This is a genomic window from Pseudoalteromonas sp. SR41-1 (genome assembly GCF_014164015.1).
GTDB lineage: Bacteria > Pseudomonadota > Gammaproteobacteria > Enterobacterales > Alteromonadaceae > Pseudoalteromonas > Pseudoalteromonas distincta.
Window position 1 is genome coordinate 115,343 of the sequence record NZ_JACJEK010000001.1, and the last position, 57,671, is coordinate 173,013.

Annotated in this window: 50 protein-coding genes (2 of these 50 running past the window's edge); 27 read left to right on the forward strand and 23 right to left on the reverse strand. The window is 38.0% G+C overall.

What is annotated here, in order from left to right:
• A protein-coding gene (locus tag H5118_RS00490) for a sulfotransferase (RefSeq protein WP_182747332.1) crosses the window boundary here: on the forward strand, positions 1–520 show its 3' end. Its footprint begins 914 nt before the window's first position; the window shows 520 of its 1,434 coding nt (coding positions 915–1,434); its start codon lies off the left edge, out of view; its stop codon occupies positions 518–520.
• Positions 521–835: 315 nt separating this feature from the next.
• Here H5118_RS00490 and H5118_RS00495 read toward each other — a convergent pair whose 3' ends face one another.
• Positions 836–1,738, reverse strand: coding sequence for an alpha/beta fold hydrolase (locus H5118_RS00495; RefSeq protein WP_182712354.1), 903 nt, complete (start codon positions 1,736–1,738; stop codon positions 836–838).
• 128 nt (positions 1,739–1,866) lie between these two features.
• Here H5118_RS00495 and rlmF point away from each other — a divergent pair, with 128 nt between their 5' ends.
• Together rlmF and ltaE are read left to right on the forward strand one after the other, a co-directional pair.
• Positions 1,867–2,799: a 23S rRNA (adenine(1618)-N(6))-methyltransferase RlmF gene (gene rlmF / locus H5118_RS00500; protein WP_182747334.1), complete on the forward strand. Its 933-nt coding sequence runs from the start codon at positions 1,867–1,869 to the stop codon at positions 2,797–2,799.
• A gap of 40 nt (positions 2,800–2,839) precedes the next feature.
• Positions 2,840–3,844 carry a low-specificity L-threonine aldolase gene (gene ltaE / locus H5118_RS00505; RefSeq protein WP_182747336.1) on the forward strand — a complete coding sequence of 335 codons (1,005 nt, stop codon included), beginning with the start codon at positions 2,840–2,842 and terminating at the stop codon, positions 3,842–3,844.
• Here ltaE and H5118_RS00510 read toward each other — a convergent pair.
• The 8 genes from H5118_RS00510 to H5118_RS00545 all read right to left on the reverse strand — a co-directional run bounded on the left by H5118_RS00510 (position 3,818) and on the right by H5118_RS00545 (position 13,746).
• Positions 3,818–4,411 carry a thymidine kinase gene (locus tag H5118_RS00510; RefSeq protein ID WP_007582344.1) on the reverse strand — a complete coding sequence of 198 codons (594 nt, stop codon included), beginning with the start codon at positions 4,409–4,411 and terminating at the stop codon, positions 3,818–3,820. The genes ltaE and H5118_RS00510 overlap by 27 nt on opposite strands.
• A gap of 92 nt (positions 4,412–4,503) precedes the next feature.
• The gene (locus tag H5118_RS00515; protein WP_182747338.1) at positions 4,504–5,298 is read right to left on the reverse strand and encodes an amino acid ABC transporter substrate-binding protein; all 795 of its coding nucleotides are present in this window, start codon (positions 5,296–5,298) and stop codon (positions 4,504–4,506) included.
• 72 nt (positions 5,299–5,370) lie between these two features.
• On the reverse strand, positions 5,371–5,841 hold the full coding sequence (locus H5118_RS00520) for a methylated-DNA--[protein]-cysteine S-methyltransferase (protein ID WP_182747340.1): 471 nt from the start codon (positions 5,839–5,841) through the stop codon (positions 5,371–5,373).
• Positions 5,841–7,193: a DNA-3-methyladenine glycosylase 2 family protein gene (locus tag H5118_RS00525; protein WP_182747342.1), complete on the reverse strand. Its 1,353-nt coding sequence runs from the start codon at positions 7,191–7,193 to the stop codon at positions 5,841–5,843. The genes H5118_RS00520 and H5118_RS00525 overlap by 1 nt, the downstream gene beginning before the upstream one ends.
• Before the next feature lie 74 nt (positions 7,194–7,267).
• The gene (locus tag H5118_RS00530) at positions 7,268–7,879 is read right to left on the reverse strand and encodes a superoxide dismutase (protein WP_182747344.1); all 612 of its coding nucleotides are present in this window, start codon (positions 7,877–7,879) and stop codon (positions 7,268–7,270) included.
• 22 nt (positions 7,880–7,901) lie between these two features.
• Positions 7,902–8,408, reverse strand: a complete 507-nt coding sequence (locus tag H5118_RS00535) for a hypothetical protein (RefSeq protein WP_024597096.1) — start codon at positions 8,406–8,408, stop codon at positions 7,902–7,904.
• A 79-nt stretch (positions 8,409–8,487) separates the two neighbouring features.
• Positions 8,488–8,970 (reverse strand): GNAT family N-acetyltransferase, encoded by a 483-nt coding sequence (locus tag H5118_RS00540; RefSeq protein WP_002958990.1) that lies wholly within the window; start codon positions 8,968–8,970, stop codon positions 8,488–8,490.
• A 12-nt stretch (positions 8,971–8,982) separates the two neighbouring features.
• The gene (locus H5118_RS00545; RefSeq protein WP_182747346.1) at positions 8,983–13,746 is read right to left on the reverse strand and encodes a PAS domain-containing protein; all 4,764 of its coding nucleotides are present in this window, start codon (positions 13,744–13,746) and stop codon (positions 8,983–8,985) included.
• A gap of 251 nt (positions 13,747–13,997) precedes the next feature.
• Between H5118_RS00545 and H5118_RS00550 the strand changes: the two genes are divergently transcribed.
• The 5 genes from H5118_RS00550 to bfr (H5118_RS00570) all read left to right on the forward strand — a co-directional run bounded on the left by H5118_RS00550 (position 13,998) and on the right by bfr (H5118_RS00570) (position 19,477).
• On the forward strand, positions 13,998–14,864 hold the full coding sequence (locus tag H5118_RS00550; RefSeq protein WP_182747348.1) for a cation diffusion facilitator family transporter: 867 nt from the start codon (positions 13,998–14,000) through the stop codon (positions 14,862–14,864).
• Between the two features lie 114 nt (positions 14,865–14,978).
• Positions 14,979–16,049, forward strand: a complete 1,071-nt coding sequence (locus H5118_RS00555) for a PepSY domain-containing protein (RefSeq protein WP_182747350.1) — start codon at positions 14,979–14,981, stop codon at positions 16,047–16,049.
• 72 nt (positions 16,050–16,121) lie between these two features.
• Positions 16,122–18,257: a TonB-dependent receptor gene (locus tag H5118_RS00560; RefSeq protein WP_182712362.1), complete on the forward strand. Its 2,136-nt coding sequence runs from the start codon at positions 16,122–16,124 to the stop codon at positions 18,255–18,257.
• 272 nt (positions 18,258–18,529) lie between these two features.
• Complete coding sequence (gene bfr, locus H5118_RS00565; protein WP_002958985.1) at positions 18,530–19,000, forward strand: bacterioferritin; 471 nt, start codon at positions 18,530–18,532, stop codon at positions 18,998–19,000.
• A gap of 12 nt (positions 19,001–19,012) precedes the next feature.
• Positions 19,013–19,477, forward strand: coding sequence for a bacterioferritin (gene bfr / locus H5118_RS00570; RefSeq protein ID WP_002958984.1), 465 nt, complete (start codon positions 19,013–19,015; stop codon positions 19,475–19,477).
• A 65-nt stretch (positions 19,478–19,542) separates the two neighbouring features.
• Here the strand turns inward: bfr (H5118_RS00570) and H5118_RS00575 are convergent, their stop codons facing one another.
• Positions 19,543–19,737: a (2Fe-2S)-binding protein gene (locus tag H5118_RS00575; RefSeq protein ID WP_002960627.1), complete on the reverse strand. Its 195-nt coding sequence runs from the start codon at positions 19,735–19,737 to the stop codon at positions 19,543–19,545.
• Positions 19,738–20,079: 342 nt separating this feature from the next.
• Between H5118_RS00575 and H5118_RS00580 the strand changes: the two genes are divergently transcribed.
• Positions 20,080–20,637 carry a TMEM165/GDT1 family protein gene (locus H5118_RS00580; protein ID WP_182716306.1) on the forward strand — a complete coding sequence of 186 codons (558 nt, stop codon included), beginning with the start codon at positions 20,080–20,082 and terminating at the stop codon, positions 20,635–20,637.
• Between the two features lie 72 nt (positions 20,638–20,709).
• Here the strand turns inward: H5118_RS00580 and H5118_RS00585 are convergent, their stop codons facing one another.
• The 3 genes from H5118_RS00585 to H5118_RS00595 form a co-directional block, all read right to left on the reverse strand.
• Positions 20,710–21,234, reverse strand: a complete 525-nt coding sequence (locus H5118_RS00585) for a DUF6436 domain-containing protein (protein WP_182716305.1) — start codon at positions 21,232–21,234, stop codon at positions 20,710–20,712.
• Positions 21,218–22,684 (reverse strand): methyl-accepting chemotaxis protein, encoded by a 1,467-nt coding sequence (locus H5118_RS00590; RefSeq protein ID WP_165723367.1) that lies wholly within the window; start codon positions 22,682–22,684, stop codon positions 21,218–21,220. The genes H5118_RS00585 and H5118_RS00590 overlap by 17 nt, the downstream gene beginning before the upstream one ends.
• A gap of 146 nt (positions 22,685–22,830) precedes the next feature.
• Positions 22,831–23,382, reverse strand: coding sequence for an isochorismatase family protein (locus tag H5118_RS00595; RefSeq protein ID WP_182695210.1), 552 nt, complete (start codon positions 23,380–23,382; stop codon positions 22,831–22,833).
• 166 nt (positions 23,383–23,548) lie between these two features.
• Between H5118_RS00595 and H5118_RS00600 the strand changes: the two genes are divergently transcribed.
• Positions 23,549–28,048, forward strand: a complete 4,500-nt coding sequence (locus tag H5118_RS00600; protein WP_182747352.1) for an EAL domain-containing protein — start codon at positions 23,549–23,551, stop codon at positions 28,046–28,048.
• A 69-nt stretch (positions 28,049–28,117) separates the two neighbouring features.
• On the opposite strand, the gene H5118_RS00605 is transcribed toward H5118_RS00600, so the two are convergent.
• Entirely contained in the window at positions 28,118–29,011 is an 894-nt protein-coding gene (locus H5118_RS00605) for a cation diffusion facilitator family transporter (protein WP_182747353.1), read from the reverse strand.
• A 197-nt stretch (positions 29,012–29,208) separates the two neighbouring features.
• Here H5118_RS00605 and H5118_RS00610 point away from each other — a divergent pair, with 197 nt between their 5' ends.
• Entirely contained in the window at positions 29,209–30,648 is a 1,440-nt protein-coding gene (locus H5118_RS00610) for a diguanylate cyclase domain-containing protein (RefSeq protein WP_182747355.1), read from the forward strand.
• A gap of 239 nt (positions 30,649–30,887) precedes the next feature.
• Here the strand turns inward: H5118_RS00610 and H5118_RS00615 are convergent, their stop codons facing one another.
• On the reverse strand, positions 30,888–31,760 hold the full coding sequence (locus H5118_RS00615) for an SMP-30/gluconolactonase/LRE family protein (RefSeq protein WP_182724047.1): 873 nt from the start codon (positions 31,758–31,760) through the stop codon (positions 30,888–30,890).
• A 167-nt stretch (positions 31,761–31,927) separates the two neighbouring features.
• Between H5118_RS00615 and H5118_RS00620 the strand changes: the two genes are divergently transcribed.
• The gene (locus H5118_RS00620; protein ID WP_165723372.1) at positions 31,928–32,764 is read left to right on the forward strand and encodes a patatin family protein; all 837 of its coding nucleotides are present in this window, start codon (positions 31,928–31,930) and stop codon (positions 32,762–32,764) included.
• A 9-nt stretch (positions 32,765–32,773) separates the two neighbouring features.
• Here H5118_RS00620 and H5118_RS00625 read toward each other — a convergent pair whose 3' ends face one another.
• The 3 genes from H5118_RS00625 to H5118_RS00635 are packed head-to-tail and all read right to left on the reverse strand — an operon-like array spanning position 32,774 to position 34,895.
• On the reverse strand, positions 32,774–33,019 hold the full coding sequence (locus tag H5118_RS00625; protein ID WP_165723373.1) for a hypothetical protein: 246 nt from the start codon (positions 33,017–33,019) through the stop codon (positions 32,774–32,776).
• The gene (locus H5118_RS00630; RefSeq protein WP_182747357.1) at positions 33,016–34,611 is read right to left on the reverse strand and encodes a PepSY domain-containing protein; all 1,596 of its coding nucleotides are present in this window, start codon (positions 34,609–34,611) and stop codon (positions 33,016–33,018) included. The genes H5118_RS00625 and H5118_RS00630 overlap by 4 nt, the downstream gene beginning before the upstream one ends.
• Positions 34,608–34,895, reverse strand: coding sequence for a hypothetical protein (locus tag H5118_RS00635; RefSeq protein ID WP_182747359.1), 288 nt, complete (start codon positions 34,893–34,895; stop codon positions 34,608–34,610). Before H5118_RS00635 ends, H5118_RS00630 begins: the two co-directional genes overlap by 4 nt.
• A gap of 236 nt (positions 34,896–35,131) precedes the next feature.
• Between H5118_RS00635 and H5118_RS00640 the strand changes: the two genes are divergently transcribed.
• From H5118_RS00640 to H5118_RS00655, 4 genes are all read left to right on the forward strand, one after another.
• Complete coding sequence (locus H5118_RS00640) at positions 35,132–35,905, forward strand: undecaprenyl-diphosphate phosphatase (RefSeq protein WP_182747361.1); 774 nt, start codon at positions 35,132–35,134, stop codon at positions 35,903–35,905.
• Between the two features lie 205 nt (positions 35,906–36,110).
• Positions 36,111–36,332, forward strand: a complete 222-nt coding sequence (locus H5118_RS00645) for a hypothetical protein (protein ID WP_002960604.1) — start codon at positions 36,111–36,113, stop codon at positions 36,330–36,332.
• Between the two features lie 172 nt (positions 36,333–36,504).
• The gene (locus H5118_RS00650; protein ID WP_182747363.1) at positions 36,505–38,523 is read left to right on the forward strand and encodes an ATP-binding protein; all 2,019 of its coding nucleotides are present in this window, start codon (positions 36,505–36,507) and stop codon (positions 38,521–38,523) included.
• A gap of 58 nt (positions 38,524–38,581) precedes the next feature.
• On the forward strand, positions 38,582–38,839 hold the full coding sequence (locus tag H5118_RS00655) for a hypothetical protein (RefSeq protein WP_182692531.1): 258 nt from the start codon (positions 38,582–38,584) through the stop codon (positions 38,837–38,839).
• A gap of 117 nt (positions 38,840–38,956) precedes the next feature.
• Here H5118_RS00655 and ahpF read toward each other — a convergent pair whose 3' ends face one another.
• The gene (gene ahpF / locus H5118_RS00660; protein ID WP_182692532.1) at positions 38,957–40,531 is read right to left on the reverse strand and encodes an alkyl hydroperoxide reductase subunit F; all 1,575 of its coding nucleotides are present in this window, start codon (positions 40,529–40,531) and stop codon (positions 38,957–38,959) included.
• A 155-nt stretch (positions 40,532–40,686) separates the two neighbouring features.
• Complete coding sequence (gene ahpC / locus H5118_RS00665) at positions 40,687–41,256, reverse strand: alkyl hydroperoxide reductase subunit C (RefSeq protein ID WP_002960601.1); 570 nt, start codon at positions 41,254–41,256, stop codon at positions 40,687–40,689.
• A gap of 282 nt (positions 41,257–41,538) precedes the next feature.
• Here ahpC and H5118_RS00670 point away from each other — a divergent pair, with 282 nt between their 5' ends.
• From H5118_RS00670 to H5118_RS00680, 3 genes are all read left to right on the forward strand, one after another.
• On the forward strand, positions 41,539–41,958 hold the full coding sequence (locus H5118_RS00670) for a DUF3429 domain-containing protein (protein WP_182747365.1): 420 nt from the start codon (positions 41,539–41,541) through the stop codon (positions 41,956–41,958).
• Positions 41,959–42,025: 67 nt separating this feature from the next.
• Positions 42,026–42,424, forward strand: coding sequence for a hypothetical protein (locus H5118_RS00675; RefSeq protein WP_024600580.1), 399 nt, complete (start codon positions 42,026–42,028; stop codon positions 42,422–42,424).
• A 3-nt stretch (positions 42,425–42,427) separates the two neighbouring features.
• Complete coding sequence (locus tag H5118_RS00680; RefSeq protein ID WP_182711689.1) at positions 42,428–43,243, forward strand: class I SAM-dependent methyltransferase; 816 nt, start codon at positions 42,428–42,430, stop codon at positions 43,241–43,243.
• 27 nt (positions 43,244–43,270) lie between these two features.
• Here the strand turns inward: H5118_RS00680 and H5118_RS00685 are convergent, their stop codons facing one another.
• Positions 43,271–44,875 (reverse strand): GMC family oxidoreductase, encoded by a 1,605-nt coding sequence (locus H5118_RS00685; RefSeq protein ID WP_182747367.1) that lies wholly within the window; start codon positions 44,873–44,875, stop codon positions 43,271–43,273.
• 102 nt (positions 44,876–44,977) lie between these two features.
• On the opposite strand from H5118_RS00685, the gene H5118_RS00690 reads away from it, so the two are divergent.
• The 4 genes from H5118_RS00690 to H5118_RS00705 all read left to right on the forward strand — a co-directional run bounded on the left by H5118_RS00690 (position 44,978) and on the right by H5118_RS00705 (position 49,279).
• Complete coding sequence (locus tag H5118_RS00690) at positions 44,978–45,988, forward strand: AraC family transcriptional regulator (protein WP_138490339.1); 1,011 nt, start codon at positions 44,978–44,980, stop codon at positions 45,986–45,988.
• Between the two features lie 37 nt (positions 45,989–46,025).
• Positions 46,026–47,012, forward strand: coding sequence for a Gfo/Idh/MocA family protein (locus tag H5118_RS00695; protein ID WP_182747368.1), 987 nt, complete (start codon positions 46,026–46,028; stop codon positions 47,010–47,012).
• 427 nt (positions 47,013–47,439) lie between these two features.
• Positions 47,440–48,183: a FadR/GntR family transcriptional regulator gene (locus H5118_RS00700; RefSeq protein ID WP_002960591.1), complete on the forward strand. Its 744-nt coding sequence runs from the start codon at positions 47,440–47,442 to the stop codon at positions 48,181–48,183.
• Positions 48,184–48,415: 232 nt separating this feature from the next.
• On the forward strand, positions 48,416–49,279 hold the full coding sequence (locus H5118_RS00705; protein WP_002960588.1) for a DMT family transporter: 864 nt from the start codon (positions 48,416–48,418) through the stop codon (positions 49,277–49,279).
• Positions 49,280–49,351: 72 nt separating this feature from the next.
• Here H5118_RS00705 and H5118_RS00710 read toward each other — a convergent pair whose 3' ends face one another.
• Positions 49,352–50,548: an MFS transporter gene (locus tag H5118_RS00710; protein ID WP_182747370.1), complete on the reverse strand. Its 1,197-nt coding sequence runs from the start codon at positions 50,546–50,548 to the stop codon at positions 49,352–49,354.
• 75 nt (positions 50,549–50,623) lie between these two features.
• On the reverse strand, positions 50,624–51,718 hold the full coding sequence (locus tag H5118_RS00715; protein WP_182747372.1) for an NADH:flavin oxidoreductase/NADH oxidase: 1,095 nt from the start codon (positions 51,716–51,718) through the stop codon (positions 50,624–50,626).
• Between the two features lie 478 nt (positions 51,719–52,196).
• Between H5118_RS00715 and H5118_RS00720 the strand changes: the two genes are divergently transcribed.
• From H5118_RS00720 to H5118_RS00735, 4 genes are all read left to right on the forward strand, one after another.
• Entirely contained in the window at positions 52,197–54,614 is a 2,418-nt protein-coding gene (locus tag H5118_RS00720; RefSeq protein ID WP_182747374.1) for a TonB-dependent receptor, read from the forward strand.
• 85 nt (positions 54,615–54,699) lie between these two features.
• Positions 54,700–56,283 carry a tetratricopeptide repeat-containing sulfotransferase family protein gene (locus tag H5118_RS00725; RefSeq protein ID WP_182747375.1) on the forward strand — a complete coding sequence of 528 codons (1,584 nt, stop codon included), beginning with the start codon at positions 54,700–54,702 and terminating at the stop codon, positions 56,281–56,283.
• A 325-nt stretch (positions 56,284–56,608) separates the two neighbouring features.
• Positions 56,609–57,316, forward strand: a complete 708-nt coding sequence (locus H5118_RS00730) for an AraC family transcriptional regulator (RefSeq protein WP_182747499.1) — start codon at positions 56,609–56,611, stop codon at positions 57,314–57,316.
• Positions 57,317–57,417: 101 nt separating this feature from the next.
• Positions 57,418–57,671 carry the start of a DMT family transporter gene (locus H5118_RS00735; protein ID WP_182724055.1) on the forward strand. The gene runs 673 nt beyond the window's last position, so only the first 254 of its 927 coding nucleotides appear in the window; it begins with the start codon at positions 57,418–57,420; its stop codon lies beyond the right edge, outside the window.

The window sequence follows — 57,671 nt, forward strand, 5'->3', positions numbered from 1 at the left end:
AAAAGCCCGCGAGCTGTATATCACAACATTAAAAACAGCATCGCCCATCAGACCTTTTATAATAAATAAACTGCCGAGTAATTATCAGTCGCTCGGACTTATATATATTCTATTTCCAAATGCTAAATTTATAAATTTAAGTCGTGATTTTAATGCCACCGCATTTTCTATCTTCACTAATTACTTTGCTGAAAACGAGCCTTACTTTTGCTCACTACCTGAGTTTAAGCTTTATCATAAGTTGTATAAAAAACTGATGAGTCATTGGCACTCTTTTAAAGAGATGCCAATTTATGATGTCAGTTACGAAGATTTAGTGAGTAACCCAAAAGAGCAGCTAACGCAGTTACTTGGTTTTTTAAACTGTAGTTTTGAAGAGCGCTGCTTAGCGTTTTATAAACAAAAAACACCGGTAACGACCTTGAGTAAACATGCTATTCGCCAACCTATTAATAATGCCGCAATCGCTAAGTGGGAGCGTTACAAAACACCTCTTCTAAAGTTACTTGATGAGAATTAATTAGGGCCTGTTTATCTTTCGAGGTTAAATTTTCAGTAGGCTGTTTGGTATTTAGGCAAGGCAGAGCCTATGTAGTGTGGTTGTTCCCCATAAATAGGCGATAACGCAGCATAAAGACCAAACATCCACTGCCCTTTGGGTTCTCTCTAGGGACGATTAACTCTTTGTTGCTCGGTTTTTACTTATTCTTACATGGATGTAAGCCAGTAGGGTAACGCAGGAGCAGTTACCGAGCCCACTAGGTTACAAACTTCGCGCCGTGATTAAATCTTCCTTGGATTGAACAAATTTTAATCCTGAAAGGTCAACAGGCCCTTACGGATGTGCTTTAAACCAATTAAGTAAATCTTTAAATTGATCATCACGCGCACTTGGGTGGGTAAGCATATTAATATGATCGTAATCAAAATTATGCCCGTGTTTACGACCGTAAATTTGCATTTGTTGAATGCCTAGCCCCGATTCGTCCATAAATTTTTGAATATCGATTGGTTGCGCTAATGCTTTATCTTTTACCGCAGCAATATGAAGCGTTGGCGGTAAATGCAGGTTGTTTAGCGCTTTTGCATAATCAAAATTATCATCAGAATCTATCCATGGCTTCTTTTTAGCCCATTGCATACTTTGATAATGCGACTTTTGAGTTTCGTTATCGCTGCCCCACTTATAACCTTTAGCATTTAAATAGCCATGTTTTTTAGCAAGTAAAGGCGCCATAAAATACCAAATTAAATTGGCTTGTAATAATTTTTGAGGATGATTATTAAATAAAGAACGCTTAGAGCCAAAATACACACATGCTTTAACGTCGTTAATATATTCTGGAAAACGTGCAAACGCGCTGTTCATCAATACCCCGCCCCAAGAGTGAGCAACCCAGTAGTCTGGCTTTTTGCCTTCAATCAACTCTATTTGCTTAATAAAGGCAGGGATGTCTTCTAGGATAGACTCAGTTTGTCCATATTCGGACTCGCTCGAAATGATTGGCTTGCTATCACCTCGGCCACGTAAATCAGCCACATAACATCTATACCCATGCTCAGCTAAAAAAGGGGCAAGTCCTTTATTAGAGTGCGTGTAAAAAATCTTACCGTTTTCTATTGCTCCATGCATAAAAAATACGATAGGCCCTTGCTGATCTTCATCGCTAATACGGCGTAAATGAAGTGTTTGCTGATCAGCTACATTAATAATTATTGATTGCTGAGAAATTGCCACAGTTATTCCTTTTTATTATTTTCAACTCATCCTACCAGTAATATTAAATATACCAAAGGAAATGTGTGCACTTTACTCATCAGCATTTGTTACAATCACCACATCATATCTGTTGTTAAAATGAAGCCATGAAAGAAAATAAAGCACGTTCAAAATTACACCCTCGTAACCTACATAAAAATGGGTACAACTTCGATTTATTAACAACAGAGCATCCTGCTCTACTGCCCTTTGTTATAACCACACCTGCAGGGACTAAAAGCATTGATTTTAGTGACAACAAGGCTGTTAAAACACTTAATCAAGCTCTTTTAAAAGCACATTATAATATTGATTTTTGGGATATTCCCGAGCACAACTTATGCCCACCTATACCTGGGCGTGTTGACTACATTCACTACTTGGCCGACCTATTAAGTGATGATAACCAACAACAAATACCTTTAGGTAAGCAAATTAAAGTGCTTGATATTGGCACTGGCGCTAACTTAGTTTATCCGCTTACTGGTACAAGTGAATATAAATGGCATTTTACTGGGACTGATATTGATACAGCCTCGGTGAAAATAGCAAAGCAAATAGCCCAGTTTAATGGTTTAAAAATAACCCTAAAACAACAGAAAAACGCATCACATATTTTTGAAGGCGTTATAAATCAAAAAGATCTATACCATTTAACGCTCTGTAACCCTCCGTTTCATGCAAGTGAAGAAGAGGCAAGTAAAGGCAGTGAACGTAAATGGAAAAACTTAGGAAAAACACCCAGTAGCACGCTTAATTTTGGTGGTCATAATAATGAATTGTGGTGCGAAGGCGGTGAAGTACAGTTTATCTCTAATATGATTAAAGAAAGCGAAGACTTTGCAGAGCAAGTACTGTGGTTTACGTCGTTAGTCTCTAAAAAAGATAATATTGCAGCCCTTGAAGAAGTATTAAAAGCTCACCCAATAGCACAGTATAAAATTGTTGATATGGCACAAGGTCAAAAAATTAGCCGCTTTATTGCATGGACCTACTTTGATAAAGACACTCGTGAGCAAATTTGTAGCGAGCTTGATTAATACCAATTTTATTAAAAATAATAAAAAGGATAAGGCAATCATGATAGATTTTCGCTCTGATACAGTTACAAAACCAACAAAAGAAATGCGCGATATTATGTACAACGCACCGGTTGGTGACGATGTATATGGTGATGATGAAAGCGTTAACCAACTAGAAGCCTATGCGTGTAAGCGTTTTAATTTTGAAGCCGCACTTTATTGTAGCTCAGGCACACAAGCCAACTTACTTGCGTTAATGGCGCACTGTGAGCGAGGTGACGAATACATTTGTGGCCAAAATGCTCACAATTATAAGTTTGAAGGTGGTGGCGCAGCTGTTTTAGGGTCTGTGCAACCACAGCCTATTGAAAACGATGCTGATGGCAGTATACCTTTTAGTAAAATAGCGACGGCTATAAAACCAGACGATTGCCATTTTGCAAAAACGCGATTGCTCAGCTTAGAAAATACCATTGGCGGAAAAGTACTCCCGCTTGAGTACTTAGCCCAAGCACGTGACTTTGTTAATACGCATAGTTTAGCGCTGCACTTAGACGGCGCACGTGCTTTTAATGCCGCTGTTGAGCTAAAAGTTGATATCACTGAAATTACAAAGCACTTTGACTCAGTTTCTATTTGTTTATCTAAAGGTTTAGGTGCGCCCGTAGGCTCTTTATTATTAGGCTCACCAGCACTTATTAATAAAGCAAGACGATGGAGAAAAGTACTTGGTGGTGGTATGCGCCAAGCCGGAATGCTTGCAGCCGCTGGACAATTTGCACTTGAGCACAATGTAGAGCGCTTAAAAGGCGATCATGAAAATGCACGTTATTTGGCTCAACAATTAAGTGAAATCAGTGGCTTTACTGTCGATATGACTAACACCACTAATATGGTTTACGCAACATACAGTAGCAGTATAAATATTGAAGATATTGCTGAAGCGCTTAAACAACAAGGCATATTATTTAGCCCAAGCAAGCAGCTTAGGCTAGTTACGCATTTAGATATAACCCGCGAAGATATTGATACATTTTTAAATGCTTTGTCGGCCCATATTTAACGCGGCTTTATAATGTTTGCGGCATACCGAAACATATCGGTCATTGCCGCCAATTTCTACTTGGTTACCATCGGCTATTGCTTCGCCATTTTCATCGGTACGCAGTACATGGTTTGCTTTACGTCCACAGTGGCAAACAGTTTTAAGCTCAACTAACTTATCAGCCCACGCAAGCAAGTATTGCGACCCTATAAATAGCTCGCCTCTAAAGTCGTTACGCAGGCCATAACACAATACCGGTATACCGAGTTCATCAACCACATCTGTTAATTGCATTACTTGTTCTTTTGATAAAAATTGGCACTCGTCAACTAACACACAATGGCGCTTTTTATCATTATTGAGTGATTGAATAAGATCAAAAACATCTTTACTAGCATCAAATACATGCGCATCAGCTTGCAAACCAATACGAGACGATACTTTACCCACGCCTTGTCTATCATCAATGGCAGCAGTTAGGATCACAGGTTCCATGCCACGTTCTTTATAATTAAATGCAGATTGTAATAACGTGGTTGATTTACCTGCATTCATTGCAGAGTAGTAAAAGTATAATTGAGCCATTGCGGTGCCATTTTATAAAAAGTGCGCTTATGCTACCTTAATATTAAATTAATACCAATTTACAAACGCGAATTTTATTTTGTCGGGCCTGTTTATTTGAATGTTTGTAAGTATTTAATATACACAGGTGCACTTTCAAATTTTGATAACCACTGCCACATTTGCAAGCTTAGAGCATTATTTTCTTCATAGAATTTTTTTGAAAATACAAGGTAACCATGGCTGGTTTCGTAAGGGGGATAAATAGGTTTAACATTATTACCCTCATACGGATAACTCGACACTTTTAAGCCGTCTACTTGGCATAGATCAACGCTCGCCTGCACTACCCCCTTATCTAGCAACTCAAAAGCTTTGCTTTTAGAAAACGTATTATGAATAAAAAATGGTTCTTCTTTTAACGCGCTATTTAGCCCATAACCATTAGGAATAGCTATCGTAAATGCTTTATTTTGAAATACTTCACGAGTCTCCCATTCCTTATGAAATTTATAGCGCCCTATAAGGCAGCTGCCAAATTCACTTACTGCGTAGTTATCTTGTAACTTACCTTGCTCATCAACAGGGTAAACAGCAACGTTTTCTCGCCCTTTGCGGTAACTTGCAATAACAGCATTAACCCGATTAAATTCTAAATCGTTTAAGCATCTACGCCATGGCTTTCTAACAAATGATATTGCTACATTGGGCAATGCTAAATCAAGTTGTTGAAGTATTTCGATTGATGCACCAGGTTTATCTGTTGGTATATTTTGGCCATCACCTAAAAACATAGGAGCTATATTTTTGTCTTCGTAACAAAACACGAGACTTTGCGGCTTGCTAAACACAGTAGCGGTAAACATTAAACTGGCAATAAAAAAGTAAACTAAGCTATTAATACGCATAATAATTTTTATTAGTTGATTATTTAAATTATAGGTTTAGTTAAGCAGACTGGCTATATTTTATCAATTAATTTACATTAATCCTTCGTGTTTCAGCAACCACAGTTTCCTTTCAAGCCCACCAGAATAGCCCGTTAACTTTGCATTTGCGCCAATAATGCGGTGGCACGGTACAATAATACTAATCGGATTTTTACTATTAGCAGCGCCTACTGCCCTCACTGCTTTTGGGTTATTGAGTTGGTTAGCAATATAGCCGTATGTTTGCGATTGTCCAAAAGGCACCGTTAATAGTGCTTGCCATACACTTTGCTGAAATACTGTACCGGTTGTATCAAGTGGTACATCAAACATAGTGCGTTTTTTTGCAAAGTACTCATTTAACTGCGCAGCGCAAATAAGCACCGCCTTGTTAGTAACTTGCTCAAATGGCGTATAAGAGTATTCAACTGGTGGATAAAAACCAACGTAACTCACACCTTTATCAGTCGCTTGAATAATTATGTCGTCTATAGGGCTCGAAATTGATGTTTGAATGATCATTATAATTGCTGCCAAAGTTGAAACGTTAAGTAAGAGCGAAAAGGAGCGCAGTTAGCAGGCTCAAAAGGGTTTGCCGCCGCTTGAGCTTTTTTAACACCTAAGTCGCCATCAAGTAATATATCGGGTTGGCTTTGTCCTCGCAGCTTTGCATAATTTACTGTCCAAGGACCAATTCCCTTTAAACTAAGCCATTCGTCTAAATCGTCACTTTCAGGATTTAGTGCACAAAACTGGGCTAAGTTGTGTAGCGCATTTTTGCGTGCTTGTGGCATTTTAAAAAATGCAAAATCACTATTAGCAACAATTTTAGCCGTAGGAAAATAAACGGCATCGCCCTCTTTTTCGCCTAATTCATCAACTAACTTTGTTACTAAATTATGCGCCGCAGTAACACTCACTTGTTGTCCGAGTACCGCTCTTATACCGGCTTCAAAACTTGACCAAATCCCTGGAAGTCTGAGCCCTTCACACACTGTAAACGCATTGTTTATATTGGCGCTTAAATGCGTTTCAATTAAATTAATATCGGCATCTAAATCAAGCACACGGCGTATATTATTTATAACAGTTTGTAAGTACGCCGTATTGTCTATATTGATAGATACACTAAAGTGGTTTTTACTCGCTATAAATTCAACGGTAAAGCTTCCTTTATATTTCTCACTTGCAAAAGTACGCCCGTAGCTCGTTTGCGTTATCCACTCCATTGGTTTTATCAAGCGCCTTTGTAAAAAGCCCTGCAAAGCAGGCCAATTATAAGGCGGCCTAAATGGCAGGGTTAAAATGAGTGTTGACGTTGGCTTTTTATCGCCACTGCGCAGCTTCGAGGGAGCTATATTTAACTGCTGTAAAAATGCATCATTAAAGCGCCTAATGCTTTTAAAGCCTGCGGAAAACGCTATTTCGGTAAGGGGTAAATGTGTTTCTTGAATCAGCTTTTTAGCAAAGTGGCATTGGTTAAATAATCGATATTGCGTAATCGACACGCCAAAATACTGCTTAAACAACTGCCTTAAATAACGACTACTTACGCCTAAACGAGCTGCTAATTTTTCGCAGTCGTGCTCGTCATTTTGATCTATTAACTGTTTTGCTCTAAGTGCCGTCGTTTTTGTACCCTGCCATGCTGCGCTGCCTGGGGCACTATCGGGCCTGCAACGAATACAGGGCCTAAAACCATCTTGCGCCGCGTTATGGGCAAACTGATAATAAGCAACGTTTTTTTCGTGAGCCGTTGGTGCAGGGCAAATTGGTCTGCAATAAATACCGGTACTTTTTACCGCTACGTAAAAAAGCCCGTCAAAACGAGGATCGCGACTCTGACGTGCTTTTTGCCAATGTGAAGTGTACATAAACGGCTCTATAAATTAATCTAATAGAGCCTAGCTTATAGAAAATAAACTGTATTACTAGCCATATTCGGCACTCAACTTATTGCGGCTAGGTAGCGTTTTTCAACTTCAGTCCAATTAATTACATTATAAAAAGCAGCAATATAGTCAGGACGCTTATTTTGATACTTCAAATAGTAGGCTTGCTCCCATACATCAAGTCCCAAAATAGGGGTATTTCCCTGCATTAAAGGGCAATCTTGATTAGCACTATTTTCTACAATCAACTTTTTATCTGGGGTCACACATAGCCACGCCCAACCACTGCCAAATTGACTAATTGCAGCAGCAGTAAATTGATCTTTAAACTTATCAAAACTGCCAAACTGTTCATTTATTGCCTGAGCTACACTACCTTCAGGTTCCCCTCCTCCTTCTGGGCTCATTACTTGCCAAAATAAGCTGTGATTAAAATGCCCTCCTACATGCTCTTGTACTGCTTTTTGTAAATTACTAGGCAGGCTGTTTATTCCCTTAAGTAATTTTTCAGCATTTGCGGTTGCATAAACAGTATCTGCTAAAGCAGCATTGGCTTTATTGATATACGTTTGATGATGCAATGTGTGGTGAATATGCATTGTTTTACCATCAATATGAGGCTCAAGCGCATCGTACTCATAGTTAAGTGCAGGCAAAGTAAAAGCCATAAATACTCCTTTTTCTTTTAAATTAGTGCAGTTGATTGTTTGTAGTGCTCTCTGAGCATAAGCAAAAATTCACTTGCTCTATTAGCTCAGGTAAAAAATGATAGCGTCTTGCAAATGATACAAGTTCAGAGGACGTTTTAGTGTAATGATGCTTACTCACTTTTTGTATATCGTAATGAGTATGCTTAATTAGCGAACAGAGTGTTAAGTGTACTTCGCATAGCCATTTGCATGCATTTTCAGGCTGTTGCATAGCTATATAGGTATCAGCTAAATTATGCGACGCAACAACAAGTGCGGGTATGCAATGCTCAATAGCATGGATGACATTGTTATTAATCTGAGCATATAAAAACTGCTGAAGAAGATGATCTGCAAGTGTTTTAGCTAATAAGTATTTATCGCGGGCTTCGAGAAGTGCACCTTGTTCAAATGCATAATTACCTTGCATTATATTCGACTGCCAAGGGCTTAATGCTTGATCAAGACAAAGTAAATCTGAGTGGGATTGTTTTTGGTTTGAGATCATATAATCATCTGCACGTTTATTTATGGGCGTGTAGTTAACTTACACACCCACAAACCTAAATGCAAATGATTTTCATTAACTATTTAGCAAAGTCTAGTAATTCCTGCCCTGTTAAGCGATATATAATCCATTCGTTTTGAGGCTTTGCACCAATGCTATTGTAAAAATCGATAGCGGGTTTATTCCAATCAAGCACTACCCATTCAAAACGACCACAGTCATTACTAATCGCCTTATTAGCTAAGTGCTTCATAATGGCTTTACCTGCACCATTGCCACGGCTATCTGGGCTTACGTATAAATCTTCAAGGTATAGGCCATTTTTACCTAACCATGTAGAGTAATTATAAAAATAGACCGCAAAACCAATTGGCTCATCACCTTCTAAACAAATTATGCTGTGCGCAGTAGCACCGTCGCTAAACAGCGTATCTAAAATAGCCTGTTCGTCTGTTTTAACTGCATCCGGTTCTTTTTCATATATGGCAAGTTCGGTAATAAAGTGCAAAATTGTTTTCGCATCACTTGGTTTTGCATCACGTATTATAACGGGTTGGCTCATTGTATTTTTACCTTAAATATACTGCTCTAATTTATCTTTTAAAATATCTAATTGAATCGGTTTGCTCAAGTAGTCATCCATTCCAGCGGTTATACAACGCTCTTTATCAGAGTCCATTGCGTTAGCCGTAATAGCAATGATCCTAATGTTTTTGTGTTGTATACCCGCCATACCTTTACGGATAGCTGCAGTTGTAGCAAAGCCATCCATAACAGGCATCTGGCAATCCATAAGAACGAGCTTAAAGAAACCAGAATCGTGAGACTCTAATATATCTATCGCTAATTGACCATTTTCGGCAATTGTAACGTCACAATTAAGCTTTTTGAGCATTAATGTAGCCACTTGTCGATTAATTGGATTATCTTCTACAAGTAATATTTGGGTAGGTTCCTGTACCTTTTCTTTTTTAAGAGAGGAAATATAGCCTGAAGTAACAAGTGGGAGCGCCTCGCCTGCAGCATTACTCGTTATAACCGACAGTGCAGAAATTAAATCGGCAGTGGTTACAGGTTTGGGGAAATATGCCTGAAAGCCTGCATTAGAATAGCGCTGCGCACCTTCCATACCAGCAATACTGGTCATCATTACAAGTGGCATTGATTTATAATGTTCATGTGCTTTTAGTGCTTTACACAGCTCTATACCATCCATTCCTGGCATTTGCATATCAAGCACTGCAATGTCATACATGCAATTGTTACTTTTATACTGCTGCGCGCACATATCAAGAGCTTCGCGTGCGTCACATGCAAGCGCAACCTTAGCTCCCCAGTGCTCAAGCTGCTGTGAAATTACAATTCGATTTGTCTCGTTATCATCAACAACCAAAACGGTTAGCTCTTCCATATTAATATTAGGAATATAACGTTCTTTTTGATCTCCCGGAGTCAGCATTATAGTGGCAGTAAAAGTACTCCCTTTACCGGCTTCGCTAGTGAGAGAGATAGCCCCCCCCATTAGTTCACAAAGCTGCTTACAAATAGCCAGCCCTAAGCCACTGCCTCCATATTCACGCGTTGTTGATGCATCGACTTGAGAGAAAGGGGTAAATAATTGCTCTTGTTTTTCTAAACTTATTCCTATACCTGAGTCCTTTATACTTACAACAAACTCTAAACCTTGAGCTACTTTATTAATTTTCGCGCTTACAACAACCTCGCCTTGACTCGTAAACTTAACGGCGTTGCTCAATAAATTAGTAATAACTTGGCGAATGCGCCCTGGATCGCCGCATAACTGCGAAGGCTCTAGCGCTACCAGATCCAAAATAATTTCAATACCTTTGTCTTGAGCTGTAAATGCTTGTGCGGCAGCAACTTCACCAATTAAATCACGTCCATTAAAGTTAATTTCTTCAAGCTCGATTTTACCTGCTTCAGCTTTAGAGAAATCTAAAATATCATTAATTACACCCAATAAAGAATGTGCACTTTTTTTGGCTATATCTACTTTTGTTTCTATTGGTTTAGATAGCGACTCTAATTGAACAAGCTCTAGCATACCGAGTACGCCATTCATCGGCGTTCTAATTTCATGGCTCATGGTTGCTAAAAATTGGCTCTTAGCAATGGCTGCATCTTCAGCTTTCACGAGTGCTACTTTTAGCTCCTCACTAATTACTTTTCGTTTTTGAGAAACTAAAGTGCTTCCCACTAAAGTAGCTAATGAGCGAAGATACGTTTCTTCACTTTGCGTCCAGTTGTGATGCTCGCCTACTGTTTCAGCGCACAAAATACCTAAATTACCATCGCCTGTTGCAATTACAGCATCAAGCATCGATTTAATATTTAATGGTGTTACATATGCTTCAATAAAATCAACAGTTGCTGAGTGAGTATAAACATCATCAATAGCCACTAAATTATGTTTATAAATAGCATTAAAATAAGCTGGGTAGTCTTTAGCAGTTAAAATAGCGTCGGTATCTACAAACCCTTGACCATTTATATATAAGCAATGACACGTCATCACATCTCGTTTTTCGTTAAAGATCCATATCGAAGCTCGTGTAACATTTAGCACTTCACACATAGATTTAACGGCTAGCTTTTTAACCTGTTCTACATCACTATTTTGCACCTCAGGTGCGACTGTAAGCGCGGCTAAATTTTTGTTATAACGATTTGCTTTTTCGCTCTCAAGTTCAAGTCGTTTATGTGCATCAATACTTTGAAATGAACCAAACACACGTACACATTTACCGTCTTTAAGCTCAGCTTGGCCCATCGATTTAACCCAACGCTCTTGCCCAGAATAGGTCAAAATAATAAGCTCTACACTCCAGCTTTCACCTAAAGTCACTGCGCACTCAAATAAGGTACTTATAGTATCTCGGTGTATGCCTGGTTTATAAAAGTTAATAGCGGTATCTATACTCGGTTCAAAGTCCTCTGGTACTTCGTGAATAACTTTAACTTCATCAGACCAATAAAGTGTATGCGCATCTAAGTCCATCTCCCATGCGCCAATCTGCCCTTGCTTACTCATTGATTCAAGTAGGCTTTGCTGACGATTTATTTTTAACTGTGTATTGTAACGCTCTGTAATATCAAAAATAAATCCATCTAAATACAATATGCTGCCATCATCTGCGTAAATGGCTTGGCCTTTTTCATTTACCCAATGTAAGGAGCCATCGCGGGCTGTAATCCTATACTCAACAGACCATGACTGCTTAGCGCTAACACAACATAGAATTTCATCTTTTATTTTTTTAGAATCGTCTTCGCATATCAAATCAAAAAAGCTGGGGGGTTCATCATGTATCAACTCATCAGGTGAATAACCTGTTATTCCACTCGCTTGCTCGCTCATATAAAGCATGCTTAATTTATTATCAAACTTACATCGATAAATAATGCCAGGGATATTTGATACCAAAGATGCAAACCTATCGCGGCTTCCTTGTAGCTCAAGCTCTGTAGATTTTCGTTCTGATATATCTAAATGCGTACCTATCATACGTTTTGGAGAGCCATCGGTATTCCACTCAACTACTTTTGCAGTATCGAGTACCCAAATCCAATGTCCATTTTTATGCTTCATGCGGGCTTCACTAACAAAATAGTCAGTCTCACCGGCAAAGTGCTCTTGAAGTTTTTTATTTGATATCACTAAGTCGTCTGGGTGAGCATATGTATACCAAGTATCTATAGTACAAGGCTCAATCTCACTGAGTTTGTAACCTATTATCTCGGCCCAGCGGTTATTAAACGTCACTTTATTCGTATCAATATACCAATCCCAAATACCCACGGCTGTTGAGTCTATCACTAACTGTAACTGTGTTTTGTGTTGCTCAAGCTCTAGCTCTTGTACTTTCAGGGCTGTAATGTCATTACGAATAGCAATATAGTTTTGCGGTTTTCCATTTTCATCTAAAAATGGTGCAATCGTCGTATCTACCCAATATATGCCACCATGCTTAGCTTTATTGCATATTTGCCCGTTCCATATATCACCACGTTTAAGCGTTTTATACATATTTTTAAAAAATGCTTTTTCGTGTTTTCCTGAATTTAAAAGGCGATGGTTTTGACCTATTAATTCGTGTTCATCGTAGCCACTAATCTCACAAAATTTCTTATTTACAAAAGTGATGGTGCCATGCAAATCAGTTACAGCAACAATAGCGTGTTCATCTAATGCACTTTTTTGCTCGGCTAATTGTTTTAATGCAATTTGAAGTGCAGAGCGTTGCTTTTGTAATATACTGTGTTGCTCTTCTTTTACGGCTACTAAATTACGTAAACCCAATGAAAGCTGGTTAAACTCAATACTGTCGTTTATTACAGGGACTTTTACCTTATCTCCTTTTGTAATACTTTCAACAATTTTAGCTAAGTTAATTAAAGGTCTAGAAAGTCGACGCCCAAACCACCACGATGACGTTAATATAAGGAGCAATGCCCCCGCATTTGTTAATAAAGCAAGCTGTTTATAAAAATTAGCACCTTGTAGTGCAACTTCTTTTGGTTTTGTTACAAGTAATTGCCATCCAGATTCATTTAAAAACTCTAGAGAATCAATATACCCGTATAAAGTCTCTTCATTTTTATTACTGTAAGAAAAAACACGTTGCGTTGGGGAGCCGTTTTGAGAGAAAAATAGTGGTTGAGAATCTTCTGAATTATTATTTTTTTGAATTTTATTATTATGCATAACATAAAATGTTATGTCTTTATTTGCAGCGTGTATTTTACTTAGATTATTTAATAAGCCGTTTAAATTTATATCTGCGAGCAATATGGCTTGTAGCTTATTTTCGGTATTTACTAACGGTAAGCCAATAATATGATACTCACGCCCTGAGACTGTCATTGACTGAAATTGGATTTTACCTGTATTTTTAATACCAGAGAGTATGTTATTAAAACGTTGATCTTTAATAATATTAAAAAAGGGTGATGAAGGTAGTGATTTAACGAGGTTTACATCAATAAGTTCTACATTATTAACAAAGTCGTACTGCTCAACAAATTGCGCTATTAATTGTTGTTTTTTAGTCGGGCTAATATCAAACTGCGCCCTAAGCAAATATAGATCCTTAACATGCTCTGCAAACCAAATATCAGCAAATTGCTTACCTATATTATTAAGCTCGTTTAGTTCAGCGTCTGCATTTTGCTTAAGCGTGCTATTTACATGTCCAAGGCTAAACCAAGTAAGTATACATAGTGGCCCTAAGGCTATAATTATAAAGGTTATAATTAACTTACTTCGAACAGACTGTCCTTTACCTGTTAATTCATCAAAGTTTAAACCTTTGTGCATGCTTAATATCCAGCAACTTATAATCATTTAATATTACTTACATTAATGCACTAAATATATAAAGACGCAAGTTTTGAGCGGTAAACTCCTTAAAAAATGGGTGTTTAGCGTTACAATATTAAATTCACACTTTTTAAAATATACGCCTTTATTACTAACTTATAATTAGATTTATTGACGCTACCACATCTGTAGCGGTTTTAAACCAGCCATGATATAAGCAATATTCAATTAATACATTTGAGGTCATTATGGCGCACGATCACTCACATAGTCATGTAGACGAAAACCAGAGCGATAAACAGCTAACCGTCGCTGTGGTTATTAATGTATTGCTAACCGTAGCCCAAGTTATTGGCGGGGTATTTTCGGGCAGTTTGTCACTTATAGCCGATGCACTTCATAATTTAAGTGATGCTGCCGCTATATTTATCGCGCTCGTTGCACGTAAAATTGGTAATAAACCTGCTGACACCACTCATCATTTTGGCTATAAACGCGCTGAAATACTTGCCACACTTTTTAATAGCAGTACATTGATATTAATTGGTGTGTATTTAATTTTTGAAGCCATTTCGAGCTATTTAAACCCTCAACCAATTAATGGTTGGATGGTTGTGTGGGTGGCAGCAATAGCATTGATTATTGATTTAGCAACCGCATATTTAACCTACCGAGCTGGCGCAAATCACAGTATAAATATAAAAGCGGCCTTTATTCATAACGTATCGGATGCAATGGCATCTATTGTTGTTATTATTGCGGGCACCTTAATTATTTTATACCAGTGGTATATCGTTGACTTAATTGCCACTGTGCTTATTTCTCTTTATGTAATTTATCATGGCATTTTACTATTAAAGCAAAGCTGCAAAATTTTAATGCAAGCAGCGCCTAGCAATATTGATATACACGCAATATCACATGCTATTAGTAATGAATTTAATATCGAATCGGTAGTTAGCATTAAGCTTTGGCAACTAGATGATAAAGAAAATTATTGTGAGCTTATTATTGGCACTCAGCACTTAATTAATTTGCCAGCAGTAAAAAGCTTTTTACACGACAATTTTAATATTGAAAATTGCATAATAGAAATCCGACCAATCGCAAATTAAAGCCCAATTTAATGCTCTTAATAACAAGCTAAACCAAATACATAACTATTTAATTGAAAACAGCTCGTATTATCATTTACAATATTGTCATTAACTCATAATGAGATACCGTTTTTGAAACTTTGGTTACGTAGAATTCATTTAGGCCTTGCCCTAATTAGCGGACTATTTTTATTAATAGTGAGCCTAACCGGTGCTGTTATGATTTATGCAAAAGACATACAGCACCTAATAGAGCCTGAGAAATGGCAAGTAACACCCCAAAAAAACTTAATGCATTACGATGAACTTATACAAAATGTACAAGCTCAAACTAAGCAAAAAATCACCTTTTTTATGCCCGAACAAGCGCCAAACGCAGCATGGCAATTTCGGTTAGCCAATAAACACTACGCCAGTGTTAACCCCTACTCAGGGAGTGTACTAAACATCTATGAATCAACCGATACGATTTATGGGTTTGCTATGGGATTACATCGTTGGCTGTTGTTTGAAAACAGTAAAGGTGAAAAAACCTTTCGAAATTGGATGTCGGTGTGTGCATTGCTACTTTTAATAAATGTATTACTGGGCTTTTATTTATGGGTAAAGCCCAAAAACAGAGTTAAACGTTTAGCTATAAAACCAAAAGCCAAATTTAGAATGCTCATGTATCAATTACATACAGTGCTTGGTGTTTACTTTTTTATACCGCTTATGCTGATTGCCTTTACTGGTATGGCATTTAACTGGAAAACACAAACTCAATCGGTATTAGAATTTGTGACCTTAAACAAGGTAGAACAAAGACCTAAAGCACCAAAAGTAATAACCCCTTCTCAAGCTACTTTAAACTACAATGAAGCAATTAAAAATGCAGAGAACGTATTTCCAGACGGTAAATTATATAGAATTTACTTACCTAAAAAGGATGACGAAGCAATTGCACTGAGAATGCAAAACCCTGGCGAAAGTCACGCTTACAGCTGGGTTTGGACTAACCCATTTACGGGTAAAGTATTAAACTCATTTGACGCCAGTAAAACAAACTTCACAACACAAGCATGGAACTTCAAATATAAGTTTCACATTGGTGATTTTGCAGGTCCTATCGTGCAGTTTTTATGGTTATTAATAGCCCTTTCACTCGCATTTTTTATTGTAAGCGGTGTGTATTTCTGGTTAAAACGCCATAAATGGAAATAAATCTCATTAACACTTGTGCCATTAGTTGATAATGATTACCATTACGCAAATTGTTATCAACTAAGACACCCCATGTTAAAAACTTCGCTTTGCCTTATCGCTGTTGCAATAAGTACTAACACGTTAGCAAATGAAAATAATAAAAATGAATACAATTCAGATCAATTTGAGCATGTCATTGTTTCAGGCAGCCGTATATCAGAAAGCATTGACGAAGTACCAGCCTCGATCACCGTTATTAATCAGCAACAAATACAACAGCATTTAAAAGTAAGCTCAGAATTGGGAAGTTTACTCGCGCAAATGGTTCCTGGCCTTGCCCCAGATACTGGTAGTTCAAGTAATTCAGGACAAACACTACGCGGCCGTGCGCCATTAATAATGATTGATGGCGTACCGCAATCAACCCCTCTTCGTAATGGTTCTTTAGGCGTAAAGACGTTAGACGCCAGCGCAATAGCGCGCATTGAAGTCATAAAAGGCGCAACGTCTATTTATGGTAATGGTGCCTCAGGTGGCATTATTAACTACATAACAAAACAAGCGCGTAGTGATGGTAAACCGGAAGGCGAAATAAGTATTTCAAGCCGCTTTAGCGCTGTTAAATTAGCAGAAAGTGGTGGCGGTAGAGTATCAGCCGCAGTAAACGGTAAGCTCGACCAACTAAGCTACCTGTTAACGGCAAGCTATGAAGAAAACGGCGTACAACGCGATGCACAGGGCGATATTTTAGGCTTGCAATATGGTTTATCAGACTCTGAAACTCAAAACTATTTTACCAAACTAACTTATGATTTTGACGACGAAAAGCAACTGCAGTTCAGCTATAACTTTTACAGCTCACAGCAAAAAACTGATTTAGGCGATGTTACTGGCGATGGCAATATAGGGGAAAAAACATACGCTATACACGTCCCATTAGCGCTTCAAAAACAAGGTAAACCGCAAGGCCCAGAAGGCAACGAAAATATAACCCTAAAATATGTTGATTACGCGTTGTTTGAAAACACACAAATGACCCTCGATCTGTATAAACAAAATATAGAAAACGTATTCTTTTTCTCAACCGCTTTAGCCAATCTTGATGAAGGTTATAGCGGTGGTCAATCGGTTATTAAATCAGACAAGCAAGGTGCAAGAGCTACATTTAATAGCCAGTTTGATTTTGAAAACCTAACAGCCACTCTAATCTACGGTATTGATGCCTTAAATGATAAAACATCGCAACCTTTAGTAGATGGCCGTGTGTGGGTGCCAGAAATGGACATGAAAAGTGTGGCTGGCTTTTTACAAACCAAATGGGTAATAAACGACGATATTATTGTAAAAGCGGGTGTAAGAAACGAAAGCATTGATTTGAGTGTAAGTGACTACCAAACGCTAAAACTTTGCAAAACCGTATCTCAATGTTCAGTACCATTAAATGTGCGTGGTGATACCATAAACTATGACGCTACAACGTATAATGCAGGCATAAAATACAATTTAACAGATGCATTCAGCCCATTTTTTAGTTATTCACAGGGCTCTGATATTTCTGATATTGGTCGCCTACTTCGCGCTGCAACTGTTGACGATATTGCACTTGTTCAAACACAAGCCTCAATAATCGACAATTACGAAATTGGTTTTACCTCACAGTTTGAAAACGTACGTTTTGAATTTGCTCTTTACAGAAGTACCTCAGAGCTTGGTACAAGTAATGAGTATAATGAAGTAACGGGTGTTTACGAACCCGTACGTGCACCACAAGAAATATGGGGTTACGAAGGGTTAGTTAATTATACTATTAACCAAGACCTTAAATTAAGCGCCACATACAGTTACGTAGAAGGTAAAAACACCGAAGCTGATGACTACCTAGGCGCAAGCCAAATTAGCCCACCCAAAGCAACGGCGAATGTAACGTGGCAAACAAATGACGAGCTATCGCTTGCAATGAGCTTTTTATATGTAGGCGACAGAAAGCGCTTTGATAAAAATGCACAGGGCCAATACTCTGGCGATCAGGGCCCTGTTAGTAGCTACAACACATTCAACTTAAGTGGCCAATACAATGTTAACGCCAGGTGGAGTGGGTATTTTGGAATAGAAAACCTATTTAATAGCGATTACTACCCTGCCCGCGCACAGGCTTACACCTACGGTGGATATAACATTAAAGGATTAGGCACAACCGCAACGCTGGGTGCTAAATACCAGTTTTAATTAGTGATAGACTCAATAAATAGGCATCAGCATGCCTATTTATTTAAAAAGATAATATGAAAAGCAGTATCTCTACTTATTGTTTATAAATACCTCTAGTAATCATTCTCAGATACTAATACAAATAAAAAACTGTCCATAAACCAAGCAGTAACGCAAACTTAAATAAGAATCAAAACCAATAGTAACGCAATGATTTTTATAGAGAAAACTTGCAATATAGGCTATATGTACTACACTGCATACAATTGAAATAGTTGAGGCGATTTATCATGAAAGGTAATCAAAAAGTAATCGATGCGTTTAATACATTGTTAGCAAACGAATTAGCAGCAATCGATCAGTATTTTATACACTCGCGCATGTATGACGACTGGGGTTTAAACAAACTATACGAGCGCCTTAACCACGAAATGGAAGAAGAAAAAGATCACGCAGACTGGCTTATCAAGCGCATCTTGTTTTTAGAAGGTGTACCAAATATGACTAAGCGCCGTGATTTACTTATCGGTAACGATGTAAAAAGCATGATGCAAAACGATTTAACACTAGAGCTTGAAGTAGTTGCGTGTGTTAAAGACGTAATCGCAATATGTGAAGAACAACAAGATTATCAATCTCGTAGCATTTTAGAAAAGCTGTTATTTGATACCGAAGAAGATCATGTTTACTGGTTAGAGCAACAACTTGGTCTAATTGATAAAATTGGTTCTGAAAATTATCATCAAGCACAAATGGCTTAGTAGGAGCATATTATGAAAGGCGATAAAGACGTTATTGCAGCGCTTAATAAAGTGCTCGCTAATGAGCTTGTTGGTATTAACCAATACTTTTTACATGCACGTATGTTTAAAGATTTTGGCTTTACACAGCTTGATAAAGCAGACTACAAAGTATCAATTCAAAAAATGAAAAACGCTGATCGTTTAATTGAACGTATTTTGTTTTTAGAAGGCTTACCAAATCTTCAAGACCTAGGCCGATTACGTATTGGTGAAAACAGCGAAGAAATGATTGCTGCTAACATGAGTTTTGAACTCGATACTATTGACGAGTTACGAAGCGCCGTTAAACTGGCTGAAAGTAAAAAAGATTACATTACCCGTGAAGCCCTTGATCACATTTTAAATGAACAAGAAGAGCAAATTGATTGGTTAGAAACCCAACAATTACTTATTAAAAATACGGGTATCAAAAACTACTTACAGTCTCAACTGTAAATAGTAACAAGCATAAAAAAAGCAGCTAAAAAGCTGCTTTTTTTATATCTAAATTTTATATGTAATTAAGCAACTTGATCCGTTACATCCGCAATTTGAATAAGTCTGCGATTAAGGATCTTTTTAGTACAACCACAACACTTACCGCATTGGCTGCCTACTTTAAGCTCTTTGGTTAATTCACGCATGGTCGTTGCACCATCGTCAATTGTTTGCTCAATTTTTTTATCAGTCACACCGTGACAAAGACAAATATACATCAATACAAACCGTGTTAATTACATTCAATAGGTGCATACTAATCTAAACGACAATTGTTATCAATAGCTTCCTCACTAATAAATATAAATTATTTATTAGAATATGGTATTTGTTCTCTTAACTATATTTACCTAAAAGTAAAGTTATGGAATAATGGCCGCCTCTTAGGGGAGTAGCCCGCTCAGTAATGAGTAAACTTATCAACATAATTGCACCTCAAGTGCATGGTAAGTTTGTAATGTTGTAGCAAGCGTTATCGGCGAGACCTAGGTAGACACTATCCTCATGGCGGGAGATAGTTGTTTGCCTTGGTTTAGTATTCCCGCCTGTAAGAATCAATAATGGAAGTTTTTTTAACCTCAACCGTCACCGTCACACTTGCCGAAATTGGCGATAAAACGCAGCTTTTATCGCTCCTGTTAGCTGCCCGTTTTCGTAATAAAAGCGCACTTATTCTTGGTATTTTAGCCGCAACTTTACTCAATCATGGCCTATCAGCGTGGTTTGGGCAGTGGTTAAGTAATAGTTTTTCTTCTGAATATTTACCTTGGCTTGTAAACATCAGCTTTATTATTGTTGGCCTTTGGCTATTAGTTCCAGATAAAGACGAAGATGTAAGTAATAAATACGATAGCTACGGGGCTTTTTTAGTCGCTTTTGTATTATTTTTTATTGCAGAAATTGGTGATAAAACACAAATAGCGACAGTGTTGCTAGGCGCACAATATCAGTCTGTGTTTTGGGTAACGGTAGGAACCACGTTAGGTATGCTAATTGCTAACGTGCCTGTTATATATGCAGGTAATGCATTACTAAAAAGAATATCTCTAAATACCGTACGCGCGATTGCTGCTTGTGTGTTTGTGTTATTAGGTATTTATGGGTTAGTGACAATTTAATCAATATTAAAGCTCGTAACTGTTGATTTAAGTGCGAGCTTTAGTTTTTTCTGCACATTATTTACGCATTATTTACGCATTATTTACACAATAACACCCCTTGGTTTGCGTAATTAAAAGGTTTGAGTTAAAGCCTGCAGCTAAATTAGTGACCGCAGTTTCAACAAAGCCACTTCCCTGGGCACACGCTAACCCTTCAGAGAGAGGACCGGCATAAACAAACTCACCGTTTTTATTAATAATAACGGCGGCAGGCGTTGCCGGAATAACGTGTTTAAGCTTTGGTGTTAATTCAACTTGTACAACCTTCATAGCTTTATTGGCAGCAAAAGAGCTTAACGATGAAATATGCGACTTAGCTTGTATGGTGCACCCGCAATTTTTTTCAGTTATAAGCACTAACGACGCTTCATTAGTGTCAACCCAGTCCAATTGCTTTTTAAAGTTATTAAACCAGTGCTTTTGCAATAAAACTTTTGAGCTATCAAACGGCTTAAGTTGCTCTAACTGAAAATAAACTAACCCTGCAACAACACAAACAAGCCATATAGCTATAAGCGAAAATACAAAAGAGTTAGATTTATTTAAACTTGGCAATGCTTTGCTCTAATACATCAATACTTACATCGATTAACTGCACCTTAGCGGTTAACTGCTGCACTATTTGCGTATCTTGGTACTGATTTTGGCGCATAGTATCAGTACTGCTTGCTATTAACTCGGTATTACCTGCCTGCTCCGCTACCACTTGTGCAACTGAGTCAGAGCTTGAAGATACTGCGGCTATTTGCTCGCTCATTGCTGAAATATTTTCTTTCATTGCAGCACTAATACTTGTTAAATCAACTACAAAACTCACACACTGACTCATTGATTGCGTTGACGTTTTACTATTATTAACAAGATCTTTTAATGTAAGACTAATTTTATCTGTTGTTGCTTTACTGTGGTTGGCCAAAGATCTTACCTCATCAGCAACAACAGCAAAACCTCGACCGTGTTCGCCTGCGCGGGCAGCTTCAATAGCGGCATTTAAAGCAAGTAGGTTTGTTTGCTCAGCAATGCCTGATATTTCATTAAGAAGCCCTGAAATAACATCGCCCGCTGCCACTAAGTGGTTTATTTTTTCTTCGGTATGGTTAAGCAGTGTTAACAACTCTCTACTTTTAGCGTCTGTTTGAAGCACTTCTTTTAATGCATCACCTGCAGATTGTGTAATATGGTCAACTTGGCGCTTAAGCACCTCACTTTCTTCTTCTACAAGTTTAAAGCCATTGGCAACTTGAGCGCCGGAATTAGCAATATCATCGGTTTGTTGTGTGCGTTGAACCGCACCACTCGCTAACTGATCGTGTACATCAATAAGCTCTTGTGAGTTTTTTTGCAATGATTCTGATTGTGTTTGTACCTGTTTAATAACATCAGATAAGTAATCTAGTAATGTGTTAAATCCTGCTACAGCTTCGCTTTTAGTGTCATCCGCGCGAAGAGAGAGTTTAATGTTTTCAGGATCTTTCATTATTTGTTCTGTCGCATAACTTAAAGATAAGCCCGCACGACGTTCCCGTTGCAGCGTTTTTGCAATATAGCCTGCAACTAATACTTCAACTATTGCGTATCCAGCATGAATTAGCACCGTAGTAAAAGCGAGTCTATCAGGGTCAAATACGTAAAAACCCGTATTTTGAGTTTGTAAATAATAAAAAGATAAATGATGTACCGCTACAAAAATAATAGCGGTAATAAACACTCGCCACTGTACAAAAACAATTAACATGGGCATTAAAATAAATATTTCAAAATGGACTTCAATCAGCCCAAAAGTTTGTTGTATGTGCAAAAAAGAAAACATCATTATGGCGGCAGCTACCACATGGGGGATAATAGGGCTATCACCTTGTGTTTTTAAAAGCCATATAGGTAATAAACACAATGGCAAACCTATCATAAAAGCCTGCGCTAATGTGTCGAAATACAAGCCTATAGCAATAGACTCGACAAACAAAAGACTGAAAATAATTGTAAATAACCGGCCAATACTAGACATAAGAACCTTAAAATTGTTGTTTGCATTGTTGTTTTATAAAGCAGTCTGCAATATACGTATATAAACGAGTTTCAGTTTACTTAACACAATAATTAACTAACGACACATCAAAGCAATACATTTTATTTACATTACATGCATGCGGTCTACTTAATTATAGGCAGTATTTTCTTAAACGTAGGCGTAGCAGCTTTTTTTGTCCATTGAAAAATTACTATTTCAGCGCATGAAATTACAGCTCCAGCTTGACGTAGCTGCTCAATCGCCAAATTTTTATGTTGTGGGTTTCTCGAACCAACTCCGTCGTAAACAATAATAACTTCAAAGTCATTTTCTATTAAATCTAAGCATGTTTGTAAAACACACACATGTGCTTCAGTTCCCACAACAACAACTTGCTTTTTACCATGGCTTTTTAACGTATCAACAAAACCAGGCTCTGCACACGCACTAAAGTACGTTTTATGAAAATACGTGGCATTAGGTAACGTATTTTTAATTTGCTGATTAGTCTCGCCCAAACCTTTCACATATTGCTCCGTTACTAAACATGGAACGCCATGAATAATACCCGCTTGAGCTAACTGCAATGTGCTTTTTAAAATATTCGGAAAATCTTTAATTGCAGGAGCAAGCAACTCTTGTAAGTCTATAACTAATAACACGCTGTTTTTTGCATCAATATTAGAGAAAAGCACTATACTCTCCTTATAAGCATTTACTATTATCTGTATAGAGTAGCTCACTATTTAAAAATAGAACTTTTAGCGTTATGTATATTATTTGTAATTAAAAAATAAAAACTTATGCTATATTTACTATCTAGCTAAGCATCATCCTATCTTCCACTGAGAGTGTTTATAAGTGCGTTTGAGCAAATTTTTTTTTCATATCACCATTACTTTTTTACTATGCATCCAAAGCACTTTTGCATCACAAAACTATGCTCAGCAATTACAACGAATTTCTACTGACGAAGGCCTATCGCAAAGTTACGTTTTGCAGACTCAAGAGGATGATATTGGTTATATTTGGATAGCAACCCAACAGGGTTTAAATCGTTTTGATGGATATAATGTAAAAACTTTTAGTGGCGGCTTTGGCCTGGATAAACACTATATTTATGCATTATTTAAAGCCGAAGACGGAAAAATCATTGTCTCAACAGATCTTTCTGGTGCCTATATAATAGATCCCCTCACTTTAAAAACCGAAAAAATCTATTCTGGTCAAATAGATAAAGAACAAAAAATGTTCTCTCCGATCTCTGCAATGACTCAGCAACAAAACATTTTTTATTTCGCCATAGATGCTCAAATATATACATTTGATGAGACGAGTAAACACTTTACATTTAAGCTAACCCTACCAAATAAAGGTGACTACATTCGGTCATTAACAATATATAAAAACACTTTATATATTGGTACAAATGATGGTTTATACACTGCAAATATAGATAATTCAGAACTTGTAAAAATACCTCTTCATCCCCCTGAAAAAAATACGATAGATAATGTAAACGTCAAATTCTTAAGTATTGATAATGAATTAGGATTACTTGTTGGTACTGTTGAAGGCATGTATCAATTAGCATTCGATAATACCAAAAATATATCTGCAGCAAATATTACAACTTTAATCCCTGATTATAATATATGGGATTATGCCAATACTGTTTACGGGGAGTTTGTAGCAACCGAAAGTGGATTGTTCAGTTATCACCGCGAAACCAAAGAACTAGAATTCGTATTAAATTATGAAAAAAGTAAGTTTAATATTAATGAAAACTCAATAAACGATCTAATGGTTGATAAGTCCGGCGTACTTTGGCTCGCATCTAGAACCCAGGGCGTGTTTACATGGCCAATTAAAACCCGACGGTTTAAACACATTACTTTACCCGGTAACAATACTGTTCATGCCACCTACCAAGACAAAAATAATATTATTTGGTTAGGAACAGAAGATGGAATTGCACGGTACGACAAAGCAACAAATAAAAGTGATGTATATCTAAGCTCAACCGACTCAAAAGCAATATACGGGGCATCTGCCGTTTATGATATTTTTGCGTCTTCAATTGGTGATAATCAATTCCTTTGGCTTGTTACTTTCGATGGTTTTAAACTGTTTGATAAACAAACGGGTAAAATTATTGAAAATAAAGACACAGAAAAAGATGTAATTAACCAATCCAACTTATTTGGCTTTGCCCAGTTATCTGCAGACACATATGCATTTATGTCGGATGATAATTTTTATGTTTTTAATGAAACAACAGGAAAAACAAGAATTATTAAGGGGCTCAAAGAGCAAGTCGATCCTTTATTTTCTTACGCTTTTTATAAACACCTCGACACACATCCTGAAGAGTTTGTACTTGGCACATCAAAAAGCTTCCTTAGGTACAACGAAAAAACGAAAACTTTAACGACTATATTTCAGTCTTTTAATCCTAAAGAAGATATTTTTTACACTGTAGAAAACTTTTACTTAGACTCAAAACGAAAAATTTTATGGTTAGCAACCACTCACGAAGGTTTGCTCGGCGTTGACCCCGTTACTTATGAAATAAAGCACTATATAGGATTAAAAAATTCGTTTAATACTGATTCTATCTATTCACTATTTCCTGATAAAAACGGCTTTTTATGGGCAAGTACCGACAATGGTCTTTATCAAATAGACCTAGATACACTCAATGTAGTGAGTTTTTCAGTAAAAGACGGTTTGAATATAAACCAATTTACACCAATAGCGGCAGCAACACTAAGCGATGGCAGGCTTATGTTCGGCAGTAATGCTGGAGCCTTACTTTTTAATCCGTTAGACTTTAATGAAAAAGAACAACTACAAAAAAGTAATCTAGCCATTACTGATATTAGCCTCCTTACTAGGGAACTCAATTACAATCCTCATAAATACCTTAGCAAACCACTTGAATTAAATTATGAAGACATGGGATTGACGGTTAGCTTTTCTAACTTCTCTTACCCTAATATTGATAAAGCATATTATAAAGTAATCCTTTTAGGGCCTACGTCTCTAACATATGAAGATTTACAATCTAATCAAGTGTTTTTCACAAAGCTTCAACCTGGTAATTACTCACTAAAAATATCAGCACATAATCGTGATGGTATTATTACAAGCGAGCCTACAACACTTAATATCAACGTGGCGTATGCTCCTTGGAGATCGCCCATTGCTATAGCCGCCTACATTATTTTAATTCTTGGGGTGTTATTTTTTATTTTTTGGCAGTATCGCAGCCGCCGAGTAGCAATTGAACAAGCCCATAGAGCGACTATTCACTCGCAAAAGCAAACAGAACTCGCGCTTAAAAATAATAAAAGCGGCGTATGGGATTATAACTTTAAAGACGCTTCCGTAAATACGCTCAGAGGAAGTGAATTGGGCTATACAGACTTACCAGAACGCGTGCATATAGATCAATTTTTAGCGTTGATACACCCAGACGATCGACGTCGTTTTGAAAACCAATGGGAAAACTACTTCAAGTACAAAAAACAACAAAACTGGCAAGCAACTTACCGTTTACAGCATAAAAATGGCCATTGGCTCTGGTATCAAGATACAGGGCAAGTTATATACGATCCTCAAACAAATGAGCCTCTATATGTTTCTGGCATATATACCAATATCACCGAGCAACGAGCTAATGAGCAACAAGCAAAAATTTTAGGTGAAGCGTTTAGCCAAATAAACGATTGGTTACTTATACTCGATAAGCGTTTAATGCCATTTTCTGCGAACAATAGTTTTATTGAAACATTTTCAAACGAGCAAACGGCCACCAAAATTAGCCCTAAATTGTTTATTAAAGCAATTGGTAAAGATAAGTGCAGAGAGTTTGCTAGTATTTTAAAAAAATTAAAACCAACTGAAAACTGGCAAAGTGATGTTTATATAAAAACAGCAAGAAATAATGAACACCCAATACATATAAGTGCCACAGCTGTAACAAAAGACACTGCAAGTTACTATGTGATTGTTATTACAGATTTAACTGAACAAAAACGTGCTGAAAACGAACTGCGCTATTTGGCTAATTTTGACCCTCTAACGCACCTACCTAATCGTAGTTTAATGTATCAAAACATTGAAAAGGCGATTAAATATGCCGATAAAAACAATACCCAATGCGCATTATTATTTATTGATTTAGATAAGTTCAAACCTGTTAATGACTCTTTTGGCCATGCAGTGGGTGACATGTTGTTATGTAATATTACCCAAAGAGTAAGCGGTATGCTTAGCGAAAACGCTATACTTGGCCGCCAAAGTGGTGATGAATTTTTAGTGCTGATTCAAAATATAAAATCACTCCAATCTCTTCGCGATAACGTAAGAAAAATTAGTAATGAATTAGCTAATAAAGTAATTATTGAAGACTTCTCTATTAATATCTCAGCAAGTATTGGCGTAGCTCTATACCCATTCGATGCTGTAACCACAGATATACTCATCCGTAATGCCGATGTTGCAATGATGCACGCTAAGCAAGGCGGGAGAAACGACTTTAAGTTTTTTAGCGATGAAATGAATGAGCTAATAAAACAAAAGTTACTGCTTGAAAATGATTTAAAAGATGCAGTAAAAGACAACCGATTTTTTAATCACTACCAGCCTATTATCGACATAGAAGAAAAAACAATAAATGGCGTGGAGTTACTCATGCGCTGGAAAAATGAAGGCCAGTTAATATCTCCAGCTCTTTTTATTCCTGTAGCTGAGGAAACCGGTTTAATAGAACTTCTTACTGAGCAAGCCTTGCACCGTTCACTAATTGAACTTGCGCCTATACTCAGCGAAAACCCGTTGTTTTATATATCTTTAAACTTATCGCCTAAACACATTTTAAAAACAAACATAACACAGCGGTTAATGGCTATATTAGCGGACTCTCAAGTTCATCCAAGACAATTAAGGCTCGAAATAACAGAGAGTATTTTATTAGAAGATAAGCTTAAAGCAGCCAAACAGCTGCAAAACCTAAAAGCTGCTGGGTTTAAATTACTGCTTGACGATTTTGGTACAGGATACTCATCACTCACCTACTTAAGCCAATTCCCTATTAATGTTATTAAGATAGATCAAAGCTTTGTAAATAGTATTGGTATAGATAAGGGAGATGAATCAATTATTAAAACTATTTTTTCATTGGCAGAAAACTTAGATCTATACTGCATTGCAGAAGGAGTAGAAACGCGCGAACAGATGCTCTTTTTAGCCGAGGTTGGCTGCCATGTATTACAGGGTTATTACTTTGCAAAACCAATGAATGCTAAAGACTTACGTAAAAGCGATTGTTTTAGCAATATCATTGATTTGATTTGATTTGATTTGATTTGAAACATTAAAAGCGTGCTAATCATTATTACACGCTTTTATATTAATCAGATGCTATTAATGGATATGATGGCATTCATGGCTTTCAATTTGTAATACACTATTACGTACATTAAATTTTTCGGCTAATAATTGCTCTACCTTCATACGACACGCTTCATCATGTTTTTCAATCGTACAATGTTGTTTAAGGACAACGTGTGCGCCTACTACAATACCATTATATTTGCGCGTTACAGTGACGTTATGGACATTATGAACATGTTCCATATCTGTAATTTTATTTTCAATATCAGTAACTTTAGGAAGTTTCGCTTTATTTAGGCGTAAACCTTTTATACAACTAATTATGACCTTAATACCGGTGAATAATACGAAAGAAGCAATTAACATACTCGATAAAATATCGATTACAACCCAGCCTGTGAAATATATAAGAATACCGGCAACAAATGTCGATACGGTAGAAATCAGATCAAAGAATGAATGTAAAAATACCGCGTACACATTAATACTCGCTTTGCGGCCTTTATATAAAACCCATGCAGCAGCCCCATGAAATAAAAAACCAATAGCAGCAATAACCGACATTAAATAACTATTGATAGCCAGCTCATTTCCTTCATGTTGGTGTATATAGCGCTCACCACCTTCATACAAAATAATTAAACTGATTGCTAGGTATAAAAACCCGTTCACTAGGCCACCAAAAAGCTCTGCTCGTTGATGGCCATCGTTATAGGTTTTGGCAAAATGAATAGCGAGACTTGATGCTATCAGTGCGATGAATAACGAGCTATTGTGAACAAACAAATGCCCCGCATCAGCAAGAACAGCAAGCGAATTAGAATAATAAGCACCTATAACCTGAATTACCATAAACGAACACGTAATTGCTAGCGCAATGAGTAACCGACGACGAGAAGCTTGGTGTGTAGTGATTTCTGTCATGAAATGCTTGAATAACCTATACTTAAAGTGCAAATAAGCCAAAGATGGCTTAGAGTAGAAATGGGTAATGATATACAGTATCAATTATAATACGTACTGCCCGCAAACGCACTAAAAACTTAGTAAATCAAAAAAAATGTGCTAATAGTTAGTAAAGAAAAAGAATTTAATTATGGCTTGGACACATGGAGAGTTGAGTGAGTAATAACCTATCAGAAGAAGCATGGCAAAACTTGGAGTTATTGCCGTTTTGTGTATTACTTTATGATGCAAATGAAGATATATTTAAAGTTAACAGCCAGGCACAGGACTTGTTTGACTTAAAAGACCAATCACATTTTTATAAAACTGATTTTTCACACATCACTTTAACCAATCATCACAGTAAAAAAAATCTGTTGATCGAGGAGCTATTCTTTGATTATTTTACGGCAAATAACCAATGCCAGTTTATTTTATCGAAACAATCATCCAAATTGCTACTCAACGTAAAATTTGCAAATTTACCTAATTCAAACTCCATTATTATTATCGATATATTAAATAACAACGTGGATGAACAATATGATTTTGATAATATTATATCGAACATCTCAACTGACTTAATTGATATTCAAAATGACGATGTTGATAAGCATATCAACTATGCATTAAAAGCAGTCGGTACGGTTTGCAATGCCGATAGGAGTTATCTTTTTAAGTTTTCCGATGATGGTAAAACTATTAATAACACTCACGAATGGGTCAATGATGGTATTAAAGCTTTTAAAGACGACTTACAAAACCTTTTAAAAAGCGACCTCCCTTATTTTTTTAGTTCGATGGCCCGTACCCATTTATTCAGAGTGAATGATGTATCTTTGCTCCCCATTCAAGCAATGAGCGAAAAAACGATTTTCCAGCGACAAGAAATAAAATCGGTACTTTGCATTGGTTTACGCTATGACAAAGAACTGGTTGGCTTTATTGGCTGTGATTGTGTAATTCAAAAGCAAGACTGGACAGATTTAGACCTTATTCGCCTAAGGTTAGTAGGTGAAATGCTTGCTAATGCTTTCAAAAATTTAAATTATAAGCAAGAGCTTCAACAAACTCAGCAGCAACTCATTAACGCCAACCAAAAACTCAATAAACAAGTCAATACGGATGGCCTTACAAACATTGCTAATAGACGTTGTTTTGATCAGACTTTAAAATGCGAAATTAAGCGTTGTGCACGTAATAAAGAATCTATCAGTTTAATTATGTGTGATATTGATTTTTTTAAGCGTTATAACGATAACTATGGGCATCAGCTTGGCGATGAAGTGCTAAAGCGAGTGGCCAAAGCGCTACACTATATTTGTAAACGCGAAGGTGATCTAGCAGCTCGTTTCGGGGGTGAAGAATTTGCGATAGTTTTACCTGCAGTCGACACAGAACACTGTCAAAGGTTTGCTGTTCTTATTCAGGAAAAAATCGCAGAACTCGCAATTGAACATAACTTTTCAACTGTCAGTAAATACCTCACTTTAAGCATTGGGTTTTATAGTTTCATACCCAATCACAAAACAAAACCCAAAGAGGTTATAACTAACGCCGACATAGCCCTTTATAACGCAAAAGAAACAGGTAGAAATAAAATAGCTAGTTTTTAAAAACCGACTAAGGAGCCGCACTGCAGTGAGTTTTAGTGCTTTAAAGTTTGCTGTAGTGATAGTCCATACACCTGAAATTATAAACAATACAACTACTCAGTGATTTACGCGTAGTAAGTTAAGTAAGGCGTTGAAAGTGAGCAACCAATTATCGCCGGTACTGAGGTTTTAGTAACTAAAAAAGAAGTGGGTGTTATGTGGGTTACGCCTAAAAGCTAATCATCACTGAAAATTACAAGTTACAGTAAAACGGGCGGCTCAAACTGCCCGTTTTTTATACCGGAGATCTGAAATACAGCGCCTTGTTCACCAACAGTATTATTAATCGCTTCATCAAATGCCGATGTCACAAGTAGTAACTCAGCATTTTCACCACCGAAGGCGGTGCACGTCGGTTTTAATGCACAAAGCTCTATTGTTTTAATTAGCTCACCGCTTGGGGATAAACACATAACACATCCCATTCCCCAAACAGCTAGCCACAAATTGCCTAATTTATCGGTTACGCAGCCATCGGGGTCAACATCAGTATTATTAAATTGATAAAAAACACGTGGCTCAGCGCAAGGCTCACCAGTTTTCTCATCCAAATCTAATACATAAATACAACTCGTTAAAGAGTCGCAGTAATAACCGCGTAAACGGGACTTATCAAAACACAATCCATTTGGGATACTCAAACCACTTACAACGGCTTTAAGCTGGTTTTTATAATAACGGTATATTTTACCATCCCCTTTTTTAGCATTTACATCCATTGTACTTAACCAAAAGCCACCCCATGGATCAGCACGGCCGTCGTTTGAACGTCGATTTAGCTGTGTATTTTCAATATTAAGAATAAGATGGCGAGTGCTTGAATTAATATGGTATTTGTATATACCAGTACTTGTCCCTAGCAATAAGTGCTGCTCATCAATCCACGCTATTGCACTGAGCGTATCGGGCATATTCACGGTTTTTAGTTGGCTTTCGCTGTGTATATTTTTGCTTAAAAGTAATTTTTTATTTATATCGACCCAAAAAAAAGTGTTCAGCATAGGATGCCAAAGAGGACTTTCTGCAAGCTGACTCTGTGTGCTTTCAAAAATGGTTACGCTAGGATCAAACATAAGTAGTTATTCTTTATTATTAACAAAGCCTTGTAATACTAAACCTTACCAGAAAGCAGTGAGTTTCGCGATGTGTACCCGGCTTTAATTTTTTATCATCTTCAGTAATCTCTATCGCATTTTTTAGACTGAGTTGATAACATCAAATTTCATAAAAAGGATTGGCCATGAACAACAATAATAAAAACACACTCGTCGTTGAAGGCGGTGCAATGCGCGGTATATTTGCCGCTGGTGTGCTTGATGAGTTTTTAAAACAGCAATACCAGCCATTTGAACGCTATTTTGGTGTTTCAGCCGGAGCAACTAATATAGCCGCATTTTTATGCAAACAACCAATGCGAAATTATAAAGTAATTACCGACTATTCATGCCGTCCTGAATTTATTAATTTAGCGCGCTTTATTAAAGGTGGTCATTTATTTGATTTAGATTGGTTATGGCAAGAAACAATTCGCGAAATACGCCTTCATACAGAGGTATTCGAACAAACTCCACAAGAGTTTTATATTGTATCTACGGCAATCGAATCAGGCAAAGCACACTATTTAAAAGCCACCAGCGCCGATATGGTGCATCAATTAAAAGCATCATGCGCTATACCCATTGCATATCGTGACTACCCTATTATTAATGACATAGCGATGACCGATGGCGGTGTTGCTGATTCAATTCCGGTTATAAAAGCTTACGAAATGGGTGCACGCGAAATCACCGTTATTTTGTCTCAATGTTTAGGCTATCGTAAAAAACCAAGTAAGGCACCTTGGCTTACTAAAAAAATGTATAAAAACTATCCTGCATTAGTTCAAGCGACCTTAGATAGGGCTGATTTTTATAATAAGTCTATCGATTTTATTATGAATCCACCAAATGACTGCAAAATCAATATTATTGCTCCACCAGCTAATTTTAAAGTTGGCCGAACCACTAAAAAGTTTGAAATACTTAATAGTGGTTACAATATGGGAGTTGATGCTGCTAAGGCCTTTTTAGCTAAATAACTGCATTTTTTACCCTAATAATTGCGGCGCTTTACCCGCAATAACTGCAGTTAGTAACCCTGCTAACATAGCTCCTACAACGGTGCATATTGCACCGCCTAAAATACCATAAACACTCATAAAGCATATCAGCGCTAAACTAAATAGCAGTGTACATAAAAAAGCTTTAGTGGGTATTGTGAGTGTGTTTTTGCGTATATTAAGCATCATTAATAATAGACTTACCATGGCAATTATAATTAGTAGTTCGTTCATGCGGGTTGTACCTCTGCTTGTAATTTTTGTGTGTTTTTTATTTTTAAGGCACCAAAAATACACGCGATACCCACCACCATAAAACTTATATCTACTATCGCGACAAGCGAGCTATTAAGGTTAATAACATTGCTCACGCCAAATATAATATTGAGCGGCAGCACCAAAGCAAGCGAAGCGCCGCATAGCAAAAGAGTCAGCTTAAAATAGTTTTTATAACCTATAGGCAATACACTTAAGAGTAACCATGCCAACCACGTATAAAAAAACACGGGTCCAAAAAAGCTATTTTGCGCCACACCAATAACGGTATAATTAAGTACAACTTGCAAAGGAAATAACACAAAGCTTGCTAATACCAAGCCTCCACAACTACCAATAATAAAACAATTCCAGCGTGCATATGCCTGCACACTCAGCGACGGGCTACTGCCACGTGTACGCTTTGCTAGCCACATCATCATGCCCGAAATAGGTAAAAGCGCAGTACTTAAGCCAAGCAATACCCAAAGTAATTTTACAAACACCCCTGCAAAGTTCCCAAAGTGCAGCGGAAACATCAACTCAATTACTTTTATCGAAACACCTGAAATATCACCAAAACTACTCATCGACTGCACAAACTCACCATTGCCTTTATAATGCAGTAATTGAGAAGCAACAGCCTCGCCACCTAACAAACGCAAATACACCTGCGCATTCGCATCGTTATGCGCCATTATTGTGACATCCCTAATTATTGCTTCAGGGTAACGACTATGAGCATTCTCTAAAATAGTGTCTATTTTTGTAGGTTGCTTAATGTGGCTAACTACCGGCTCAGGAATAGCGGTAAACGTTTCTATTAACTTATCTTGATCGCCACCAAAGCTCACAAACGCAGCTGCTGGTAATAAAATAACGGTCGCAAGCCCTAAAAATGATCCTGTAAAACCAATTACAATATTAAATACGCTGCCCCAAATACCTATGACCTTATGAGCATCGCTTACTGCAATATCTAATCCTTTATCTCGCCTAAACGTAAAGAGCTCTTTTATCAATTTACGATGAATAAACAAGCCTGTCACTGCACTTACTAAAAGTGTTAAACCTAAAAAACCAGTGAGTATTAACCCAATTGGTCGCCCTAAATGCAAATCTGCATGAAACTCACCTATATAAGTTGGCGCATCCGTTTTTTTATTAGCGTAAAATTCTTTACTAGGCCCATAGTAAGTATTTTCCAGCGCCAATGTATTGGGATGAAATTGAAATACTCTGGCCACCTCTTGGTCATAGTTTTCATCGCCATGGTGGGATTCAAATACCAACGTTAATAAATGAAAGTTATGTCCACTTGGTAAAAACACATGAATGTTTTCACCAAATTCACTAGGCACCTGTTTATGGTATTCGTTTACTAGTCGATTAATTTGCGCGCTGGCAACGTGTTGACTAGATTGTAGCTCTGGATTTGCCCATATTTTTAACTCAGGTCGCGACAGCACTGCTAACGCCCCACTAAATGCAACAATAAATAGCAGTACAGCAGTAATAATTCCTACCCAGCTATGTAATAAAAATAGCTTTTTTAAAGTAATCGACTTCATCCCTGCCCCTGCGTTAACGCCCAAAAACTCAATAAACCATGTAATACACACAGTGCAATCATTACAACAAACGGTTGCCATACCTTTTGCGCCAAATACGAATAAATAAACAACGCAGTCCAAATAACAGGAAAGAGTAAAATAGGCAGTAATATTTGTTCATTCATTTGAAACGGTAAATAAGTTGTCATACCAGGAATCATTATTACCGCAGTAATTAGCGCTAACACACATGCAATTAGGTGCCTTCGCCGTGTAGTTGTAAACGTTTTTTTATTATTCATTATTCGCTCATTAAATTTGCCCAAACATATACAAAACAGCATATGCAAATGATAACAATTGTTATTATATTGTTCATTTAACACTTAATGCAATTTATTAAACACATTAAGTCTAAAAATACTGTTGGTTTGCTTTAAGAGCTTTTATGCTACGCCTCGCAATTTAGGTACGCAGTAATGCGTCATTTCAGTTAAGCCGAGTTCGGGCTTTTTAATTTTTCAGGAAGCAGTAAACCGTGGATATAATTAACGCGATTATTTTAGGTATTATTGAAGGTATAACAGAATTTTTACCCATATCATCAACTGGGCACTTAATTGTAGCGTCAAAGTGGTTAGGCATTGAATCAACAGACACTAACCTCGCCTTCGAAGTCATTATCCAACTTGCCGCCATTTTAGCGGTACTAGCCAACTATAAAGACAAGTTCAGCCCTAAATATTTCAATTTATGGGTTAAAGTTGCCATTGCATTTATTCCTTTGGGTATTATTGGTTTTATATCTAGTGATGTAATAAAAACACTGTTTAGCGTACCTGTAGTGGGTGTTATGTTTATTGTAGGCGGTGTGATTTTTTTACTATTAGAGCGCAGTTATAAAGAGGCTCACTGCACAACTACCGATGTGACCCAAGTTACTTATAAACAAGCTCTTTGGATTGGCGTAGCACAAGTATTTGCGTTAATTCCAGGGACTAGTCGTGCTGGAAGTTCTATTGTTGGTGCCATGTTGTGTGGTTTAAACCGAAAAGCCAGCGCTGAATTTTCATTTTTACTTGGTTTACCTGTACTTGCAGCAGCCTCAGGGTACGACTTACTTAAACATTACCAACTGTTTAGCTTAGATGACCTAACTGCCCTTGCTGTAGGTTTTTTAACGTCTTTTATAGTTGCTTATTTTACTATTAAACTATTCATACGCTTTCTAGAAAATTTCACTTTTGTTAGTTTTGGTCTTTACCGAATCGTATTTGGTGTTATTTTACTAACTAACCTAAATTCTGGTTAAGAGATTTAAAAACACTGTAAATAATAACGATATTTAAGTCTGTCTCTCTCTAGCTAGAAATTTTTGGTGAAAACAAGGCAAATTTACGCGTCAATAGCTGGTCTATTGCAAGGAAATTCAACGCAGTTAGCACTAAAAAAGCTGCTTGAGATAGATTTATTATTCAGAACTCAGGTTAGCTATAGCCTACACATAAGAGAACATTATGAGCGAAAAAATAAACGAAGAAGCACTCCACGCCCTAAAAATAGCTTTTACTTACATGCCTAAAGCGATTGAAGTGACAAAGTATGAATATGGCGAGCGCTACCAAAGCGTACTTGATCACATTGAAGCTGTACGTGAAACACTGCTTATTAACGATGTTGACCCAGAGGAAGTAGACGGCGATATCAACCCTGAGTACACACCAAACTCAACCTACTAATATACACAATAAGCTGCGAGCAACTTACTCGCAGTTTGTGTTTAAATCAGTTGTGCTTAATTAGAGAAAGTTTATATAAAGTAATAATTAACTAAATATATTTAATTTTTTTGTTAAACTAGTGCTTTATCAAGCTATAGACTCAGTTCTAAAACCAACAGGATATTTACTATTGAATTTTCTTAGGCAATTTCACGACATAGTATCTAACCAAAGCTTAGACTTTGATGAAAAAACCCATCAGCTACTAGCATTTGGACTTAAAGTGTTTAACCTTGATTTAGCTATTATTAGTAAGGTCGAGAAAAACTGCTATACCGTGCTACATGCCATTACGCCAGATAATGCATTAGAAATAGGTACTCAATTTGATTTAGATGGCACCTATTGTGTACACACTCTTACTGCGGGTTCTGCACTTGCATTTCATAACGTCTCACAAAGCGCAATTGCTGACCATCCTTGCTATGCAAACTTTAAACTTGAGTCATATATTGGGGCACCTATTAAAATAGGTACCGATATATTTGGAACTGTAAATTTTTCTTCTGCCAATCAATCTCCAGTATTTACAGATGCCGCCTACGACTATATTGAGCTATTTGCGCAGTGGTTAGGGGCAGAACTAGCTCGCAGCATCACTAAAGAAAAATTAATAAAAAACAGCAATAGCTTATTAAAACTAGAAAGCATAGCAAATATAGGCACGTGGGAAGTTGACCTTACTAATAATAAAATTTATTGGAGTCAGCAAACTAAACAAATCCATCAAGTTGATGAAAACTATCAGCCTGAAATTGAATCTGCAGTTAACTTTTATAAAGAAGGTACAAGCAGAGACGAAATAAGTAAAGCAGTTGAGCTTGCTATACAACACGGAGAAAAGTGGCATCTAGAGCTTGAAATTATTACAGCCAAAAATCAGACCATTTGGGTATCTACATTTGGTGAAGCCGAATTTGACGGTGATACCTGTGTACGTTTGTTTGGTACCTTTCAAAATATTACCGAAGCAGTGGCTTTAAGAGAAGAGCTTAAAAATAAACAAGAACAAGCCGAGCGATTACTCGAAGATAGAAGCATGCTTTTTGCAAAAATAAGCCACGAACTTAGAACACCGCTAAATGGCATTACGGGCATGCTTACTACGTTAATAGATGAACATAACGAACAAAAGAGAACCGAAAAAATAAAAGTCGCGCTGCGTAGCGCAGATATACTCTTGAGCATAATAAACGAAGTACTCGATTTTTCTAAAATTAACCACGGTGAGTTAAAACTAGAACCCACGGATGTTTTATTAAATACAACATTTACTGATCTCATTTCTTTGTACACCCCGTTATTTAAAAACAGCAATGTAGAACTAGAAGTAAAAAATGAAATTTCTGATAGCTGCTGGGCATATTGCGATAACACACGCCTAAGTCAAATTACCTCCAACTTATTAAGTAATGCGTTAAAATTTACTGAGCGTGGTTGTGTAAAACTGCACACGTCTGTGATTAATAACAATAATAAATTAACGCTAAACATTAAAGTCGCCGATACGGGAAGAGGCATGACTAGCCAATTTCTTGAATCTTTATTCTCCCCTTTTACTCAAGAAGTAGATGCTAAAAACAGTAAAGGAGGCACAGGACTTGGCCTCGCAATAGTTAAAGAACTTGTTGAGTACATGGGTGGAACAATCAAGGTCAGTAGTAAAGTTAATCAGGGAACTACTTTTTCGCTAAGTATCCCTATAGAGCTAGGTAAAGAGCAAAAAGTAGAGCTAAATCCGCTATCAAAATTAAACATTAACGCTTCTAAGCTTTCTGTTTTAGTGGTGGATGACAACGACATAAACAGGCTAGTTCTTGATGCGTCGCTTAATAAACTCAATATAAAGCCAGACTTTGCAGTAGATGGGCAAGATGCCATATTTAAATGCGAGCAAAAGCATTACGATCTTATTTTTATGGATTGTATTATGCCTATACTCGATGGTTTTGAGGCTACAAAACAACTGCGATCAAAAAGTATCTGTCCGCACGATTCAACCTATATTGTTGCCCTTACAGCCAATACTTCATCGCAAGATAAATTAGCGTGCAAACAAGCTGGTATGGATATGTTTATTTCAAAACCGTTTAAAATGCATTCTTTAGAAGTCGCTATTGCGTCAGCGGCGCAATTACTAAAGCTTTAAAAATATTAGCTTTGCACACTTAACCGCGTGCTAAATATAGTTAGATAAGGCATTAACAATGAAAAACATAATTAGAACTATATTACTAACTGTCCTTATTGTTGCAGTATTTAAAGGCGTTTCCACTGGGCAATGGAGCTCATCAATAACAATAGTTATCGTATCAGGCGTATTGCTGTTAGTTACATTTATCAGTGCTAAGTCATCACGTGGATCATCTGCTTATACTGGCAGTGACTCAACAGCTTCCTCTAGCAGTAACTCATCACATTCTTATACAAATTGCGGCGGCGATTCTGGTGGTGGGTGCGATTAAATCGTGTGCTAATTCTTAAGCATTAAAAAAGCCGCCTTTGGAGAAGGGCGGCTTGGGTTAACAAACAGCTATGGGTGTAGCCTTGCTGTTATATCAAGAGAGTTTTTACTAATTACATTAAGCAGCGCTTTGATCAGCTTCTTCAGAGTGACGAATTAAATAATCAAATGCGCCTAAGCTTGCTGTTGCACCGCTGCCCATTGCAATAATAATTTGTTTAAACGGAGTATTGGTTGCATCCCCCGCGCCATAAATGCCTGGTAATGAAGTTGCGCCTTTAGCATCAATTAGTATTTCACCAAATTTGCTTAATTCAAGGTCGCTGTCTTTTAACCACTCGGTATTTGGTATTAAGCCTATTTGTACAAATATACCGGCAAGTTCAAGCTCTTTGCTCTCCCCCGACACTCTATCTGTGTACATTAAGCCAGTTACTTTTTTACCATCACCAAGTACTTCGGTTGTTTGTGCACTTTTTATAATAGTAATATTAGCCATGCTTTTAGCTTTACGAATAAGCACTTCATCGGCTCGTAGTGTGTCTGCAAATTCAAGTACCGTAACGCTTTGCACAATATTAGCTAAATCGATTGCCGCTTCTATACCTGAATTACCACCACCAATTACAGCAACAGGTTTGCCTTTAAATAAAGGGCCGTCGCAATGTGGGCAATATGCCACACCGTGGCCACGATACTCTTGCTCACCTGGTACGTTCATTTCGCGCCAGCGTGCACCAGTTGCAAGTACGAGCGACTTAGCTTTAAGTACTGCGCCATTTTCTAGTGTAATTTCGTAACCATTGTTATAACCAAGTGCCGCTGCACGCTGATTATGCATTACATCTACATCGTATTCTTTAACGTGCTCTTCAAGCTGGGCAACCAATTTAGGCCCTTCAGTCGCTTTAATCGAAATAAAGTTCTCTATTGCTAGTGTATCGGCAACTTGTCCACCAAATCTATCAGCAACAATGCCTGTATTTAACCCTTTTCGTGCTGAGTAAATTGCAGCCGACGCGCCCGCTGGGCCGCCACCAACTACCAGTACATCAAACTCGTCTTTTTCGCTTAGCGCTGCTGCTTGTTTAGCAGCCCCTTTGCTATCTACTTTGTTAAGTATGTCAGTAAGGCTTAGTGCACCTTGGCTAAATGGTTCGCCATTTAAATATACAGCCGGAACAGCTAAAATATTTCGTTCTTCTACTTCATCTTGAAATAATGCACCGTCAATCATGGTGGCTTTAATATTACTGTTTGTCGCTGCCATAGTGTTAAGTGCTTGCACTACTTGCGGGCACGTTTGGCAACTTAAACTTATGTATACTTCAAAGTTCAGCTCTTGAGTAAGCGATTGTATTTGCTCAATGTCTTCGCTTTTAGCTTTACTTGCGTGTCCGCCAGTATGCAAAAGTGCTAACACTAAACTTGTGAATTCATGACCCATAGGTACGCCTGCAAACGTAACATGAGTTTTTTTAATAGGCGAATGTACAACCATTGACGGACGACGTGCGCTTGTATCAGGATTGCTTATTACAGTAAATTTATCGCTTAGTGAGGCTAAATCGTTTGCTAAGCTTTCTACTTCTGCTGATTTTTTGCTGTCATCCAAGGCAATAAGCAGCTCAACAGGTTGAGTAAGCGATTCGAAATGGCTTTTTAATTGATTTTTTATGTTGTTATCTAACATGGCTTAACCCTTTTAGGAAAATTTAAACAGCAAGCCTCCCATGCCAAATAATGCATGTGCTTAAACAAGTATATTGATATAGGAGGCACCAACAAACGAATGTTCGTTGATTTAAGGGCAGTTACCTGCCCTTATAAAAGTGGGTAAACCTATATTTAGATTTTACCAACTAAATCTAGTGAAGGTGCAAGTGTGTCTTCACCTGGCTGCCAAGATGCAGGGCAAACTTCACCATCGTGAGTTGCAATGTATTGTGCAGCTTGTACTTTACGAACTAGTTCTTTAGCGCTTCGGCCAATTCCTAAATCGTGAGTTTCGATTACTTTAATTTCGCCTTCTGGGTTCATTACAAATGTACCGCGAAGTGCTAAACCTTCTTCTTCAATCATTACACCAAAGCTACGTGTAATACGCCCTGTTGGGTCGCCAATCATTGGGTAAGTAATTTTACCGATAGTGTCTGACGTGTCATGCCATGCTTTGTGAGTAAAATGAGTGTCAGTAGATACTGAGTAAACTTCTACGCCCATTTCTTGAAGTTGTGCATAGTAATCTGCAAGGTCACCTAATTCGGTAGGACATACAAATGTAAAGTCTGCTGGGTAAAAGAAGAAGATAGACCATTTACCTAGAACATCTTTTTCAGACAATTCTACAAAGTCACCGTTGTGGTAAGCGGTTGCATTGAATGGTTGTAATTTTGTATTGATTAATGAAGTGCTCATGGTATTTCCTCATCTATATTTAATGTATTTAAAAAGTAATCAACGCTTTCGTTTAAAACGACCTTCTGCGTTGGCTTGATTGATACAATAAGGCTAATGAGAAATTAAATAAAATTGATTGTTTAGATTAAAACAATCGGTTTTTTGAATTGAACTATGTAATCTCTTTTACCGTAAGCATTATTTGGATTGTAAACGCTGGCGAATTATTAAGATCGCTAATCGCAATACTGCTACAATAGCCGCGCTTCAAATAAGTCATTAAACATAAGGCACGCTGTAATGGAAAAATTTGTTAACCACATACAACTAGGTTATTTAGGCTTAATCCCGTTTTTAGGGTGTGTAGGTTGGCCACTTATGTTTGGCAGTAATAGCCTTAACTTAGAGTTTTTTACTTTTTACAGTATCGCTATTTTAGCATTTATGGCAGGTAACTTGTGGCGCGCCGGAGAACAAAGCTATAGCAATGCAATTAAAGCGGTATTACCTGTTATCCCAGTTCCATTTTTATCATTTTTACCTGTAGAGTGGGCACTGGCTTGGCTAGGTGCTAGTTTTTGGTTAGTACTTATATTTGAAAAAGCCACGCCACAATGGCAAACCTACCATAAAGATTATCAAAAAATGCGTGTAGTACTTACCTCTGTTGTGTTTGTTTGTCACATTCTTACTATTGGTATGAGTATTTATCCTAAATAGCAGCTGTAAACTTAAATGTTGCACAGTAATAAGGTAATATCTGCGCACTGCTATTTGAGGACACACCATGATTGACCAATTACGCCAACAACTCGATGAACTTGGCGAAAACTACGTAGAAAAAAACGCGGCATTTAAAATTAAAGTGATCCCATTTTTTTGTGCTATTCGCATTAAAAAAGATCATAAAAGCGAAGGTCGTTTGAGTTTTTATTCAAGTCAATTACTCGAAATTTTCTTGGTTGTCTTATTTTTGCTATTCGGTTTAATGCTTTACGATACAAATGCAGGATTTACCCATGGGCCTATTCATATTGCCTTTGCCATTTTAATTACCTTTAATCTTATTATTAAACAAATCGCCATTGAAGGGTTAAAAACACGCCTTGCTTTTCATCGTTTACTTGCAGCGCAGTCTCAAAAAAGTACGCCTGATGCTGATAACACACCAACTAAACCACTTTAATTTATGTATTTAAATCCCCAATGGCGAATACTCACCGTAGGCGATGGCGATTTATCGTTTTCGAACGCTATTTACACTCATCTATCGCCAAAAGCTTTGGTTGCATCCACTTACGATGACCAAGCTACTATTGAGCAAAAGTATCAGCACAATGCACTTAGCAACCTAAAAGCGCATAACGTTGAGGTACTTAATGGTTTTGATGTAACAAATCCCGCGTGTTGGCAAACTCTAAGTCAAAACCAGCACAGCTTTGACGTGGTTATTTTTCAATTTCCGCTTATACCCGCGTTTGTTGGCCGTGAAGCGTTTGAAAACAACACGCGCCAAACCAGTATGAACGTATTAAACCGCGCTTTGCTGCATCAATTTATTAAATACGCTAACGAATACGCGCTTGATAAAAATGGCCCAATGCTGTGCTACATCACTTCAAAGGATGTAAAACCTTATCGAGAATGGAATATAGAAGGGAGTTTAAATAACGGTTTAAACGCTGATTATTTAGGCCAAATCCCATTTGATATTAGCCATTTTGAAGGTTACAAAATTCGTAATGTTGACCGTGATAAACACGTAAAAGACACCAGCGGTATCACTTACGTTTTCAGCCAAAAAGGTATTAATACACACACTAGCGAATTAAGCTCACGCCTCACAAAGCCAGCATACTTAACACCAAACCACTGCCCTCTTTGCCGCGTTGGACCCTATATGGCAAGCGAGGACGAAATCAAGCATCTAAATGCTAAAAAGCATCAGCAAATGCTACATCTTGAAAGCGATTGGCAACAATGGCTAAATGAGTTTTATCGCTAATTAATAGCCCTGCTATTGTTAATTCAATTATACGTTTTCGTGTTTAATTAAATCAGCCGCTTTTTCAGCAATCGCAATTACCGGCGCATTTGTGTTGCCGGTAATAATAGTAGGCATAATCGACGCATCAACTACGCGTAAGTTACTTACCCCGTGTACTCGTAAATTAGTATCTACCACTGCCATTGAGTCTTGCCCCATTTTACATGTCCCGACCGGGTGATATTCGGTATCTGAAGTTTGGCGTATAAACTCAATTAGCTGCTCATCATTATTTATATCAAGCGGGTAGAGCATTTTACCGCGTATGTTATCAAAAGCGTTGCTTTGCATAATAGCGAGTGTTTTTTTAAGACCAGCAAGCATTACAGTTAAATCATCTGGGTGGCTTAAGTAATTAGGGTTAATAAGTGGAGCACTACGCGGGTTGTTATCGGCTAATGTAATCGTGCCTCGGCTTTTGGGGCGCATAATACTGCTGTGTATACTGTAACCATGCCCAGTGTGTAATTTACGACTATGATCGTCCACCAGCCCAATTACAAACTCTAGCTGCACATCGGGCGCTGGCGAGCCTTCAAATAATTTAATAAACGCGTGCGACTCTGCAAAATTACTGGTTAATCGCCCTTGTCGTTTTGTAAACCAGTTAACGCATCCTTTTAAAATGCTGGCAATGCCAAGCGGGCTTATACCAAATGTGCCTTTACTTGTTTTTGATTTATAAAGTGGCACTACCGTTAAGTGATCTTGTAAATTAGCGCCAACACCTTCAAGTACGTGCTGAACCTTAATATTATGCGCACTTAACTGCTCTTTTGGGCCAATGCCTGAAAGCATTAATATTTGTGGTGAATTAATAGCGCCAGCACTAAGTATTACCTCTTTTTTAGCACGTAAATTAATAACTTCTTTATTACGCTCTATTTGCACACCTTGCGTTATCTTATTAGCTATATTTATTTTATTAACGTGGCTATGGGTTAATACCGTTAAATTGGGGCGGTTTAAATGCGGTGTTAAATATGCTTTTGCCGCACTACAACGCTCGCCATTGTGCTGAGTTACCTGCGATAAACGCGCGCCGCTTTGCTCTTTACCATTTATATCGTCGCTTAAATTAACGCTCTGCTCAGCACAGGCATTTAAAAAATATTGGTTTACATTGCTTGGGTTACTTAGCTCTTGTACATATAGCGGGCCTTTTGTTCCGTGCAGCTCATTATTTATAAACGCTTTATTGTTCTCAGATTTAATAAAGTACGGGAGTAAACTCTTAAAATCCCAGCCTTCATTACCAAGCTGTGCCCAATTATCGTAATCGTATTTGTTACCGCGAATATAAACCATTGCATTGGTAGAGCTTGAGCCACCCAATACTTTGCCGCGCGGCACAAAACCACAGCGGTTATTAAGCTCTTTTTGTGGCACCGTATTGTAATGCCAGCTATTTATGCCATAAGGCACACTCGCTGCTATGCCAGCTGGCATTTGCACAAATGCACTTTTATCGCTGCCGCCAGCTTCAATTAAACACACACTGACATTTTTATCCTCAGACAATCGCGATGCCATAACGCAGCCGCCACTGCCTGCGCCAATCACAATGTAATCAAATGTTGTATTGTTCATGGTGTACCTTAATAAAAGTTTTAAACGGCCTTAACAGTAATAGTGCATAGAAAAACCCAATAAAACTTGATATTTTTAGACATCACTTATTTGGGGTTAACCATGAGCAGCCTAATCAGAGCCACGTCATTACAAGGTATAGACACGCTAATTAGCGAATTTGGCGGCGATCCGCATGAAATAATGCAAAGCTGTAATATTAGTAACGTTGACTTTAAAAATCTCGACAACCAATATTTACCTTATCGAGATTACGCTGAGCTTTTAGAATACTGTGCTTGTAAGTTCAATTGCTCTAGTTTTGGCCTTAAGCTCGCAAGTAGACAAAACTTTGATATTTTAGGACATATTGCAATAGCTGCCAAAAGTAGTACTAATTTAGGTGATGCACTTAATTGGGTTATTAAATACCTTTACTTACACAGCCCTGCACTTAGCTTAAATTCGCACCCTTTAGAGAATGATAAAAGCTTGTTTTTATCATTCGAAATTAATTTAAAACCATTACCGCACATAAACCAAGTCATTGAGCTAACCATTGGTTTAGCATTAGCTGTTATTAAAAAGCTGAGTAATAACCGCTGCAAACCAATTAATATATTTTTGCCAAAAAAGTTAAGTACTAATACTCGTGCCTATAACACTTACTTTGGTTGTAACGTTATAGAGCATCGCAACAGCGCTGGCATTGTAATCTCAAAAAGTGATTTAACTCTTGAGCTTGATCACCCTAAACTAAATAAAGTACAAGCAGCGCTAAACTTCTTGGCAAAAAACAAAGAACACACACAACCGTTGCCCAACCAAGTTAGTGCGCTAATTAGGCCTATGCTTCCTATTTATCAATGTAGTAACCAAACTATTTCAGCTGCGCTGGGTATGCACCCGCGTACTCTGCATCGAGAACTTATCAAACATAATACGAGTTTTGTAAAACTAAAAGATGCCACTCGCCGCGCTTTAGCTGCACACTATTTAGCGCAAAACCAATTTACAATCTCAACCATATCTGAGCTTTTAGGATATCAGGAACAAGCAACACTAAGTGTTAATGTTAAACGCTGGTTTGGATGTTCTCCTCGAGCATATAGAACTAAAAAAATGTTAAACTAAATACTCTTATTATTTTTATTTAAGCTAAGGAGTGAGCATGAACTTTGTTATTGTTGGCACCAATTTTATTAGCGACACATTGTTAGCCGCTGCAAATACGTTAAACGATTTTAATTTATATGGGGTGTGCTCGCGCGCAGTATCTAGCGGCGAAGCATTTTTAGCCAAACACCCACAAAATGCACAAGCAAAAATTTTCACCTCAATCGAGCAAGTTTGCCAAGATCAAAATGTCGATGCTGTCTACATAGCCGCCCCTAATAGCTTACACAAACAATATGCCGTTATGTGTCTAGAAGCGGGTAAACATGTCCTTGGCGAAAAACCATCAGCTGCCAATTCTAAAGAGCTTGCAAGCATTATAGCTACAGCAAAAAAGCATCAGCGCCTTTACATGGAAGCCATGATGACCACTCACTTGCCTAACTATGAACAGCTACAACAGGCAATGGTAAAAATTGGCACACCACGTAAATATATTGGCCAGTACAGTCAATACTCATCGCGTTACGATAAGTATAAAAATGGAGAACGCCCAAACACATTTTTACCCGAGTTTGCAAATGGTGCTTTAGTTGATTTAGGGATTTACCCGCTGTATTTATTAATTGCACTTTGGGGGGCACCAAAAAGCGTTAGTGCCAGTGGCGTATTGCTCGATACTGGTGTAGATGGTGCGGGCGATGTATTACTAAACTATGCAGATAAACAAGCCGTTATTAGTTACTCCAAAATATCGCAAGGCGACAACATAACCGAAATACAAGGCGAGCTTGGGCGCATACGTATAGAAGCCGTATCGCAACTTAAAAAAGTGGAATTTATTGCTAATAATGGGGAGGTAGAGATTATATCCCAGCCGTTTGATGAGCACTTTATGAAATACGAAGTTGAGCATTTCATGTCATTAGTGAAGCAAAATATCCTTGAGTCACCTGTTAATACGCACATTTTAGCCAGTAACGTAATGAGCGTTCTTGATGAAGCGCGCAAACAGCTTGGGGTTGTGTACCCTAACGACTAATTAAATAAAATATGGGCGTTAACCAACGACAGCTAACGCCCAGAAGAAAGCTTAAATAGCTCTCGTACAACGACACATTTTACAAAACACTTTAAAATAGCGATCCCCATCCATGGGCAATCAAATACTTCTACAACAAACTTAACACTGACAACCCAACTCGGTTTATTACCAATATTTATTACTCAATAACCTTAAATCTAACCTAACACATAAAAACATTACCAATCAAGCTGGCCAATTACATTATTTTAAACTAAATTGGTAATACAAGAATGCAACCGTTGGTGTATAGTGGTTTTTAACCCTAACATCGCGTTAGAATTTTGACATAATAGTGAATTTTAAGGTAACCTCTGATATTAACAGTTGGTTTTGACTTATAGGCCCCAGAGGCCATTATTCCTTAAGGTAATGAAGGTAAAGTATGGGTAATCGTCGCTTATTTTGGCGCATAGTTGATAAAATTGAGTCTTTAATAAATCAAGGCGAATTTTCTGCTGGGAGTCGTTTACCACCTGAACGTGAACTTGCAGAAATGTTTGATGTAAGCCGCCCTACCATTAGAGAAGCTATTATCGCATTAGAAGTACGTGGCCGAGTTGAAGTTAAAACTGGCTCTGGTGTTTACGTAGTAGAACAAAAAAATGCATCTATAAAATCAAAAGAGATCAGTGCATTTGAACTTACTCAAGCTCGCGCATTAATTGAAGGCGAAATTGCCGCTCTAGCTGCTCAAAGCATTACAGAAGAAGAACTAGAGCAACTAAATAAAACATTAATTGCTATGGAAAAAGGCCTATATGTTGAGCAAGCCGATCGTGAGTTCCACGAAATTATAGCTAGAGCAACGCGTAATAAAGCACTTGAATTTGCAGTGTCTAACTTGTGGGATTTACGTTTAACAAATCCACAAATTGTTGCTGACTATGGCAGTGTGTGTAAAAACAATAACGAGTGCGTTATGGATGAACACACCGCTATTTATACAGCCCTAAAGTCGCATGATGCAAATGCAGCGCGCAGTGCAATGCACAAACATTTTAACCGCTTAATTAACGCTTTATTTGACGCTGTAGAATCGCGTGCACTTGAAGAAATTAAACGCAAAAATGATGAAAAACGAGGCCTCTACTCGCTCGATGGCTTAGTTAATAAAAGTGCCCACTAAGGCCTTTTAACCAACTGATTAAAGTTAGCAAACGGCTGTTTGCTAACTTTACCTCTTACTTTATTTACCTTCCCTATTTAATATACTTTTTATTGCGTTATTTTTGGTCGCAAACACTTACCTATAAATTTAAAAAAAGATACTATGCCGCCATTAATATCGGGTGGGTTTAGCTTTTATACTCCCTGCATTACATAACTAATTGATAGAGTTACTCAACTCAAGGATAAAAATGCAAGCATCTTCAAAAAGTTATTTACTGGCTATCGTGTGTGTATTGCTTGCCATGATGACCATTCAAACGGGCGCGTCGTTTGCAAAACAGCTTTTTCCAATTGTTGGCCCTGAGGGTACGACGGCCCTTAGGCTTGGTTTTTCTGCCTTTATACTTTGCTTAGTGTTTAAACCTTGGAAACACTTACCCACTACGGGTAATCGTATTCCTATAATTGTGTATGGTTTAAGTTTAGGCGGCATGAACATTTTGTTTTATTACGCTATTGAACGCATTCCACTAGGCATTGGTGTAGCACTTGAATTTACAGGCCCGCTTGCTGTTGCCTTATTTTCATCACGCCGCAAACGTGATTTATTTTGGGTTGCCTGTGCTATTGCTGGTATTTTGCTTCTGCTTCCAGATATGAGCGGGCAAGATAGCCTTGATCCATTAGGTGTAGCGCTTGCTCTTGGTGCCGGTGCATGTTGGGCAGGTTATATATTATTTGGTAAAAAAACCGGCACACAAAGCTCTGGTGGTGCCACTGTCGCACTGGGCATGACTGTTGCCGCTATAGTGCTAGTGCCTTACGGTGGCATTATGCAAAGCGCCGCGTTTACGTGGGAAATTATCCCACTGGGTATTGGTATTGCTATTTTATCAAGCGCACTGCCTTACACACTTGAAATGGTTGCACTGCGTAACATGCCTTCACAAGGGTTTAGCGTAATGATGAGTTTAGAGCCTGCAATAGCTTCGCTCGCAGGGTTTATTATACTGGGTGAATTACTTACTTTATGGCAGTGGCTCGCTATTTTACTTGTGATTATTGCATCTGTTGGTAGCTCGTTTTCAAACGCAAAAAAACAGGCTACTTAATTAACTACCAAATAAGCTAAATAAAGTCACCACACAACATGGTGACTTTATTGTGTTTTATCCGGTAATTTTTTAACTCACAGCCTTACTTCGCTTTTTAGTTGTAACCAAATAGCCAATCAACGAAATAAGCGGCATGCCGGTAGCCACCAGTGCAATACCAGTCCAACCGCCTGCTTCATATAGTGGGCTGGCAATAAGCGAGCCTACTGCGCCACCTACAAATATACTAGTCATGTAAATAGCGTTTAAACGCGCACGGCTTTGTGGCTCTAGTGCGTACACTGCACGTTGACCCAATACCATATTGGCCTGCACAGAAAAATCAATAAACACACCGGTTAATGCCAATACTATAATGCCGTAAGGTAACTCAAATAAGCTTGGTAAAAAGCACAGTGCTGCAATGAGTTTGGCCAGTAACGATAACTGATGCGTATAGCCCTTATCAGCCAAACGCCCAACAATGGGAGCAGCTACAGCACCTGCGGCGCCCACTAGTGCAAACAATGCTATTTCTGATTGGGATAAACCATACTCACGGGCAAGCACAACCGGTACGCTCGTCCAAAATAAGCTGAACGATGCAAACATTAACGCTTGAAAAAGTGAACGTTGGCGCAGCACTGGCTGGCTTATCATTAATTGTTTCAGCGATTTTAATAACTTAAAATACGTTGTTTTATGGGTTGGTTGCCTACTTGGAATAGCAAAATAAATTACACTAGCAATAAACACCATACACCCTGCTGCAAAGTAAAATACAGCGCGCCAACCAAAGTGATCGGCTATTAAGCTCGATATAGGTCTTGCTAGCAAAATACCTAACAACAAACCCGCCATAATATTACCAAGAACTTGTCCGCGTTTTTCGTCAGACGATAAATGCGCAGCAAGTGGAATAAGCACCTGAACAGAAACCGAACTTATACCTATCATCAAACACAAAATAAGCATTACATTAGGTGAATCAGCAAGTGCCGTACCCACTAAACTCAAAAACGACACACCAAGAGTGACCAACATAAGCTTTTTATTTTCAACTAAATCAGCTAGTGGTACTAAAAAAAACAACCCCAAAGCGTAGCCTATTTGTGTAAGCGATACGATAAGGCTAGCACTGTGCGCACTTAATCCAACTTCTGGGGCAAGTAACTCAATAATAGGTTGAGCGTAATAAATATTGGCAACAATAAGACCGCAACACAAAGCAATAATAGTAACGAGTGTATTGCTAAGAGGTTGCGCTGAAACGCCTGTTTGGGTCATGTGTGTCTCTACTTTATAAAAATAATAAAACCCAACCCGCAAACGCGGGTTGGGTTTCTACAAAAAAACTAAACTTTATTTTATTGGTGATGGCTGCCCATGTGGGCTTGAGCGTAAATACTGTTTAGGTGCAGTTACTGTAGCGCCAAGCTCTGCAGCTGCATGCCACGGCCAGTGCGGGTTATATAAAATACCACGCGCTAGTGCTACGCCATCGGCTTGCTGCTCACTAATAATATCTTCGGCTTGTTGCGCCTGTGTAATTAAACCCACCGCTATAACAGGCATTTTAACCGCTTCTTTTATGGCTGTTGCAAACGGTACCTGGAAATTAGGTTTAACTGGTATTTGTTGCTCTGGGCTTAGGCCCGCCGTACTTACATGAATAAAATCACAACCTAGTTCATCAAGCGCTTTACTAAGCACTATCGATTGATCTAAATCCCAGCCACCTACAACCCAATCGGTTGCCGAAATACGCACACCCACTGCTTTATTACTGGGGAATACCGCTCTTACCGCTTTAAACACATCAAGTAATAAGCGCATTCTGTTTTCTAGGCTGCCACCGTAGTTGTCATCTCGCTTGTTTGAAAGTGGCGACAAAAATTGATGTAACAGGTAACCGTGCGCACCATGAAGCTCGATTAAATCAAGGCCGAGTTCATCAGCGCGTTTAGCTGCACTTACAAAATCTTTAATTAGTGAATCTATGTCAGATTGGCTCATTGCTTTTGGCACTGGGCTGTTAGCGTCGTACGCAATTGCCGAAGGTGCGAGCGTTTGCCAGCCATTTACATCATCAGGTGCAATGGCATCGCCACCGTCCCATGGTTTTTCAGTTGATGCTTTGCGTCCAGCATGCGCTAACTGAATACCAATAGGCATAGGGCTGTATTGCCTTACTGCTTTTAGGCTTTTGCCTAGTGCTTGTTGGGTTTCGTTATTCCAAAGCCCCAAATCGCCGTAGCTAATACGCCCTTCAGGGTTTACTGCTGTTGCTTCTAAAATAAGTAACCCAGCACCGCTTAAACTCAATTGGCCTAAATGAATAGTATGCCAATCGCTAGCAGCGCCATTGTTTGCTGAATACTGGCACATGGGTGCAATAATAATACGGTTATCTAACGTTACTTGCCCAAGTGATAAAGGCGAAAATAGTTGGCTCATTGTTAATCCTTAAAAACACGCACAAAAAAGTGCGGACAAAACAAAAAATAGAATACGAAGCGGCAATCAAACACGCTCACTCAATAACTTAAACTGTCACTAATAATGGCGACTTAACATCCTTAATGGGGATCAAAATACACTTTAATAGTGCTAATAAAAGTATAAGTAATGACATTATGAAATATTAATTTTAATGTAATAATTTGTTTAACGAGCACGTCATAACACCAGCTTTAAAACATGAATGACTATTTACCTTTAAACAAGGGTGTAATTTTTAACCTAACTGTACCTAATTCCACTAAGCTATTGCTTGTATTGCCTATTAACCAAATAAAAACCCTGAAAATAAGCCATATTTATTCTATAAAAGTGAATTAAAATTCAATTTAAATATTCCCAGCTACTTCACTCCCTGATAAACTACTTAACTTAATTTACTAATGTAAAACATTTGAACTGGGGATCACTTTTTATGTTTAAACCAAGCTTGTTAACCTTGGCTATTTCGAGCGCTGTTTCTAGCGTATTTTTATTACCAAATGCCGCTCTTGCTCAAGAAGAAGAAGTTGCCGCTAAAAACAAATCACTCGAAGTAATTGAAGTTACAGCAACAAGGCGCAGCGGCTCTGTGCAAAATGCACCGCTAAATATTACCGCTCTTGATGCAGATATTATGAAAGATCAAAATATCAATGAGCTTGCGGATGTAGCACGCTGGGTACCTGGTTTAACAATTACTGATCAAGGTGGCCGCTCAGGCTCGCCTATTATTGTTCGTGGTTTAAATACAAATTCTTCTGGTCCATCGTCAGATGGCGGCACAGTATCTACTTATATAAACGAAATTCCAGTTTCGGTAGATATGCGCCTAGTAGATATTGAGCGCGTTGAAGTATTAATTGGGCCACAGGGCACCCTTTATGGTGCAGGCACATTAGGCGGTGCAATTCGCTACATGCTTAAACAGCCTGAGCTTGATTTTACATCGCTTGAAGTTTACGGCGACCTGTTTCAAACAAAAGAAAGTGACTCTTTAGGTGGCGAAGGCGGTTTTATATTTAACCTTCCTATTATTGAAGATAAATTAGCAGTACGCGCCAGCTTAAACGTATATGAAGACCCCGGTTTTATCGATTACGGCTACGTAGTACGTGAGCCTGGCGTATCGTTGCCAGATCCAGATTGGAGCGATAGCTCAGCAGTTAGTAACAACCTTAAAAATGTAAAAGACGCCAACGGCGAAACCACCACTACAGGTCGTATTTCTGTTCGCTTTAAACCAAATGAATCGTTTGAAGGTACGCTTAACTACTTTTACCAAAACCAAGACAGCGAAGGCCGCTCGATTGTTCATTACAACAGCCTTAATTCAAACAACGGTTTAAGCGACGTAATAGGTAAATACGAATCGGCTTATCGCTTTGAAGAGCCGCGCGAGAAAAAAGACCAATTACTAAGCCTTGAACTAAAAGCCGATTTAGGTTTTGCAGAGCTAGTATCGGCTACTGGTATTTCGAGCTTTGATGCCGACGGTCAACGCGATCAAACAGACTTACTTATTCGCCTTGATTATGGCTATGAAGAATTCCCAGCGTTTTCATCTTTCACGCGTGAGATTGAAGAAGAAGACACCTTCACACAAGAGCTGCGTTTAGTATCGCAAGGCGATAGCGACTTAAACTGGATTGTTGGTGCGTTTTACAACAAAATAGAAACGGATGCTTCTAGTAAAGAGTTTACGCCTGGCTTTGGTGACTTTGCAGTAGAAAACTTTGGCGCTTCGCAGTCTCGCCCAGATCAACTTGAGTACTTCTCGGTAGATCGTACCGAAATAACAGAATCAGCTTTGTTTGGCGAAATAGGCTACCAAGTAACAGAAAAACTAGACGTAACTTTAGGTATGCGTTTATACCAATACGACGTTGAATCTGAGTCAGCTGTAGATTTTCCATTATTTAATACCTTATTTGATGACGCAGCACCTGATGCTATTTCATTAAACTTTGAAAAAAATGAAGCTGACGATAACGGCAGCCTCTTTAAGTTTAATGCTAAATACCAATTCACAAATTCAGTCATGGGCTATGTAACGGTAAGTGAAGGATTTAGAATCGGCGGTTCAAATGGTTTAGCACCGTGTCCTGATCCATTACCAGCTAACCAAGCAGGTTGTGGTAGTCCAGAAGAAATGCTTTACGATGCCGATACAACAACAAACTACGAGTTAGGATTTAAAAGCACCTGGTTTAGAAGCCAACTTCATTTTAACGCCGCGCTATTTAACGTAGATTGGGATGATGCACAAATTGCGGGCGCTACTGATGTAGGCCAACTACCGTACTTATCTAACGCAGGTAGCGCTAACGCAAAAGGGATTGAAATATCTACCCGTGCCATTTTATCTGACTCGTTTTCAGTTTATGCAACCTATGCTTATACAAAAGCAGAGCTAACATCAGATGCACCATTTTTGTTTAATGCTGATGGTACCGATGGCGCAGAAGACGGCGACCGTTTACCAGGCTCTCCAGAGCATCAGTTCTCAATGGGTGTAAACTATCAAACAGATGTATTTAACGACAAAACGCTTGATATTAACTACGGTCTAACCGCGCAAAGCGATGTAATTACAAGAGTTGGCTTGCATGACAATGGCGAAACACTACCAGGTTACAGCTTAAGTAATATATCAGCTAAATTAACAGCTGATGCATGGTCAACGACCCTATATGTTGATAACCTATTCAACAAATACGCAGTTACTTCAGTTCGTCGTTCAGATGCCGATATAACATCAGCAAATGGTGCCGATATACAACGTAACTACGGCCATTACATTAATCGCCCGCTTACGGTAGGTGTTAAATTTAACTACAAATTTGAAATATAATTTATAGTAATTTTTAAACAATGTTTTAAGGCTCAAATTTATTTGAGCCTTTTTATTTTCTTTCACAAAATAATTACCAAAAACCATGCAGCCAAATTTAAAGCAACTTCATCAAAGCGCAATACACTCCCTAAACCAAGGTAAAATAGAGCAAGCACACAAAGCCCTAGTGGAGTTAGTTACACTCAAACCAGACTTTGCTGATGGGTATTTTTTGCTGGCAATGGTTAATTTAACTGTTGGGCAAATACACAAAGCAATAAAGCTCATCGAAAAAGCCCTCACCCTTGGCAAAAGTATTGAATATACCGCGCAACTTGCTAAATGTTACGCACTTACTGGCGAATTACAAAAAGCAAAAAACACCGCACTATCGGTGCCATTAAAGCAAATAACTAAAGCACTTGATGCCGACACACTCGGCGTTGCACTTACTCAAGCAGGCATTCACGAACAAGCACTTAACTACTTTGAGTGCGCTATTAAACTGGCTAATACAGCCAACAAAGCTCAACCCCCGTTTTATTATAACTACGGTGTAAGCGCTAAATTTTTAGGACTGTTTGATAAAGCTCAACACGCTTTTGAAAATGCCATAGCGCTTAACCAGCTGCACCATCAAAGTCATTTTGCATTAAGTGATTTAACTAAAGTAAGTAATCAAAACAATCATATTGAGCGCTTAAAAAATGTATTTGAGCAAGCAACACACCCCGATGCAAAACTGCATATTGGCCATGCTTTAGCAAAAGAGTATCAAGATCTTGGTGAATTTTCAGAGGCTTTTAACGCGTTAGAGCAAGGTAAATTAGCAAAACGTGCTGTACAACCGTTTGATCATAAAAGCTCAACTGAGTTATTTGAACATATTAAACGCTTAAGTGAGCAGCACACACAAGCGCTAACACAAGCTAACCCAACGGCCGAACCTATTTTTGTATTAGGCATGCCCCGCTCTGGAACCACATTGGTTGAGCGTATTTTATCGAGCCACAGCGACGTGCAATCAGCCGGTGAATTACAAGACTTTGGCCTAAGTGTTAAAAAGCTGAGCCAAACACAAACACCCCATGTGCTCGACACTCAAACGCTCAGTAAAGCCTACGAGCTTGATTTTAATCAGCTTGGGTCAACCTATTTAAACGCAACACGCGTAATAACAGGCAGCCATAAACACTTTATTGATAAGCTCCCGTTTAACTTTTTTTATATCGATTTAATAACCAAAGCACTGCCAAACGCCAAAATAATTTGTATGCTGCGCGATCCAATGGACACCTGTATTGGCAACTATCGCCAATTATTTACCATTAATAACCCCTACTACGCGTACTCGCTCGATTTACTCGACACAGCAAAATTTTACAGCTGTTTTTACAAACTAATGCAGCACTTTAGTACCCTGCACAGCAATATAAAATTAGTAAAATACGAAGAATTAGTCGCACAGCCCGAGCAACAAATTAAAGAGTTAGTCAGCTTTTGTAACTTAGAGTGGCAAGCACAATGTATAGATTTTCACTTAAACACCGCACCGGTCTCTACCGCCAGTAAAGTACAAGTACGCCAACCACTTAACAATAAAGCAATTGGGCGCTGGAAAGCATTTAAGCCCCATACTGATAAAGCAGTGGAGTACCTTTTAAAACAAGGTATTAGTATTGAGTAAACGCTTTATTTTACCGGTGAGAGACGCCAAATAAGAGGCTTTGTGTACGTGTAGGTCGGATAAGCGAAGCGCCATCCGACACAGTAAAATACCTTGCCAATTATTATCTACATTTTATGTTGTGGAGTGGCGGAGAATGCCAACAGCAGATATTACCTTTCAAAGCCTTTGAGTGGGACTGCTAAGCCATGTGAACTCACACACCATTGCAGTCATTGAGGTTTAAGTTAAAGAGCCAATAAAACTAACACTTCACTTTGTCATCCATTGCTCTACTATGTATAACCAAAATCAGGATGAAATAAGGCCATACATTTCTGTTATTATGAAAAATCTATTATCCATTCGTTCTTATAGCACAAAACCAACCCGTCACTCACATCACTTTAATCAATTGGTTTTACCTTTACGTGGTGTCATAAATATATGCGTTGGTGATTTCAATGGTAAAGTTGCGCCAAGTGAATGTGTTGTAGTTAAAGCCAATGAAGAGCACTTGTTCACTGCAGATACTGAAGCTAGATTTGTAGTTGTGGACATGAAAAGCCTACCCCTAAATATTTCATCTTCTCACTGTATTGTTTTTGCAATTAACTCATCCCTTAAAAGTTACTTAACCTTTATCGAAAACCAATTAGAAAATAAAGTTAATGCTCAATTAGAACAGGCGATGTTTGAAATGTTCAGTTTACTGCTTGCAGAGCAACCTTTATTGCCAAAAGTAGATAACCGTATTGGTACAGCAATATCCTTCATAGAGCAAAATATTGCAGAGCAACTTCACATTAAACGCCTGGCTGAATCTGCTTTTCTAAGCGAAACGCAGTTTAAGAAACTATTTAAGCAACAAACAAATATGACTGTGATGAAATACGTAACCAAACTTCGTATGGAAAAAGCGCAAGCTTTACTAACACACACAGATTATCCACTATCAATCATTGGTGAAAAAGTAGGCTACAAAGAGCCGTCAGCCTTTAGCCGAAAGTTTTCACAATTCTTTGGCCTACCACCTAATAAATTCAAAAAGTAAACTTAGTCTTTATTGTCAACGATAGCGTCTTAATTGTTAAAAACTCCTTTCATCATTAGCATACAATTTCTGTATTGAAATAATAAAAAACAGGTATCACTATGCAAAGTCATCACGGAAGTTTTAAAGGTGTAATTGCTATCATTATTGCTAGTTTTTTGTGGGGAACAACAGGCACCGCAGCAAGCTATTCCCCTGATGTGAGTTCGTTTGCAATTGGTGCATTCTCTATGGGAATAGGGGGAGTGCTACTTGTTATTACAGCACGAAAAACGTTATTTATAGATTATAAGCTCATGATTTCACAGCCTAAGGTATTACTTTTAGGTGCCGCTTCTGTCGCTATCTATCCATT

Bases quoted from the DNA above. Each gene is read 5' to 3' on its own strand.
- rlmF (WP_182747334.1), top strand. From the start codon at position 1,867: ATGAAAGAAAATAAAGCACGTTCAAAATTACACCCTCGTAACCTACAT.
- ltaE (WP_182747336.1), top strand. From the start codon at position 2,840: ATGATAGATTTTCGCTCTGATACAGTTACAAAACCAACAAAAGAAATG.
- H5118_RS00510 (WP_007582344.1), bottom strand. From the start codon at position 4,411: ATGGCTCAATTATACTTTTACTACTCTGCAATGAATGCAGGTAAATCA.
- H5118_RS00515 (WP_182747338.1), bottom strand. From the start codon at position 5,298: ATGCGTATTAATAGCTTAGTTTACTTTTTTATTGCCAGTTTAATGTTT.
- H5118_RS00520 (WP_182747340.1), bottom strand. From the start codon at position 5,841: ATGATCATTCAAACATCAATTTCGAGCCCTATAGACGACATAATTATT.
- H5118_RS00525 (WP_182747342.1), bottom strand. From the start codon at position 7,193: ATGTACACTTCACATTGGCAAAAAGCACGTCAGAGTCGCGATCCTCGT.
- H5118_RS00530 (WP_182747344.1), bottom strand. From the start codon at position 7,879: ATGGCTTTTACTTTGCCTGCACTTAACTATGAGTACGATGCGCTTGAG.
- H5118_RS00535 (WP_024597096.1), bottom strand. From the start codon at position 8,408: ATGATCTCAAACCAAAAACAATCCCACTCAGATTTACTTTGTCTTGAT.
- H5118_RS00540 (WP_002958990.1), bottom strand. From the start codon at position 8,970: ATGAGCCAACCCGTTATAATACGTGATGCAAAACCAAGTGATGCGAAA.
- H5118_RS00545 (WP_182747346.1), bottom strand. From the start codon at position 13,746: ATGCACAAAGGTTTAAACTTTGATGAATTAACAGGTAAAGGACAGTCT.
- H5118_RS00550 (WP_182747348.1), top strand. From the start codon at position 13,998: ATGGCGCACGATCACTCACATAGTCATGTAGACGAAAACCAGAGCGAT.
- H5118_RS00560 (WP_182712362.1), top strand. From the start codon at position 16,122: ATGTTAAAAACTTCGCTTTGCCTTATCGCTGTTGCAATAAGTACTAAC.
- bfr (WP_002958985.1), top strand. From the start codon at position 18,530: ATGAAAGGTAATCAAAAAGTAATCGATGCGTTTAATACATTGTTAGCA.
- bfr (WP_002958984.1), top strand. From the start codon at position 19,013: ATGAAAGGCGATAAAGACGTTATTGCAGCGCTTAATAAAGTGCTCGCT.
- H5118_RS00575 (WP_002960627.1), bottom strand. From the start codon at position 19,737: ATGTATATTTGTCTTTGTCACGGTGTGACTGATAAAAAAATTGAGCAA.
- H5118_RS00580 (WP_182716306.1), top strand. From the start codon at position 20,080: ATGGAAGTTTTTTTAACCTCAACCGTCACCGTCACACTTGCCGAAATT.
- H5118_RS00590 (WP_165723367.1), bottom strand. From the start codon at position 22,684: ATGTCTAGTATTGGCCGGTTATTTACAATTATTTTCAGTCTTTTGTTT.
- H5118_RS00605 (WP_182747353.1), bottom strand. From the start codon at position 29,011: ATGACAGAAATCACTACACACCAAGCTTCTCGTCGTCGGTTACTCATT.
- H5118_RS00615 (WP_182724047.1), bottom strand. From the start codon at position 31,760: ATGTTTGATCCTAGCGTAACCATTTTTGAAAGCACACAGAGTCAGCTT.
- H5118_RS00620 (WP_165723372.1), top strand. From the start codon at position 31,928: ATGAACAACAATAATAAAAACACACTCGTCGTTGAAGGCGGTGCAATG.
- H5118_RS00625 (WP_165723373.1), bottom strand. From the start codon at position 33,019: ATGAACGAACTACTAATTATAATTGCCATGGTAAGTCTATTATTAATG.
- H5118_RS00630 (WP_182747357.1), bottom strand. From the start codon at position 34,611: ATGAAGTCGATTACTTTAAAAAAGCTATTTTTATTACATAGCTGGGTA.
- H5118_RS00635 (WP_182747359.1), bottom strand. From the start codon at position 34,895: ATGAATAATAAAAAAACGTTTACAACTACACGGCGAAGGCACCTAATT.
- H5118_RS00645 (WP_002960604.1), top strand. From the start codon at position 36,111: ATGAGCGAAAAAATAAACGAAGAAGCACTCCACGCCCTAAAAATAGCT.
- H5118_RS00655 (WP_182692531.1), top strand. From the start codon at position 38,582: ATGAAAAACATAATTAGAACTATATTACTAACTGTCCTTATTGTTGCA.
- ahpF (WP_182692532.1), bottom strand. From the start codon at position 40,531: ATGTTAGATAACAACATAAAAAATCAATTAAAAAGCCATTTCGAATCG.
- ahpC (WP_002960601.1), bottom strand. From the start codon at position 41,256: ATGAGCACTTCATTAATCAATACAAAATTACAACCATTCAATGCAACC.
- H5118_RS00670 (WP_182747365.1), top strand. From the start codon at position 41,539: ATGGAAAAATTTGTTAACCACATACAACTAGGTTATTTAGGCTTAATC.
- H5118_RS00675 (WP_024600580.1), top strand. From the start codon at position 42,026: ATGATTGACCAATTACGCCAACAACTCGATGAACTTGGCGAAAACTAC.
- H5118_RS00680 (WP_182711689.1), top strand. From the start codon at position 42,428: ATGTATTTAAATCCCCAATGGCGAATACTCACCGTAGGCGATGGCGAT.
- H5118_RS00685 (WP_182747367.1), bottom strand. From the start codon at position 44,875: ATGAACAATACAACATTTGATTACATTGTGATTGGCGCAGGCAGTGGC.
- H5118_RS00690 (WP_138490339.1), top strand. From the start codon at position 44,978: ATGAGCAGCCTAATCAGAGCCACGTCATTACAAGGTATAGACACGCTA.
- H5118_RS00695 (WP_182747368.1), top strand. From the start codon at position 46,026: ATGAACTTTGTTATTGTTGGCACCAATTTTATTAGCGACACATTGTTA.
- H5118_RS00700 (WP_002960591.1), top strand. From the start codon at position 47,440: ATGGGTAATCGTCGCTTATTTTGGCGCATAGTTGATAAAATTGAGTCT.
- H5118_RS00705 (WP_002960588.1), top strand. From the start codon at position 48,416: ATGCAAGCATCTTCAAAAAGTTATTTACTGGCTATCGTGTGTGTATTG.
- H5118_RS00710 (WP_182747370.1), bottom strand. From the start codon at position 50,548: ATGACCCAAACAGGCGTTTCAGCGCAACCTCTTAGCAATACACTCGTT.
- H5118_RS00715 (WP_182747372.1), bottom strand. From the start codon at position 51,718: ATGAGCCAACTATTTTCGCCTTTATCACTTGGGCAAGTAACGTTAGAT.
- H5118_RS00720 (WP_182747374.1), top strand. From the start codon at position 52,197: ATGTTTAAACCAAGCTTGTTAACCTTGGCTATTTCGAGCGCTGTTTCT.
- H5118_RS00725 (WP_182747375.1), top strand. From the start codon at position 54,700: ATGCAGCCAAATTTAAAGCAACTTCATCAAAGCGCAATACACTCCCTA.
- H5118_RS00730 (WP_182747499.1), top strand. From the start codon at position 56,609: ATGAAAAATCTATTATCCATTCGTTCTTATAGCACAAAACCAACCCGT.